This is a genomic window from Paenibacillus liaoningensis (genome assembly GCF_059609455.1).
In genome coordinates, this window is sequence record NZ_JCAALU010000003.1 from 288357 (window position 1) to 346027 (window position 57671).

The 57671-nt window shown below is 45.9% G+C and carries 45 protein-coding genes and 1 pseudogene (2 of these 46 cut by a window edge); 13 read left to right on the forward strand and 33 right to left on the reverse strand.

From position 1 onward, the window contains the following. The 8 genes and pseudogenes from AC6B99_RS05755 to AC6B99_RS05790 form a co-directional block, all read right to left on the reverse strand. Positions 1–519 carry the start of a carbohydrate ABC transporter substrate-binding protein gene (locus AC6B99_RS05755; RefSeq protein ID WP_496662966.1) on the reverse strand. 927 nt of this gene lie to the left of the window's left edge, so the window shows 519 of its 1446 coding nt (coding positions 1–519); the start codon lies at positions 517–519; the stop codon falls past the left edge of the window. A 110-nt stretch (positions 520–629) separates the two neighbouring features. After that, a complete protein-coding gene (locus AC6B99_RS05760) occupies positions 630–2237 on the reverse strand; it encodes a response regulator transcription factor (RefSeq protein ID WP_496662967.1) in 1608 nt (535 codons plus the stop codon). Next, entirely contained in the window at positions 2230–4032 is a 1803-nt protein-coding gene (locus AC6B99_RS05765; RefSeq protein ID WP_496662968.1) for a sensor histidine kinase, read from the reverse strand. The genes AC6B99_RS05760 and AC6B99_RS05765 overlap by 8 nt, the downstream gene beginning before the upstream one ends. Positions 4033–4236: 204 nt before the next feature. Next, positions 4237–4323, reverse strand: a pseudogene (locus tag AC6B99_RS05770) (VOC family protein); the annotation flags it as partial. A 66-nt stretch (positions 4324–4389) separates the two neighbouring features. After that, positions 4390–5580: a cytochrome P450 family protein gene (locus AC6B99_RS05775; protein WP_496662969.1), complete on the reverse strand. Its 1191-nt coding sequence runs from the start codon at positions 5578–5580 to the stop codon at positions 4390–4392. Between the two features lie 483 nt (positions 5581–6063). Next, positions 6064–7776 (reverse strand): histidine kinase N-terminal 7TM domain-containing diguanylate cyclase, encoded by a 1713-nt coding sequence (locus tag AC6B99_RS05780; protein ID WP_496662970.1) that lies wholly within the window; start codon positions 7774–7776, stop codon positions 6064–6066. Between the two features lie 283 nt (positions 7777–8059). Further along, a complete protein-coding gene (locus tag AC6B99_RS05785) occupies positions 8060–8824 on the reverse strand; it encodes an AAC(3) family N-acetyltransferase (RefSeq protein WP_494882095.1) in 765 nt (254 codons plus the stop codon). Between the two features lie 203 nt (positions 8825–9027). Continuing rightward, a complete protein-coding gene (locus AC6B99_RS05790) occupies positions 9028–9603 on the reverse strand; it encodes a cysteine hydrolase family protein (protein ID WP_496662971.1) in 576 nt (191 codons plus the stop codon). A 131-nt stretch (positions 9604–9734) separates the two neighbouring features. Between AC6B99_RS05790 and AC6B99_RS05795 the strand changes: the two genes are divergently transcribed. Continuing rightward, on the forward strand, positions 9735–10343 hold the full coding sequence (locus AC6B99_RS05795) for an SbtR family transcriptional regulator (RefSeq protein ID WP_494882097.1): 609 nt from the start codon (positions 9735–9737) through the stop codon (positions 10341–10343). A gap of 65 nt (positions 10344–10408) precedes the next feature. Here AC6B99_RS05795 and AC6B99_RS05800 read toward each other — a convergent pair whose 3' ends face one another. The 12 genes from AC6B99_RS05800 to AC6B99_RS05855 form a co-directional block, all read right to left on the reverse strand. Continuing rightward, a complete protein-coding gene (locus AC6B99_RS05800; RefSeq protein ID WP_496662972.1) occupies positions 10409–13231 on the reverse strand; it encodes a DUF8487 domain-containing protein in 2823 nt (940 codons plus the stop codon). Continuing rightward, complete coding sequence (locus AC6B99_RS05805; RefSeq protein ID WP_235533117.1) at positions 13221–14834, reverse strand: response regulator; 1614 nt, start codon at positions 14832–14834, stop codon at positions 13221–13223. The genes AC6B99_RS05800 and AC6B99_RS05805 overlap by 11 nt, the downstream gene beginning before the upstream one ends. Then, positions 14831–16624, reverse strand: a complete 1794-nt coding sequence (locus AC6B99_RS05810; protein ID WP_496662973.1) for a cache domain-containing sensor histidine kinase — start codon at positions 16622–16624, stop codon at positions 14831–14833. Before AC6B99_RS05810 ends, AC6B99_RS05805 begins: the two co-directional genes overlap by 4 nt. 107 nt (positions 16625–16731) lie before the next feature. After that, a complete protein-coding gene (locus tag AC6B99_RS05815) occupies positions 16732–18393 on the reverse strand; it encodes a type 2 periplasmic-binding domain-containing protein (RefSeq protein ID WP_496662974.1) in 1662 nt (553 codons plus the stop codon). Between the two features lie 69 nt (positions 18394–18462). After that, positions 18463–19359: a carbohydrate ABC transporter permease gene (locus AC6B99_RS05820; RefSeq protein WP_496662975.1), complete on the reverse strand. Its 897-nt coding sequence runs from the start codon at positions 19357–19359 to the stop codon at positions 18463–18465. A gap of 6 nt (positions 19360–19365) precedes the next feature. Further along, positions 19366–20259: an ABC transporter permease gene (locus AC6B99_RS05825; RefSeq protein ID WP_496662976.1), complete on the reverse strand. Its 894-nt coding sequence runs from the start codon at positions 20257–20259 to the stop codon at positions 19366–19368. 148 nt (positions 20260–20407) lie between these two features. Next, complete coding sequence (gene xynC, locus AC6B99_RS05830; protein ID WP_496662977.1) at positions 20408–22090, reverse strand: glucuronoarabinoxylan endo-1,4-beta-xylanase XynC; 1683 nt, start codon at positions 22088–22090, stop codon at positions 20408–20410. Positions 22091–22217: 127 nt separating this feature from the next. Further along, positions 22218–23138 (reverse strand): carbohydrate ABC transporter permease, encoded by a 921-nt coding sequence (locus AC6B99_RS05835; RefSeq protein ID WP_056033384.1) that lies wholly within the window; start codon positions 23136–23138, stop codon positions 22218–22220. Positions 23139–23153: 15 nt separating this feature from the next. Beyond that, positions 23154–24110 (reverse strand): ABC transporter permease, encoded by a 957-nt coding sequence (locus AC6B99_RS05840; RefSeq protein WP_056033381.1) that lies wholly within the window; start codon positions 24108–24110, stop codon positions 23154–23156. Then, complete coding sequence (locus AC6B99_RS05845; RefSeq protein ID WP_056033377.1) at positions 24104–25810, reverse strand: ABC transporter substrate-binding protein; 1707 nt, start codon at positions 25808–25810, stop codon at positions 24104–24106. Before AC6B99_RS05845 ends, AC6B99_RS05840 begins: the two co-directional genes overlap by 7 nt. A 125-nt stretch (positions 25811–25935) precedes the next feature. Next, positions 25936–27666 carry a sensor histidine kinase gene (locus AC6B99_RS05850; protein WP_496662978.1) on the reverse strand — a complete coding sequence of 577 codons (1731 nt, stop codon included), beginning with the start codon at positions 27664–27666 and terminating at the stop codon, positions 25936–25938. 11 nt (positions 27667–27677) lie between these two features. Beyond that, positions 27678–29231: a response regulator gene (locus AC6B99_RS05855; protein WP_496662979.1), complete on the reverse strand. Its 1554-nt coding sequence runs from the start codon at positions 29229–29231 to the stop codon at positions 27678–27680. 370 nt (positions 29232–29601) lie between these two features. Here AC6B99_RS05855 and AC6B99_RS05860 point away from each other — a divergent pair, with 370 nt between their 5' ends. Continuing rightward, the gene (locus tag AC6B99_RS05860; protein WP_494862716.1) at positions 29602–30621 is read left to right on the forward strand and encodes an HD domain-containing phosphohydrolase; all 1020 of its coding nucleotides are present in this window, start codon (positions 29602–29604) and stop codon (positions 30619–30621) included. Between the two features lie 12 nt (positions 30622–30633). On the opposite strand, the gene AC6B99_RS05865 is transcribed toward AC6B99_RS05860, so the two are convergent. The 9 genes from AC6B99_RS05865 to AC6B99_RS05905 all read right to left on the reverse strand — a co-directional run bounded on the left by AC6B99_RS05865 (position 30634) and on the right by AC6B99_RS05905 (position 40867). Then, positions 30634–31299, reverse strand: a complete 666-nt coding sequence (locus tag AC6B99_RS05865) for an NAD(P)H-binding protein (protein ID WP_494862718.1) — start codon at positions 31297–31299, stop codon at positions 30634–30636. A 38-nt stretch (positions 31300–31337) separates the two neighbouring features. Continuing rightward, entirely contained in the window at positions 31338–31763 is a 426-nt protein-coding gene (gene arsC / locus AC6B99_RS05870; protein ID WP_496662980.1) for an arsenate reductase (thioredoxin), read from the reverse strand. A gap of 16 nt (positions 31764–31779) precedes the next feature. Continuing rightward, the gene (locus AC6B99_RS05875; protein WP_496662981.1) at positions 31780–33180 is read right to left on the reverse strand and encodes an arsenic transporter; all 1401 of its coding nucleotides are present in this window, start codon (positions 33178–33180) and stop codon (positions 31780–31782) included. Further along, positions 33177–33521: an ArsR/SmtB family transcription factor gene (locus AC6B99_RS05880; RefSeq protein WP_235533115.1), complete on the reverse strand. Its 345-nt coding sequence runs from the start codon at positions 33519–33521 to the stop codon at positions 33177–33179. Before AC6B99_RS05880 ends, AC6B99_RS05875 begins: the two co-directional genes overlap by 4 nt. Positions 33522–33700: 179 nt before the next feature. Then, on the reverse strand, positions 33701–34627 hold the full coding sequence (locus tag AC6B99_RS05885) for a carbohydrate ABC transporter permease (protein WP_056033355.1): 927 nt from the start codon (positions 34625–34627) through the stop codon (positions 33701–33703). 23 nt (positions 34628–34650) lie between these two features. After that, complete coding sequence (locus AC6B99_RS05890; RefSeq protein ID WP_494862901.1) at positions 34651–35523, reverse strand: ABC transporter permease subunit; 873 nt, start codon at positions 35521–35523, stop codon at positions 34651–34653. Between the two features lie 200 nt (positions 35524–35723). Next, complete coding sequence (locus tag AC6B99_RS05895) at positions 35724–37415, reverse strand: ABC transporter substrate-binding protein (protein WP_496662982.1); 1692 nt, start codon at positions 37413–37415, stop codon at positions 35724–35726. Positions 37416–37538: 123 nt separating this feature from the next. Continuing rightward, positions 37539–39287: a histidine kinase gene (locus AC6B99_RS05900; protein WP_494862726.1), complete on the reverse strand. Its 1749-nt coding sequence runs from the start codon at positions 39285–39287 to the stop codon at positions 37539–37541. A 14-nt stretch (positions 39288–39301) separates the two neighbouring features. Beyond that, positions 39302–40867 carry a response regulator transcription factor gene (locus AC6B99_RS05905; protein ID WP_496662983.1) on the reverse strand — a complete coding sequence of 522 codons (1566 nt, stop codon included), beginning with the start codon at positions 40865–40867 and terminating at the stop codon, positions 39302–39304. Between the two features lie 234 nt (positions 40868–41101). Here AC6B99_RS05905 and AC6B99_RS05910 point away from each other — a divergent pair, with 234 nt between their 5' ends. Continuing rightward, a complete protein-coding gene (locus AC6B99_RS05910) occupies positions 41102–41404 on the forward strand; it encodes a hypothetical protein (RefSeq protein ID WP_496662984.1) in 303 nt (100 codons plus the stop codon). A gap of 146 nt (positions 41405–41550) precedes the next feature. On the opposite strand, the gene AC6B99_RS05915 is transcribed toward AC6B99_RS05910, so the two are convergent. Continuing rightward, a complete protein-coding gene (locus AC6B99_RS05915) occupies positions 41551–42363 on the reverse strand; it encodes a UTP--glucose-1-phosphate uridylyltransferase (RefSeq protein ID WP_496662985.1) in 813 nt (270 codons plus the stop codon). 216 nt (positions 42364–42579) lie between these two features. On the opposite strand from AC6B99_RS05915, the gene AC6B99_RS05920 reads away from it, so the two are divergent. The 5 genes from AC6B99_RS05920 (at position 42580) to AC6B99_RS05940 (ending at position 47607) form a co-directional block, all read left to right on the forward strand. Beyond that, a complete protein-coding gene (locus AC6B99_RS05920) occupies positions 42580–43869 on the forward strand; it encodes a UDP-glucose dehydrogenase family protein (protein ID WP_496662986.1) in 1290 nt (429 codons plus the stop codon). Beyond that, positions 43866–44804 (forward strand): NAD-dependent epimerase/dehydratase family protein, encoded by a 939-nt coding sequence (locus AC6B99_RS05925; protein ID WP_056033338.1) that lies wholly within the window; start codon positions 43866–43868, stop codon positions 44802–44804. Before AC6B99_RS05920 ends, AC6B99_RS05925 begins: the two co-directional genes overlap by 4 nt. A gap of 17 nt (positions 44805–44821) precedes the next feature. Then, positions 44822–46078, forward strand: coding sequence for a glycosyltransferase family 4 protein (locus tag AC6B99_RS05930; protein WP_063892530.1), 1257 nt, complete (start codon positions 44822–44824; stop codon positions 46076–46078). Positions 46079–46083: 5 nt separating this feature from the next. Continuing rightward, on the forward strand, positions 46084–47175 hold the full coding sequence (locus AC6B99_RS05935) for a YutH/CotS family kinase-like spore coat protein (protein ID WP_056033336.1): 1092 nt from the start codon (positions 46084–46086) through the stop codon (positions 47173–47175). 192 nt (positions 47176–47367) lie between these two features. Then, positions 47368–47607, forward strand: coding sequence for a helix-turn-helix domain-containing protein (locus tag AC6B99_RS05940; protein ID WP_162241887.1), 240 nt, complete (start codon positions 47368–47370; stop codon positions 47605–47607). Positions 47608–47679: 72 nt separating this feature from the next. Here the strand turns inward: AC6B99_RS05940 and AC6B99_RS05945 are convergent, their stop codons facing one another. Then, complete coding sequence (locus AC6B99_RS05945; RefSeq protein ID WP_494862742.1) at positions 47680–48408, reverse strand: DUF8817 family protein; 729 nt, start codon at positions 48406–48408, stop codon at positions 47680–47682. Between the two features lie 171 nt (positions 48409–48579). Here AC6B99_RS05945 and AC6B99_RS05950 point away from each other — a divergent pair, with 171 nt between their 5' ends. The 5 genes from AC6B99_RS05950 (at position 48580) to AC6B99_RS05970 (ending at position 53661) form a co-directional block, all read left to right on the forward strand. After that, positions 48580–49284 (forward strand): MerR family transcriptional regulator, encoded by a 705-nt coding sequence (locus tag AC6B99_RS05950; RefSeq protein ID WP_494882124.1) that lies wholly within the window; start codon positions 48580–48582, stop codon positions 49282–49284. Between the two features lie 274 nt (positions 49285–49558). Further along, positions 49559–51073 (forward strand): spore germination protein, encoded by a 1515-nt coding sequence (locus AC6B99_RS05955; protein WP_496662987.1) that lies wholly within the window; start codon positions 49559–49561, stop codon positions 51071–51073. 30 nt (positions 51074–51103) lie between these two features. After that, a complete protein-coding gene (locus AC6B99_RS05960; RefSeq protein WP_496662988.1) occupies positions 51104–52276 on the forward strand; it encodes a Ger(x)C family spore germination protein in 1173 nt (390 codons plus the stop codon). A 14-nt stretch (positions 52277–52290) separates the two neighbouring features. Then, positions 52291–52524, forward strand: coding sequence for a hypothetical protein (locus tag AC6B99_RS05965; RefSeq protein WP_496662989.1), 234 nt, complete (start codon positions 52291–52293; stop codon positions 52522–52524). Between the two features lie 30 nt (positions 52525–52554). After that, positions 52555–53661: a GerAB/ArcD/ProY family transporter gene (locus AC6B99_RS05970; RefSeq protein ID WP_496662990.1), complete on the forward strand. Its 1107-nt coding sequence runs from the start codon at positions 52555–52557 to the stop codon at positions 53659–53661. A gap of 211 nt (positions 53662–53872) precedes the next feature. On the opposite strand, the gene AC6B99_RS05975 is transcribed toward AC6B99_RS05970, so the two are convergent. Together AC6B99_RS05975 and AC6B99_RS05980 are read right to left on the reverse strand one after the other, a co-directional pair. Continuing rightward, positions 53873–57220, reverse strand: coding sequence for a glycoside hydrolase family 9 protein (locus tag AC6B99_RS05975; RefSeq protein WP_496662991.1), 3348 nt, complete (start codon positions 57218–57220; stop codon positions 53873–53875). Between the two features lie 276 nt (positions 57221–57496). Next, positions 57497–57671, reverse strand: partial view of a type 2 periplasmic-binding domain-containing protein gene (locus tag AC6B99_RS05980; protein WP_056033314.1) — the final stretch only. 1541 nt of this gene lie beyond the right edge of the window; the window shows 175 of its 1716 coding nt (coding positions 1542–1716); the start codon falls outside the window, past its right edge; its stop codon occupies positions 57497–57499.

Sequence of the window (57671 nt, forward strand, 5' to 3'; positions counted from 1 at the left end):
TGCCCGGGAATTCAGAACGCCGTCGAGAATTTTATCCTTAAGCGGGGTGCCCTCTGGCGTCAATTCCTCGAATACTTCCGTCAAATCAAGCAGCGCTTTGTCTTTAATCAGCCCGTTCACAAGCGGCGTATTGTCGCTGCCGGAAATGTACATAAAATCGGGCGGATTGCCCGCAACGATTTTCGGCCGAATGAGCTCGCCGATTTTCGGGCTGGCGGTAATGTTGATTTTAGTCCCGGGGTAATCCTGCATAAACGCCTCGGCAGCGCTATCCCAAAATTCCCGGCCATAGCCGCCTTGGAAGACGGCAACGTCCAGCTCTGGATTTTCAAACGTTTTGCCGCTTGCTGGCGAAGCGCCTTCAGACGGAGATGCAGCAGCTGTATCCGAAGCCGATGGGGCGGCAGAGGATGGCGGTGTCGCTTCATTGCTCGGACTGTTGCCCGATCCGCAGCCGGCTAACGTCGTAGTAAGGGCGATCGCTACAGCTGCAAAAGCAAACCAATTCTTTTTTTCCATTGATTTAGTGACCCCTTTCATTTGTAATGAACTTCATTATAAGTTCGCAAGGAGCGTCGCTAAATGAACAAAAGAGCGGATGAGTATGGACAATTTTAAGATTTTCATGATTAGACGGGCGGCATGCTTTTTACATTTTTCGGGGGATGGCCGTAGCGTTTTCGAAATAGGCGATTAAAATAAAACGGATCTGGAATGCCCACCTCAATGGCAACCTGCTTCACGAGATACTTGCCAGACAGGAGCATGTCATAGGCTCTGTTCATGCGGATTTCATTGAGCCTGGTCAAAATGCTGCTCCCCGTTTCTGCCTTGAACAGCTGGCAAAGATACGGCTCAGACAGTCCCACATAGGACGCTACATCCGAAATCGACACGCGATCCGCAAAATGTTTATTTAAGTAGGCCAACGCTTGCCGTATTTCCTGGCGCAAGGTAGAAGTGGATGCAGCAAGCTGCGCTCCTTGTCCTAAAGAGTCCAGAATTTCATCCGAAAGCTCTTTGATGATCAGCTTTAAGCTGGAATCCGAGTCCGCTGCTTCGACTTTTTCAATCCAGCCCTTCTCATTCCACGGCGTGTCCATTTGTAAGGCTGCCGCATTAGAAAGCCCCCAAATGCCCCCTGCTACTATGCGCTTTAGCGATTTCGAATGAATGCCATGCTCGGCGGCGGATTCCATTAATAAAAAAGCTTTTTCCACCCACCGTTCAATCGCGCCATCGCCAGAGCCGCGCAAGCACTCCCGCAGCTGGGCTTCTGCTTCACGAAACCGCTCATTCGTATCTGCGGCTAGCCTGGTATTGGACTGGCACCCTGCTTGATACGCCGTATAAAAGCGAAGCGCCTCGGCCTGCCTAATCAAGCTCATTTGCTCGATGAGATGTTTAAATGACGTTGCTGGCTGCCCATAAATGACGCTAATCACTTGGCCATAATACATTTCCGACAGCTTAATCAAACGTTGGGCTATTTCTTCAGGATCGACAATATTTTGGAGCAAGGGAGTGGAGAGGATTAAGGTGTAACGGTTCGGGCGGGGATGAAATACAAATAAAAAATGCTTGTTCGGGAACAGCCCCTCGGCAAGCTTCTCTAACGTTTCATGAAAGTCTATCACCTGATGATTAGCGTGCTCGCCTTCTGGCATATATAGCGTAAATGTATAACCGCATAAGCCCTGTAGCCGAGAGATCGCTTGCCTTTCCTTTTGATTAAAAATATTCCCGTTCAGCTGAGGCTCCTCAGCTTGATCATGCTTTTTCAATAAATCATACAGCTGCGCCAGCTCATCATCGGCCTGCTCTACAGTCGTTGTCTGGGGTTGAAAATAACTCCGTTTGGCATCCAGCTTAGCCGCCATTTCTTCAAGCGTCTGCATAAACGTTTCGGTCTTCAACGTAAGCTTGAGCATATAATCGTAGGCGCCGAACTTGAGCGCCTCGCGCACGAGATCAAAATCATTATAGTTGCTTAAGACGAGAACTTCGCCTTTAAATCCGTCCGCCAGCAAGCTTTTAATCAGCTTAAGGCCATCCATTTCAGCCATTTTAATATCGGTAATGACGATATCCGCCTTGGTTCTTCTTACGAGCTCCATCGCCGATACCCCGCTCGAAGCAGAGCCTGCGTATTCGAAGCGGCTATCCTCCCATTTAATGATGGTTTTGACAGCATGACGAACGATCATCTCATCATCTACGATAATGACTTTATACATGTTCTACCCCTTCCTTCATCGTCATTGGCAAGCTGATTAACGTTTGCGTCCCGCGACCTGGCTCGCTTGAGATTTTAATCCCGTATTGCTTTCCTACATGAAGGCGTATTCTCTCTTCTACATTGCTCATCCCTATCCCTGACAGCTTGTCATGGGAATGCTTCCGCTCCTGCACCTCGGCCATATCGAAGCCTTTGCCATCATCGGAAATTTGAAGCAGCAGCCTGCCCTCGTTAATCGAGCCGTCTACGGTAATATGTACTCTGCGGCCTTCCCCGCTGCCCGCATGCAAGATTGAATTTTCTACAATCGGCTGAAGAATGAAGCGCGGAACTTGGCACTGATAAAGCTGATCATCGCTCATGCGGCATGCGAGTTTAAACGAGTCGCCATATCTCATGCGCTGGATGACGGCATAATGCATTAAGTTGTCGATTTCCTTCTCCAGCGTAATCATTTCTTCCGTATCCAAAATCGTATTATGAAGCAGCTCGGATAAAGACGCGATCCCTTGCTCCACATTTTCGTTCCCGCTCATCATTGCGCTCCATTTCAAAGAATTTAACGTGTTGAACAGAAAGTGAGGGTTGATTTGAGCTTGAAGCATCTTCAGCTCTGCCTCGCGCTTCGCCTGCTGCTCCTCTTCGACTTGATAAATCAGCATTTTGAGCCGTGCGACCATTTGATTGATCGTTTCGGATAACCGCCCCATTTCGTCGGAATGTGTCGGACCGAGCCGGGTTTCCAGCCTGCCAAGCTTAATTTGGGTCGCATATTGGAGCAAATCGCGCATCGGCCGATTAATGCTGCGATAAATCCACATGGCCAGCAGTCCGGCTAGCAGCAGGATGAACAAGCAAATATACAGCAAGCTTCCTCTAATCGCAGAAAGCTCCGAAATGATATACGAATGCGGAATCAGGCCAATCATATGCCAGTCTGCTGACCGGATATAGGCGCTGCCTACAAGTACGCGTTCCCCATCGACTTTCGCATAAAAGGTTTTGCTGGGCCCATTGGACATCATGGCGCTAAATACTTCTTGCTGGTTATACGTCTGCCCATGGGGAATCGAAGGCGACACGGAGGACACGACGACGCCGCTATGATCCGTAATGTAGAGCCTGCCTCCTTTTCCAAGGTCCACATGCTCAAAAGTATTGCGCGAGAACACCTTTTCATCAATGACGATAACGAGGTAGCCCAACGTTTGATTCAGATTATCCTGGGAAAAAATAATGCGGCTCAAAGCAATTTTATCCGAGCCCCGGTTGGAATGCAGATACGTCCACTTTATGTTGCCAGCCGTTTCCGTTATGCCTTGCAGGGAATCCGCGATTTGGTTTTTCGGATACCATTCATATCCCAGATCAAAAAAGATGTCGCTCTCATTAGTCAAAATCACGACATTCGAAATATTGCTTAGGCGAAACACTTGCTCCCCCAGAGCATCTTTAATATCGGTCTGCAAGCCGTATTTCTCAAAATCCGTCATGCTGTTCATATGCTGGAGCCCGCTTTGTATCAGGCTGTTTATAATAATGGATTCACTAAGGGTCTCGTATTGCGCAAGTTCTCTGGATGCATTCGTCGCGGATTCGGACAACACTTGAAGGGTGGATGTGCTTAGTTTTTCTGAAATAGACGCCTCATATCTAAGGTTTGAATAAAGCGCTACGGAGACGACAGGCAGAAGCGAGGTAATCAGGAAGGCAATTAACAGTCGATGCTTAATAGATAATTTCCGTAAAAATGTGGAAGCCCGCATAGGGCTAAGCTTAAAATTTCCGTTCATCCTACACCCCCGTTTGTTGCTCAAACTCAAAGCGTGCATTAATTCATGAATAGAATAGCTTTATCTTAAGGGCAAATGGCATAGCCGTCTATACAACCAAACAACAATAACTTTTGGGGAGTTCCAAAAAAGGAATAAAAAAGGCGACCGACTATTATAGTCGGCCACCTTAAGTGGTGTCGGTTCAGCTCTATTGAGCCGTATTTACTTTTTTCCCATGACAGCGAAGTCATTTTCTTCATGATCCGCAAAGTTAAATACCCGTCCGGATGGCATTTCTACTAAAGGGCCGAAATGTGAAAAAAGAATAAAGCTGCCCGCAGGCAGCCGTGAAAACATAACATGTGGTTAGCCGCTCTAAATGGACAACGGTATTTCTTTAACTCCGCGCACAATCATCCCCGGTCTCCATTCCAATTCGGCAATATTAGCCTGAAGCTCAAGCCTCGGGAAGCGCCGGAGCAGCGTATTAATGGCGATTTCTCCTTCCAGCCTTGCGAGAGGCGCGCCCAGACAGAGATGAATTCCTTTGCCAAACGCCAGGTGCTGGCTTTTGCCCCGGAATATATCGAATACATCGGGCTGGTTAAAATGCTCGGGATCACGATTCGCAGAATCAAGAGCTACGATGACCATGTCATTTTTATTCATCATATGGCCTTTGAATTCCAGATCCTCGCTTGCCCAGCGGCCCGTACTGAATTCGACAGGCCCGTTGTAGCGGAGCATTTCTTCAATAGCGCCATGAATGTATTCAGGATGCTGCAACAGCTGCTCGCGCTGCTCCGGGTGTTCCAACAGGGCAAGCACGCCATTGCCGATCAGGTTGACCGTTGTTTCATGACCAGCAATAATGAGCAGGGTAACGACCCCATATAGCTCTCCTTCTGTCAATTGATCTCCACTTTCATCTGCGACCACCAGTTGGCTGATCAAATCATCTGAGGGATGTTCCCGTACAAAGTCGAATCGCTCTTTAAGATAAGCTACGAATTCATCTTGGGCCTGCAAAGAGGCTTCCCGGCTGCTCTCCTCAAAGGAGGCTTCAATAATGGTATTTGACCAGCTTCGAAATTGCTCACGATCCTCAGCAGGAATACCTAGTATTTCGCAAATGACAATAATAGGAAGATGGAACGCATAATCGTCAATCAGATTCATGGTAGGTCCAGCGGCCACCGCATCGAGAAGCTCATCGGCTATTTTCTGGATGTGTTCTCGCTTCCCCGCAATGATTTGGGGAGTGAAGCCTTTTTGCACAAAGCTACGTAAGCGTTTATGATCCGGCAGATCCGAGAACAGCATATTTTTTCCTATTACACTCTTTTGCTCAATACTGCTGACTTTAGCTATATCTTTAATAAAACGCTGGTCCTTGAGCACTTCCACGGCGTCCTCATATTTGGTTACGATCCAGCCATAATGGCCATTCGGGAAAAACTGCTTAAAAATAGGATTGCTGGCTCGTAATTTTTCATAGACGGGGTAGGGATTCTGTTTAAACTCCGGTGTAAGCATCTTCTGCTCGATCGTGCCTCTTGAATTCAATGCCACCATCTCCTTCCAACATATAGAATACGTGTGGTAATCTACGATTCGGCCAGGGACAAAACTAGTGAAAATTGACGAAGAGAAACCCGCTCATTCCGAAATCAATCTAAGCCTAATTCATCCAAATTTTAATAAAAAACCCTTTTTCTGATACACGAAAAGTATACCTCACCTACAGAATCAAAGTCAATTTGTGCCACAAACGCGAAAAAATCATTCCACCCTGAAGACTATTGTTGTACTTTTGCCTCCTCGTTGGAACTTTTCTACATTCCAATATTCCTTTTCTCTGTTCTTCATCAGTTCTAATATTTATGGTCCCCCACAGAATACTGCCCGTTACTATAGCAAAAAAATGAGACCATCTGCGAAGGCAGCGATCTCATTTTTTTGCTATAGTGTCCCGTCGTAAGGCATCTATTTCAATATAATATCCGAAACGCCCTGCTGTTGATTCTCCCAATTAAATCAAATAATTATTCAATACAATTGCTTCAGCTTAGGATTAGAAACACTTTGGAAATCTGCGAATTCGATCCGATTGCGTCCATTTTGCTTCGCTTGGTAAAGGGCTTTATCTACTGCAGCAAAAAGTTGAATTAAATAGCCTTCCGGATTGTCCGGCACATGCTCATGATCAAAGTCCTCAATGGATAAAATGCCCACGCTTACCGTGATCGAAACCTGCTTGACTTCATGCTCTACCAAAATGTAGTTCGACTCTACCGCTAATCTCACTCGTTCCGCTAATTGCTCTGCCAACTGGCGCTTAGTATGCGGAAGGTAGATCATAAATTCTTCCCCCCCATATCGGGCTAAAATATCGGTACCGCGAATGGATTGTTTGACGGCTTGAGCCGTACGATAAAGAACTTCATCCCCTATTACATGCCCAAAGCGGTCATTGATCGCTTTAAAGAAATCAATATCAAACAGGATGAGTGAAAATGGCGTTTTATATTGAATATTGGTTATAACCTCATGAGTCAACTGTTGGGTCAAATAACGGCGATTGTAGCAGTTGGTTAAACTGTCCGTAAGAACTAATTCTTCAAGCTTTCGATTAGCTTCAGATAACTCATTACGGATGCGATCCAGTGAATGATTGCGCTCCTGGAGGATCTCATTTTGCCGATTCATTTCTTGAACATAAAAGCGCTCTTGCGAGACATCCTGGAACGTAATCATATGGCCGATTTGCATCGGGTAAGAATCAACAATTGGGGAAGCTTGTACAATAAAATGACGTTCGATATCGCGCTGGGCGACGATTTCAATTTGAGACAACGTATTTTCCTTTTGCTTATAACGCTCCAGAAATTCCTTGCTGCTGCCCTCTACATGAACAGTGCCAAGAAACGTCTCCATATCAAAATAGTCACCCACATTTAAATCCATAGACGATCGTAAAGCTTTGTTAACTTCAATAATGGATTCATTCTCATCTAATACAAGGATTCCATATGGAATCGTATTGATGACGTCCTCATGGGCGATGGAAACAAGATCAAACACATTGTATTTTTTAATGACATATACGAAAAATAGATCTGAAAGAAAAATGCCTAGAGAAGTAAATCCTGGAATGATCGGCAGCCACTGCTTTAACACCACATTAAGAATAGCGTCAATACCGGCAAAAGTGGCCAGCACGAATATGCCCCACAGCGTAATCTTCACTTGATTTTTGATCATGGGTGACGTTCTTGAAGAATGTAATGCCCCAAATAAAACAAAGAGAGAAGCAAAAAAGTAGCTCAATAGAATAGCGATCACAATCCAGAACCATATGCCATATGCTCTATCGACGTAACCGCCCCTCATCGGAGCTACAAAAAGATTAAACGGATTTATAATGACACCAACTGCTGCAATAACCGCAGGCGCAAATAATAAAAATAGTCTCCTATTTCCCAGCTTGTCTGCATTCCCGGTAAGAAAGATCGTGAGCAGAAGCCAACCGCTTCCCAACAAGGAGAGGGCCACAAAAGACATATTTACATAAAACAACTGTAACTGCGGATCGTCGGTCAGATCTGTAGCAAATTGGCACACCGGCCAAAGCATCATTAAAAAATGAAATAAGAAATACACCTTATGTAAGTTCGTAATCCTAACGGTAGCAAAAACATAAATATATACGACAAACAAGAGGATGAATAAAAAGAGATCATACCATGCTAATGGGCTCACAAATTTTCTCCTTTTTTGATTCGACAGCTACGATATTATCAAATAGGTTTGGTTAAATTAACCACATCTTATCATACAGTCAAGACCGTGAGCTAGCCCACACAATGGCAGTCCAGCCAACCTCTGTCCTATTTCTTCATACATTCCTTTGTATTGCCGATGCTTGAACGTTTCATATTTGAGCTATGGGAAGAGAAAACGTTGTTTTGGGGAGAAATTCCGAAAGTTTTACGAGGGTCTTGCCTTAGGGCCAGCCGTTGCCGGACGGCCCTTTCTTACAATCCTATTCATGATCCAATGGATGATTATCCGAGAACAAATCTGGATTTTCCTTGAGCATTTCCGTTATTACTTCCGCTACCGCAGCCGCATCACAGACCCTTACATCGGCATCGCCTAGCCGCCCTTTATGCATGGCGCCTTTACTTTCAAGCACATCGTCTACCTTCCAAAAATGCTGTGACCACGACAGCCCGCAATGCCGGCGGGAAGGGACAGAAATTTCTGTTCCATCGGGCAATACCGTGAACAGCATCTCATGGCCATCCGTCAGCCTGCCCGGTATGTCCACCCATTCCTCGACTCCATGAATAAAGGTGTTGCGCTTTAAATCGACCCCAACCAGCAATATCGTCGCTCTTCGGTCAAGCAGCTTTCCCCATGCAGAGCCTCTAGCGCAGGGAGTATCGAAATGATGATCATCGTTTGTGAACTCTATTGAATCCAGGCCTAATGCTGCCACCGAATGAGTGGGATGCAATGAACGCACCACACCAGGCCGCTTGCGAAAAAGCTCGGGCAAAATTCCGACGCAGGAAGGCGACTGATCCACGTAAAATTTCGGATTATCCGCATTGATGTAGGACCAAGTATGGGTGGGCAGCACCAACAGCCCATCCTTCATATAGGCGGTGAACGCATCCAGAACGGTGTCTGCGCCACCCTCGACTGGCCCCATGCTTTTCATCGATGAATGGACGAGCAGCGTTCCTTGGCCGTCAATGCCAAGCTGCTCTAATTGCTTCATTAAGCTCTCTATTGTGTGCATGTTCTACCCCCTCCTGGGCTCATTATATCAAAACTTGCCCTTACTTAGGATACGATTTAACGTTTCCTCTATAAAGCGAAAGCAAAGGGCACCCATCCGGGCGCCCTTCGCAGTTTGGGGTTGGGTTTTTGAAAACCGCAATCCACAAGTTATATGGAAATAAATACCTTATAAAGCATAGCTTGTTCTCCTGCTTATGAACATTAGTCGGTTAAAGAATCCACCCACGCGTCGACAGATATTACCTCGGCCTGTTGGGGGAACACCTTCTCGGTTAACACGCGATGAACCTCGGTGTCGGCATCGATACAGGCGTCAGAAAGCACAGTAAGGGCAAAATCCTTATCTGCTGCTTCCCGCAAAGTCGAAAGAACGACCCCGCTTGTGGCGATGCCGCTAAGAATGAGCGTGTCGATTTGGCGGGACCGAAGGATGACCTCAAGGTCACTTCCGGCGAACGCGCTCACTCGAACCTTCGTCACAATCGGCTCGCCTTCTTGAGGCTGCACGGCTTCATGAATCTGCATCATCGCTTCTGGAGCCGCCACACCTCCGGATCGACTGGCAATGCCCCCAAACATTTTGTTTCTAGCACTAATCTCGGGATAACCTGCACGAAAAGCAACACGTACGTAAATAACAGGAATAGCGTGGCTGCGTGCCGCTTCAATCGCTTTTTGGAACGGAAGCAGTGCCCCCGCGCCAGCTGCGTACCGCGACACAACGCTATTTTGCATATCCATGACCAACAGCGCGCTTTTGCTCGGTGAATTTTGCATATGTTTTTAATCTCCCACTTTCTCATCATAAACGGAGGATGCATTCCGTTTTTATTATTATACGGAGAACATTCTCCGTTTGTCAACAAATCGCTATTGATGTAATATTTATAAAGAGGTGTTATTCAAAAATGTCTAAAAAAAATATTCCAGCTGGAGACGCTGACCCTACAGTGTCCTTCATCGCCGCTCCCCCCGAGAAGGCATTGCGGGCAGATGCCAAAAAAAATCGGGATCATCTGCTCCATATCGCCCATCAGGTTTTTATGACCGAAGGCATCTCCGTCTCGATGGATGAAATCGCAAGGCGTGCCGGTGTGGGGGTAGGAACCGTCTATCGGCATTTTCCAACGAAGGAAGATTTGTTTGGGGCCGTCATTGTCAGCCACAAGGCGCGGCTTATGGAAGAAGCCCAGCAATGGCTTGACCACGACGATCCGGGCGAAGCGTTCTTTCAATATTTTGCAACCATTATACGCGAGGGGATTGCAAACAAGGCGATCACCGATGCCCTTGTCAGCAGTCTGAATGTAGAGGCTGGTCGTTCGGACGTTGCGCGAGATTTTTGGCAAGGGATCGACAAGCTGCTCGCCCGTGCCAAGCAAAACGGCTCCGTTCGGGCGGATGCTCGCCTTGAGGATATCAAAATGCTGCTTATTGGCATTTTGCAAGCGACCGGGGACGGCGGTACTTTTCCAGACCGTGTCGTGTCGATCCTATGCGACGGTCTTCGCGGGTAAGCAAAAAATAACCGCTTGCCATTCCAGAGAAGGCAAGCGGTTATTCTTTTTACCCTAAACTACTTTTATTGAATAAGCTCCAGCAGCTCCGTCACGCTGGCTTCGTACTGCGGCTTGAACTGCTCTGATTCCATATATTTGATCACACTGGACAAAAACTGTTTTCCTTCCGGTGTTTCTAGCACCTTATCCGCGTCGAGCGAGCAAATAAGCAGCTTGCCTTTTCCTACGCGGCATTCGAACAGAAAACCTAATTTGTGATTGCGCTCAAAATTGTCGATGGTCTGTACGATAGGGCTCCATTCTTTGCTCGTACCGTCCATAATAATCGACTTTGAATGGGATACGATGCTCCACCAAGGATAAGTTGAATGCGGCTCGCACGGAAAGTCCCGGAAGACCGGGTGGCTGTTGTCGACGAGAAGCCCCATTGTGCCGACGGGAACCGGACGGTTCATGCTCTCCGAGATGGACCGAAACATCGGGTAGCACCAGAAATCGGTACTATAGAAGCCTTCGATACCATGGCTTATATGCTCCGGCTTCGGCATCAGCCATACCTTCTCTCCTTGCTTTAATAAAGCAAGAGCCTCAGCCGTAAGCGACTCAAAACGATGGACTTTGGACAGCTCCGCTTCAACCTGCTGCGGATAAATCCAGAGGTCATAGGACTTGCGAATATCCGTCTCCAAAATCCGCAGGGAAAGCACAGCTTTGGTCATCACATCAACAGCGGGCATTTCAATGCTCAGGTCGCAAATATCAATGTCATTTTGCTCCTCCCATATTTCCACCTCAGCCGTACCGGACGCCAGTACCCCCTGTCCATCCGCCAGCTCCCACTGGAGCTTGATTGCACCGGGCGGCTGATTTCTATACCAGCACAATTCCACATGAGCCTCAAAGCGTTCGGTCGACGTATAGTTGTATTTAGCAAACCTCGCCATAAGGACGGCATCGCTGCAGAAGGTCCGCCATTCCTCAGGCGTAATCAACCCCTTGGAATCCATAAAGGCATCTAATATGCCAACGAGCGCCGTTCCTTGTCCACTAAAATCCTGAAGGTCGAGCAATTGAAAGCCGGCAAGCTTTCTGGAGCGAAAAGCAGCTTCCAGCTCTTCCTTATAACAGGCTACTGCCAGCTGCCCTGAGCTTTCAAAGTATGGGCTGGCCAGATGATCCAGCCCTTTCTCCCTGAGGCGCTCTTGGAAAATGATAAAATTTTCCGCTTTCAGCGAGCCTGTATACTTCTCTATTTCTCCATAGTTCGGATACGTTGCGTATTGCCCAATCTCATGGGAAATGACCGGAATGTGGGGAATCCATTCCCCCGAGGCGTCGCCGAGCTGGACAGCTTTCGCTTCCGTGCCGTACTGGATTTGAATAACGCCCCCTGCATCACCCGACGCGCCCTCGTTATGATGAAAATCTGGCGGCACAATTTGATCGTCATAATCCTTTAACGTACCTGGAACGTCGGTCTGAACATGGCCTAGCGGAGCATCACACATTGCATAAGAACCTCTGAACAGCCGCTCCTTCGAGAAACGCACCCCGCAGAAGAAATCATCATGTTCAAGAATAGCAGGAGAAAATTGATGATTATTGGAGCCTTGTGTATACAACGGCCTGCTGTCGAACGCTTTATAGGCTTGTAAAATCGCATCGATTTTGGCTCTGCTGCCCCACAGCTCATTGCCCAGCGACATCATGACAAAGGACGGATGATTGCCGAACGCCTTGAGAATAGCATACCCCTCGCTAATCAAGTAGTCTTGCTCCGCCTGGTTATGGCGCTCATCTGATGCTTCGGTAATCGTTCCCCAGAAAGGCAGCTCCGGTTCCATGTAAATCCCCAGCATGTCCGCTGCGGTAAACGCAGCCTCAGGCGGGCAGCACGTATGAAAACGATAATGGTTAATGCCATAGGACTTGGAAATGCCAAGAATTCTCAGCCATTCCTCGACATCCGTCGGCGCATAACCCGTCAGCGGAAAAATCAATCCGTCATGCTTGCCCCGAAGGAACGTTTTGCTGCCGTTAATTGTAAATTTATTTCCATCCGTTCTAAATTCCCGCAGGCCGAAGCTTCGCTGCTGCTGGTCAACGATTTCGCCTTTCTCATCCTTCAAACAGATGCTTACGGTATACAAATGAGGAGTGGCTTCGCTCCATAGCAGCGCGTCCTGCCCCAAAGCATATTCAAGCGAAATGGTCTGCGAAGTGAAGCTATACTCCTTCTCCGCCACCGTATGCACGTTTTCAGAGTTCCAACTGGCTGCGGATACCGTTAGGCTGCCGCTGAGCGCTCCCTGCACACCAGCTTCCACCTTCACGGAGCGCGCGGACAAATTCGGATAGAGCTGGATATCGGTCAGGTACGATTCGCTATAAAATTGAAGCTCGATGCGGCCTGTAATCCCGTTCCAATTGGTCTGTGTATCAGGGGAAGTCATATGGCCGCCCTTCGTTGGATAATCCGTATTGTCGACACGGATAGTAATCGTCTGCGGGCCGCTCTGAAGCAGTCCTGTCAATTCGTAGAGATGCGGCGTATTCAAGCTGTCACGCGAGCCTACCTCGCGGTCGCCCACCCATACCGTCGTCATTCTCGTTCTTTCCAAATAGAGAAAACACGTTTTTTCAGCGAGCCCCTTAGGAATTTCTACCTCTCTCGAATACCATGCATACCCTTCGAACGCATACTCATCGGTCAAGGCCCCTACTAATTTATTTTCGTTCCTCGGACCTTTCCGGGCATAGGATGTCGTTCCGGGCAGCTTGATAGAATCTGTAAACGGCTGCGACAACCCGCTCTTGTCCTTGTCCAGCTGCAGCTTCCATTCGCCCTCTAGGTTGATTTTGGTCAGCAAAATATCACTCCTCATAATAATAATCTCTAAACTCCTGCGGAGTCGTTCCGGTCAGCTTCTTGAATAAAAAGGTGAAGTAGGCCGCCGTTTGAAATCCAACCTGCTCCGACACTTCATATACCTTGATGCTTGGGTCCCGGAGCAGCTCCTTGGCCTTGTTCATACGCGCTTCCTGGACAAAATCAGATATCGTTCGGCCCATTTCTTTTTTGAATAATACGCTCAAATAGCTGGAGTTCAAATGAAACTGCTCCGCCAGTTGCTTCACCGTTACGTTATTATGCAGATGCTCCTCCAAATAACGGGCCACTTTCTGGATCAGGTTATGCTGCTGAACGGTTTGCTCCTTCTGCTTCAGCTGGATATACTGGGCGAGGAAGGCCATTACGACCGTTCTTATTTCCTCCACATCCGTACAGTCAATCATCCGCTGCCACATCAAAATATTCATCTCGGCGTCCGTTTCCTTTGTACGCTTCAATTTGCGGATCAGCTCACTAATTAATCCCATGCCAAAGGCCTGCACATATGAAAAGGACACGGGCTTCTGCGCCAGCAGCATCTCAAACGCATGGTTGAAATAAACGACGGCGTTCTCGCTTTCCCCGCTATCAAGCAGCTTTAAAATTTCCGGAAAATATTCCTCGTACAATCGAAAATCGTGATATTCATTCATTTCAACGTGGTCGAAATACAAAATTTGCCCATAGCCGGCCATTCTGGCGCTTGCCATCATATGCTTGATTTCTTTATATAACAGGGGGATTTCCGACCAAGTTTGGCATTCCCTGCTGATTCCGACGGTAACGGAAGCGTTGTACTGCTCCTTCAGAACATCCTGGATAAAAGAAAGCTGCTTCTCCAGCTTCACACGGTCAATTGGAGAGGCGTTCAATAAAATGACCGCCACTTCGTCCGCTCCGGTCTTGCCGATATACGTGCCTGCAAACTCGGACAGGCCCATTTTGACACATTTGATGAGCCCTTCGCTGAGCATAATTCGCTCCTTGGCGTCATGCGGATTGGACGGAAACAGACGGTCATAGCCGAACAGGAACAGCGTAGCCTGCCAGTCCTCCGACGGCAAATCGAGCAGACGGCACCAGGATTCGAGCAGCTCGTCACTTTGAATCGCACCTTCTATCAAATCCTTGACGTAATGCTCCTGCAGCACCTCATAGCTTTCCGTCATTTTTTCTTTAAGCTTGCTTGTCTCCAGCTCGATATGGTTTCTCTTCTCAAGCGAATCGCGAAATGCAGCAAGCTTCGCTTCCAATTCATCCGTCTTAATCGGCTTGAGAACGTAGGCCTTTGCCCCTAAATGAATCGCTTCCTGGACAAATTCGAATTCGTCGTAGCCGCTTATCATCACCGTCTGCAGGGACGCAAGCTTCGGATAGTCCGACTTGCACTTGGCGAGCAGCTCTATCCCCGTCATTCCTGGCATCGACACGTCGGTGATCAGAACATCCACATGAGCTTCTGCCAGTATGGCAATCGCCTCTTCACCCGATTGTGCGGTCATTGGCTGTTCATACCCTAGCGCTTCCCAGTCGATGTGGCGGACAAGTCCTTGAATCTGCATCGGCTCGTCATCAACGATCAGTGCTTGCATCATGCTCCATCCCCCTTTTTAATTTCAGGAGCTTCCTTGCAGATCGGAATATGAATGGTCACGGCCGTCCACTCATCCTCCATGCTTTCAATTTCAAAACGTCCCTCTTGGCCAAAATAGAGCGCCAGCCGCTCGCGTATATTGTTCATTCCGAATCCGTTTTTCGTACCGATATAGCTGCCTGTCTTGATTCGCTCCAGCTTCTCGCGCGCAATGCCCTTCCCATTATCAAAAATCTGAAACGCAATGGCATCCTCTGTTTTGTTGATCATGATCTGTATAAAGGCACCCTTCCTTGTTGTAATACCGCCATGCAAATAGCAATTTTCCACTATGGGCTGCAAAATGAGCTTAATCGTATACAAATCAAGAACGTCCGTCTCCACCTGCCATTCTACGTGCACCTGATCGGGATAACGCAGCTGCTGGATTTCGACATAAGCCTTTAGATGCTCAAGCTCATCACGAATACGGGTCACATTAACGCGGTTATTGAGGGCCAGCCGATAAAAGGTGGTCAGGGCATCGATCGTCCGAATTTGAATGTCATCCTTCACGTCCATGGCACGCCAGCGGATCAGGCTTAAGGAATTATAAATAAAATGCGGATTGATCTGCGCCTGCAGCGCTTTGAAGGACTGCTCGCGTTCTTTTAAAATCGCCTCTGTATGCTCTTCCACCAGCCTTCTGAGGCGTCCAGACATCGAATTAAATAGAACCTCCAGCTCTCCCAGCTCATCGTTGTCCCGGTTTCTCACCGTCGCTTCAAAATAACCTTCGGAAATATCCATCATGCGGGTTCCCAGCTTGCGTATCCGCCAGATGACGTTTTTGAGCACAACCATAATGAGAAAGGTCGATAAAAGGAGAAAAAAAGCGATGCCGCCCACTATATAGTAGAAAATTCGTTTGGACTGCTCCTCCAGCCGATCCAGATGCACAAGCGCCGCGACCGTCCAGCCGGAATTGATTTTCTGCCTGATTAATACCATGCCATCAACAGTTACGACCGAGCCTTCCGGACTGCTCCAATACTCGCTTAAGGAGGATTCGGACAAACGGCTGCCGATCTCATTGGACTCTGAGGAGGCGATGATCTGCTCATCGCTGTCTACGATGAACATTTCCCCCGCGCCGTCAAACGGATGGTCAAACGACTCAGCAAATACTTCATTATAATTAAGCCGCAAATAGACGATGCCGTAGACGTCCCCGTACGTATTTAAAATTTTGTGCGAAACTACGAGCCGGGTTTTATCGTCGAGCGCATTCGTCCAGGTGAGGTTGTCCGGCGATTGAAGTCTTCCCTTGTACCATTCCTGTTCGATTAAGCCCGAAAGTTTTCGGTCTCCTGGTTTCCATAGAAGCCCGCCGTCCTGTACCAGCGTGTCGTTCGTATGGTAGATGCGGAAATTTTCGATTCCGGGCAAATATTTGCTCGTAAATAAGAAAGCTCGATCCACATATTGAACGGTAGCGTACTGTTCGGAAATGTCCTGATAGTCTCTCGATAATCTGGAAACCAGCTCACCGTCAGTCGCTGTCCGCGTAGCAAGCAGATCATAGCTCTGCTTGCGGAACTCAATGCTTTGGGCGTTCTGGCGAACAGCCTCCTTAATCGTGAGCATATAGTTGCCCCGGACAATATGCAGCGTCATATACCCTGCTCCGATAGCCAGCAGGACGGTCGGAAGAAATACAATAACCCCATAAAACAGCACAATTTTCTTTCTCATATTCATGGAGCGGGTCATACGAATGATCCATTGCTCTAAACGTTGTCTCAGCCTCATCTGCCACTCCTCCATGAACTGCAAAGGGAGCCCCCTTCCTAATAGGAAGGGATGCTCCGCCCATTCTTTATTTTATTGTCCTGCTTTTACTTGCTTATTTTACTTTCTCACTTTACTTGCTCCTTGTAAGATGCAAGCCATTCCTCTTTTACCTCGCTCCAGTGGCCGCGCTTCTCCAGAGCTTCCTGGAACTTCGTCCATTCCGTCTCAAATTGGCCGCTATCTTTTGCCATCAGCAGCTTGGCTCTATATTCCTTGCGAATATTTTCGATTTCCGGGGAATATTTCTCCCATAGGCCGCCAGCCTTCATTTCAATCAAATCATACGGCTCGGCAACCCGGATACTTCCCATTTTACCGATCGCCTCGGTGAATTTGATCGTTTTGGCTGCTCCTGCTTTCCCGCCATCCGCTGTGTTCCACCACGGATACCACTCGTTGCTGTAGGAAGAAGCCATGTACAGCTCCGGCGTAACCTTCGCTTTTTGGGCCGCATCACCCGAATTCCGGCTTGTTTTATAAGCTTCATCCGTGAACTGCCATTTCCCAAGCGGCTGGTCAACCCAATCCCAGTACAGTCCAACTGGCCCTTCATTAATGACATGCTGTTGTTCAGGCTTCGGCTGCAGTGTGTAATCAAAAAACTTTAAAATCGCTTCCAGGTTTTTTGTATTGGAGCTGACATACACATCATATCCCGGATTCGGATTAACGACCTGATTGATGCCGACTTTCTCTACGCCTTGGACTTTAGGGAAAGGAACGACTTCATAAAACCATCCCGGCTCCGTAGGACCGTCAAGCGTCTCCCATACGGAGGTTGGAATATTCCAGAAGCTTCCCGCATTTAGCGCGACACGTCCCGATTTATTTTTTTCATTATATTGCTCTTTTTTATTCGTCACGACCTCTGGGTCAATCAGCTTGGCGACGTACATTTTGTTCATCCACGCATAAGCCGCCTTAAAGTTCGGATCATCGTAAGCGAATACAAAATCATCGCCTTTTTTCTCGATTCCCCTGCCACCCGTCGTGACGCCAAAGGCGGTGAGAATTGCGTTCTCATCGCTCCAGCTGAGCGTATCATTCGTATCCATTAGAAACGAAAGGGGAAGCAGCGTTTTGCCTGACGCATCCTTTTGCTCAGCCGCTTTTTTCAGAAAAGCCTCTACGCCTTCAATAGTAGCCAGATCAGCTATGGTCATGCCAACGCTTTCCAGCACATCCGTTCTGACTGACCATCCTTGCGATGCCCAGCCCGGCCATGGATCTTCAGGATTTTGGTCAAACCAGGTCGGAATCGACCAAATATGTCCGTCCGCATCCTTCATCAATTCGAGATACTGCTTCGGAATCGCAGCCAGCCCCGGATATTTATCCGGCATATCGAAATACTGCTCCAAAGACATCAGCTGCTTCGAGCGGTTCATGGCGCTCTTCACCGTTTCATTTCGGCCAAAAATCGCTGCATCCTCAAAGCCGCCTGTGTTAATTTTCAAATTAAGCGCTGTCATTGCATCGCCCTGTGTCGTCTCCAGCTTAACATCAACACCCGGCTCTTTCTCGCGCCAATACTTCTGGACCAAGCTGTCATTATTCGTTGTTGCCGTCCATCCCAGCCACAGATTGAACGAGGTTGAACCGCCAGCTGCCGCGCTGCCTGTATCGGTGCTGCTTGGCTGATTGTTTGTAGAATTCGAACAACCCGCCATTACGGTCAGCGATACGGCAACGGTTAATGCCGTTAAGAAACGCTTTTTAGATTTCACTGTCATACTCCCCCTATACAAGATTGTACTTCAAATCGGTATATAAATGTTGCTCTAATACCCGAATAATCAGCCTTTGACCGAGCCCACAAGAACTCCTTTGACAAAGTATTTTTGCAAAAACGGATAAACACAAAGAATAGGAATTGCACTGACCATTACAACCGCCATTTTAATCGACATCAGCGTAATATTTTGCAGCTGCGAGCTTCTCGCCAGCGCCTCCTGATTCGTGTTGGAGCCGAGTACGGCAGACAAATCCGACGCAGCTAGGAGCTGCTGCAAGAAGGTTTGAACGGGAATCAATTCCTGCTTCGTAACGAAGAAGGCGCCCGCGAACCAATCATTCCAATGGCCGACTGCCGTAAACAAGCCTAGTGCAGCCAGCATCGGTTTGGATAGCGGAATAATCATCTGCATTAAAATTCGCAGCGGTCCAGCTCCATCTAGTTCAGCGGATTCCACCAGCGCCTCCGGTATGCCCTGAATAAATTTCAGCATGACGAACATGTTCCAGACGGAGAAGAGGCCCGGCAGAACGTATACCCAGAACGAATTAATCAAGCCCAGATTGTTGAGCTGAATGTAGTACGGAACCAAGCCGCCGCTGAACAGCATCGTAATCAGAATATAGCCGAGAATGGTGCCTCTAAAAGGAAGTCCGCGATAGGACAATCCGTACGCCACAAGCAGCGTAACGAGCAGTCCGCCAACCGTCCCAATGATGGTCCTGCCAATCGTGATCAGATAAGAATTCCGAATAATCTCATTGCCAAGTACGATCTCATAATTAATAAGGGTAAAATTCCGCGGCCATAAGTAAACCCCGCCCTTGGCAGCATCTGCGCCGTCATTCAAAGATATGGCCAGCATATACAAAAACGGATAAAGCACGGATACACACAGCAGGCCGAGCAGCGCTATGATGACGTATTGGGCAATATTTTCACCTTTGCTCATCTTCATACGCCATCACCATAATCCTTCGCCGTTTATTTTTCTTGAAAACTGATTCGTCCCCACGACTAAAATCAGACTGATAATCGAGGAAAGCAAACCAACCGCAGTTGCCATGCCAAAGTAGCCTTGCTGCAGGCCGCTGCGTAAAATATACGTATCCAGCACGTCGGCCACTTCCTGGTTAGCTGAATTCATGAGCGGATAAATTTGATCCATGCCCACGGTAATCAAGCTTGGAATACTCAAGATCAGGACGATCGAGATCGTCGGCAGCATGCCCGGAATCGTAATGTGGCGAATTTGGGATAGCTTGCCTGCGCCCTCTACCTTGGCGGATTCATAGAGCTGCGGGTCAATCGTCGTAATCGCTGCCAAATAAAGAATCGTATTCCAGCCTGTTTCTTTCCACAAGCCGCTTAACACCACCATCGGCCGGAACCATTCCGTCGAGCCCAAGAAGAAGATGGAGTCCCCACCCGCTTGATTGATAAACTGGTTGACCAGGCCGCTGTCGAGCGTCAAAAAGGATTGAAGAATGTAGGCTACTACAATCCATGAGAAGAAGTGAGGCAGGTAGCTGACCGATTGAACGAAGCGCTTGAACACTGGCCGGGTCACTTCATTAATCAGCAGAGCCAGCAGGATAGGTGCCGGAAAGCCGAAGACAAATTTCAACACCGATATATAGAGTGTATTTTTGACTACAGTAAAAAACTGGGGGTCTTGAATAAAGGAAAAATTATCTAAACCAACCCAAGCACTATTCCATATGGATGTTCCGATTTGGAAATCCCGGAATGCAACCTGTATCCCTACCATAGGGATATAGTTGAAAAGCAGCAGCAGGACCACGCCCGGTAAAATCATTAAATATTGCCATCGATACTTATAAAGCTTTGCGTACAATCTGCATCCCTCCTTGGTCTTTCTATCATAAAGGTAAATTCGGAGCACTCCTACGCAACAGCGATTGGATATCTATCGTTCTGATTAGAATTCATAACGAAAAGGCTTCGCCCCATGTAAAGGAGACGAAGCCTTTTTGCAATTATTACTACTGAGCCGAAACATTTACACTATCCATATTCGGTCCCTCTGTACCCGTCGTTACAACTTTTAAAATATTGTTCCCGCTGCTCATGGATACCTGAATCGTTTTCTCACCCCAGATTGTCCAGCTGCCGGTCGCTGTAAAGGCAGCATTGCTGATTACCTTCGTCCCGTTAACATAAATATCCAAACTTCTCGTCCCTGACTCCAGCGCATACCGGAACTTTACATTTTTAGTTCCCGTTACCGCAGCATAGATGCTGTTCCACTGAATGGCTGCATCGGTTGCAGCATTAAAGTTGACATATCCGCTGCCGCTATAGCCTGTATTGATAGTTTCTACTGCGGAGCTGGTCAATGTTGTACCCGTCTCCGCTTCATAAGTGGTACCGCTGCTGCTGCCTCCACCGCTGCCTAATTCAGCTACAAAGGTTGTAACACTCTGGGCCGGAAGCTGGCCTGTAAAGGAACCGGCCGACACATTAATCGACGATCCGGCTGCAAGATTTCTAGTGCTGTCTGTTACCCATGAAGATACCGTTGATGCATTCCCGTTCTGCAGGACAAATTTCTGATTGACTGCCGAGGTGCCTTTGTTGATGGCAACAATAACCACCTTGTTGTCGCCTTTATATGCAGAGGTGAACACGTTTGTTTCAGGGCTCTTCGATGCATCAACCCTTACATAGCCAGGACGAACGAATTTGGAAAAATGAGCCATGTTATAACCGCGTTTGCTGATCGTGCCGTCCTCTTTCATCGGGCCGTATTGTCTGCGGATATACCACCATACATAGGCTTGGAAATCTCCTTCAACCATAGCACTGTGAATATGATGGGAAACATCCAATGCCTCGGGCCAGAGATCCGCCGAGTTGTTGTTACTATTTGGATAGTATACTTCCGTCATCCAGAGCTCTTTGCCCGCTCCTTTTTGTTTGAACAGAGGATAAGCGAAATTGTTAACGCTTGTACCATAAAGATGAGCACCAAGAATGTCCATATTGGCAAGAGCCTGCGGATCATTCAGAATAGGGTCTGACATATTTTTCAGGTATTGAAAGGACTCCGGTGCCATGACCTTCGTATTTTGAATGGATCCCGCATTTTCTTTCATAAAGCGAAGCATCTCTTGTGGGGTCCACCATGTCCAGTCATGCGCGTAGTCTGGCTCATTTTGGACCGAAATCGCATACAGGTTCACACCGTTATTTTTCATGTACGTGACAAAATCATTAAGATGCTGCGCATACGCAGCGTACTTATCGTATTTAAGCCGTTTGGCTGCAGTATCACCATTTTTATTGAAGGTCTCGATCATACTGCTAGGAGGATTCCATGGCGAAGCAAAGACGAGTGCGCCTTGCTCTATCGCACGTTTGGCAGTCGGCACTTCTCTGTACCAATTATTGCTATCACCGTCTACAAAGATTCTTAGAACAGAAAAGCCCAACTGATTTTGTCCATTGCCAAATGCGGTTTCTCTTTGGGCCGCTGTCAGGTCCCCAATCCAAGCCGGGTGGTTAATTCCTCCAAAGCCTCGTATCAATTGTTTTTCTGCCGATAAATTAATGACTGCATCACTTGCTGCTGAAACCTTAGGAGGAGCTGGCACGGTTAATACTAACGGAAGCGCAGTTAAACATGCCAATAAGACAAACATTGATTTTTTCAGACTTGAGATCATTGTTTTCATCTCCTTATAATATTAATTTTTCCTATAAACTTATCCGGTTGTTTAAACAACCGTCTGACCACCCCCTTTTTCAGCTATGAAGCTGCATTTTGCCTTAAGCAGTCATTATCCGTATCATTCAGCCCTTAACACCGCCGAGGGTCATCCCTTGAACAAAATATTTCTGCAGGAACGGATAGACCATCAGAATGGGAATGCTGGCAATGATCGTCATAGTAGCCCGGATCGAAGTCGGCGTCACCATCGTTCCGCTGTCGCCCGCCGCTTGATAGATATCCCCAGCCGTGGCCGTGGCCGCCGTCGTGGATGTTTGCAAAATTTTCATCAGTTCGTACTGCAGCGTGCTTAATTGGATATTGGAGGAATTGTACAGAAACACATCAAACCAGGAGTTCCATTGCCCTACCGCTACAAACAGCGATACGGTAGCCATGACTGGAACGGTCAGCGGCAATACGACGCGGACGAAAGTAGTGAATTCTCCTGCACCGTCGATCCGTGCCGATTCAAGAATGCCTTCCGGCAGACCTTCAATGAAAGAACGGATGACGATCATGTTGAACACCCCAATCACGCCCGGAACAATATAAACCCAAAAGGAGTTAATCAGGCCCAAATCCCGAATAAGCAAATAACCGGGAATCAAACCTCCGCTGAAATACATCGTAAACACGAAAAACATCGTAACAAACTTGCGCAGCACGAATCCCTGTCGGCTGACGGTATAGGAGAGCATCGCTGTGCAAAATACGGCCACCACAGTTCCAATAATCGTACGCAGCGCCGATATGAGCGTAGCGTGATAAACGTCGGATTCTCCGAAAATATACTTGTAATTATCCATCGTCCATTCCCGTGGCCATAAATAAATCCCGCCCCTAATGGCGTCGTTAGCATCATTAAAGGAAACGGCAATCATATTGACGAACGGGTAAATCGTGACAATCATCAGCCCTATCATCAATAGGATGTTGCAGCTATCAAACACTCGGTCCCCAAAGCTGGAAGTGCGTAAACGGGACGTTTTTCCTTTTTGCATGGCGTAGCTCCCCTTTTAAAATAATCTGCTTTCCCCCATTTTCTTGGCAATAAAGTTAGCGGAGAAAAGGAAGATGAAGCTGACTACCGTTTTGAATATACCGGCCGCCGTTCCTAAGGAGAAGTTGCCTGTCCCCATACCATACTTCAGCACGAATATGTCGAGATTCTCCGAATAATCCATGTTCATTCCGTTGCCCAGCAAATATTGCGGCTCAAATCCAGCTTCAAGAATATTTCCCATGTTCATGATTAGCAGAATGATGATTACGGGCTTCATTCCGGGAAGCGTTATGCTGACTATGCGCTGAAGCCTACCCGCTCCATCCATTTCAGCTGCTTCATATTGGGAAGGATCGATCGCACTAATGGCGGCCAAATAAATAATCGTGCTCCAGCCCACCTCTTTCCAAACCTCAGTCGCCCCGAGAATTCCCCAGAAATATTCCCCCTTGCCCATCCACAGCACCGGGCTATCCATGAGATGGAGCTTCTTCAGCAGCAAATTAATGATGCCATCCGGAGATAAAACCGTCAGAACAATGCTTGACGCCACTACCCAAGAAATAAAATGCGGCAAATAGCTGACGGTCTGAACGAACCGTTTAAAAAAGATATTTTTCAGCTCATTCAGCAGAAGAGCCAATGTAATCGCCGTAACGAAGCCCAGTACTAATTTGATAGAGCTCATCACCAGAGTATTTCGCAGCACACGATAGAAGGTACTGTCCGCGAATAAGAGGTTGAAATGATGCCATCCTACCCATTCCTGTTCCCCGAAGGATTTTGCCGGCTTGAAGTTTTGAAAGGCCATAGTCCAGCCCCAAAGCGGTAAATATTTAAAAATAAAAGCCCAGAGGACGAACGGAATACACATAAACGCTAGCGTTTTCTGCTGAATAAGGCGATGATAAAACAGCTTTATTTTATTTTTATCTGGTCTATCAACACCTCGCTTAGCTCTACTCACCATTTGCCTGCAACGCGATCTTTTACAATCTTGGTCATCGTATTCTCATAGGTGTTCTTGCCCAGCTTGTTCAGCTCGCTGATATACTCCTCCCACAGCTTGTCGAAATTGGACGGTACCTCCATAACCAGAGCAGGCAAATATCTTCTTTGCAGGTCATCGGACTTCATTGTGAAAATTTGTTCAGGAGAACCTTGCTCCAGCGCGATGGACCATGCCGGGAACCATGGACGTGCTTCGGGTTTGGAAAACATCTCGCTGAACGTCTCGACGCCATAAGCGTTCAGAATCGTTTTATCGCCTTCGGTATACGAGGCATAGGCTACCTCTGGCTGATTGCCGGGGCTAAAGGCATTGCCGTCTGATAGGGTGGACTCCCCGCCATAACGCGGCCAGTCTGTTCCGAAGTAGGTAAAACCAAAAGTACGACTGAGCTCAAGATCATCATGGTATTTGCGCTGCTCATCGCTCGCGTAATAAAAACGGCCATTGTCATCTACACTATAGGTTTGATCCTTGATCCCCCATTGAACGAGGATTTGATTTTCTTCCTTCAGCAAATGATCGAAGTATTTAATGATGCGAATGGGATCTTTGGCTTTGATGGAAATGCCGACCGCGTAGTTGGCGACAAATCCTGGCGGATCCATGTACTGATCTTTTATGCCTTTGTCGAATACAATCGGAAGCGGAGCATAACGCTTCTCGTCAATGCCAGCCGCCAACAGGTTTTTGGAAGCATCCCCCACCTGCCATCCATAGTTAAAGTAGCCAAGTACACGTCCTGAGGTCAGCTTGGCCAAGTATTGATCCTTATTCATTGTAAAAGATTCTGGATCAAACAATTTTTCAGCGTTCACTTCGTTCAGCTTCTGAATCCATCTTTTCTGATAGTCGGTTCCTGCCACAACCTTGGCCTCATGGGTTTCCATATCGACCATGACACTGCCGTCGTTAGGATATCCCGCAAGATGCATCGCAGGATTTTGCAGCGTAAAGAAGTTATTCGCGACGCCGGCAAGGGAAACGAATCCGATCGTATCCGCGCCATCGATTGTCGGATGTTTCTCCCTGTATTGCTTGATTAGATCAAAATATTCATCCAATGTGGTGATCTTCGGATAGTTGAACTCCTTCAGCACCGAACGCTGGATCCAGAAGGCTCCCCCGCCAATATTGGGACTGCCGATATACTCGCCCTGATTGGCCGTATACGGCAAGGTGTAAACTTTCCCGTCCTCCTGCCGCATCTTATCGAGGTAAGGTCCGTATACGCGTTTGATGTTGGGCCCATACTCCTCAATCAAATCATCGAGCGGGATGTAGGCTCCAGCGTCCATCAGCTTCGCCATTTCGCCACTAGAGCTAATCACATCTGGATAATCTCCGCTGGCAATCATGACTCCAGCTTTGGTTGTGCTGTCGCCTACGACGTATTCCAGCTTCCAGTCGACACCGGTTTGCTTCTGCAATTCTTTTCCGATGACCGTTTCACTCGCCAGAGTATCCTTCTTGCCTGTCGAAAAATGATAATACGTAAAGGTCGCCGCCGTATGGTCCTCTCCGCTTGCTGCGGAAGGATCGGATGTGGACTTGCTATTAGAGGCGCTGTTAGGCATATCGTTATCTGCCTTGCTGCATCCTCCAAAAGTCGCCGCCAATAAAATAACCAATCCAGCGATTACTGCCTTGCTTTTGGACATTTCAACTAATTCCCCTTCCATTGACAAATTTGTAAGCCCTTTCAATATATCAAGAAAACGCTTTCTTGATTACCCGACAAAGCATACCTTCTTCTTTGAAAATCATACCGATCCTTTTCAATCTGTTAGGGCTGCCCAGCTTCAAGCGGCAGAGTGATTTCTATTCGCGTTCCCGTCCCTTCACCCGCACGAATGGCGAAGTCAAAACGATTCTGGTAACACAGCTTTAGACGGTAATAGGCGTTTTTCATGCCAACTCGCTCGCCTATATCGTCATTTTCCTCCAAATACTGAAACAGCTCATCGAGCTTGGCCTGGGACATGCCGATACCATTGTCGTCTAATCTGATATGAAGCTTGTCCTCCCGCTCGGTGACAGAGATCGCAATGATGCCTTTGTCGGGACTCGATTCAATTCCATGGATACTGGCATTCTCCACAAAAGGCAAAATGACCATCTTTGGAATTCGACGGTTAAGTGCTGTCGGATCTGCTACTATGCTGTAGTCCAGCTTGCCGCCAAAGCGGTATTGCTGAATTTCCAGAAAGCTGCCTATCAGCTCCAATTCCTCACGCACCGTCACGTATTTTCGGCTCCAAGAGATGGACTGGCGGAACATTTGAGCCATATGATGGATGATTTTTGCTGTTTCCCGCTCCCCCTTGATGACGCTCCTCATGCGGACAGATTCCAGGGCGTTAAATAGAAAATGGGGATTGATCTGGCTGTGCAAGGCATGAAGCTGCGCCTGCTGCTGCTTCAGCTCCAGATCCTTCTTTTGGATATCCGCAATATAAACCTCATTAATTAAATTATTAATAGTTTCCATCATTCGATTGAATTCCATCGTTAGCTGGCCGATTTCGTCTCTGGCATCTTCGTAGGGAATCGTCTGAAAGGTTTGCGTTTTCACCTTCTTCATATGCTTTAAAATCTGCACCAGCCGTACATGCAGAGACCTCGACATTACAGCAATAATGATAGAGGGCAGCACAAAATTAATGCATGCGAGCCAAATGACAATGGAACGCGAATGGCGGACCTCTCTAAGAAAGACCTCCTCATTTATTACGCCTTGCAGCGTCCACCCCTCCAAATAACTAATTCCATCGTAGGAGACTTCGAACAAACGGGAATTTCTTGGAAGCGCAATGTCCTCAAACCGGACGTTTGCCTGCTGCCATTGTCCTCCCCGTTCATTGCCAAAGCACACCCGTCCCTCAGGGTCGACCAAATAAACCTTGCCGCCAAAGGCGCTGCTCCCGAATTTTTGGGCGAGCAAGTCCATGTTCAAATCGATTTTCACCAGCTGCTCAATACCGCCGGTGTGGTAATTGTTTAACTGTTGAATGAGGCTGAGTTTGTTGTCCGAATAAACAAAAGCCGGATAAAGAGCGGAAGAGGACTTAGACTGGATATACCAGTCGGACTGCCGAAGCGTTTCGGTCAAGCGATCAATATAGCCTGAAGACAAAACAGTGGGGTTATCTGTATACACCTGATACCAGCGGACACCTTGTACGTTTTGATCAGAAAACGCCCCACTCAGATAAGACTGATAAGTATTAATGTAATCCATCTGACTGGAAAAACGTCTGGCAACTGTTTTGTTAAAGATGGGATCAGCATATAGGGAATAGGACAAACCAACGCCTTGGTCAATCGTTACGCGCAAATCGTTTTTGAGATTGTTTAACGCCATGTCCGCATCCCGGGTTTTTTGGCTGCGAATATTGACTGTGGTCACGTTATAGAACACCACATTAGTGACAACGATAGGGATAAATACCGACAGTATGTACATAAGCAGCAGCTTGTCGCGCAGTTTCATGTAGTTCAAATTGAATTTCATCATTGGGGCAACCCCTATTCTTTAATATTCAGCTTATTGCGATATTCTGTCGGAGATCGTTTTTCCAGCTTCTCGAACTGGGTGACAAAATAATCCGCATTCTGAAAGCCGACTCTGGCGGCGATTTCGTACATGCGCAGGTCAGTCTGCCGAAGCAGCTTTTTAGCTTCCTTTACCCGAAGCTCCAGTAAATATTCATTAAAATAAATGCCATAGTTTTTGCGAAAAAGCCGGCCCAGATACAAGGCATTCATATAAAACCTTGCTGCGATGCATTTAAGACTGATATTTTCGCTATAATGGGCGTCAATATAGTTTTTAATCTGCTTGATGCTGCTCCTGGACCACTCCTGACGCAGCAACGCAATGTACTCCTCCGCTTCCGCAAGCGCCAGCATGAAATGCTCCTCCAACAGCTGTAAGCTCCAATTGCCGTGTTCCCGTTCAGCCAGTTCCTTTAGCCGCCGAACTTCCTCCTCGCTGCCGTCCATTTCCTTAATTACGGCTATAATTCCGGTGATGCATCGGGAGAGGGACCCTGTTACGGCTTGCGGAGTGAAACGCTGCTCACGGAACAATCGAAACATGCCCTCCGCCGTTTGGCGGTATGCTTCCCTGCTGCCTTCTTCCAGCTGCAAGATCAGCTTGTTTGAAATGTCTGGACTAATATCAAAAACATACAAAGGCCTATTATTAATTTTTGCGTACCAAATTACGCCGCGTTCGGCATACTTGTGCCGGGCCGCTTCGCTAGCCTCCAGAAAGGAACGGCGAAGCTCTGCTACATGATCGACGGAATTGCCCGCATAAATGCCGATGTCGACGCTCAGGCGACGGGAAAGGGCTGTGCGAAGCCTTTCCAGAAACGGCCCGATTCCGCCAGCTCTGTTATGCATCCAGTCCACGTTTAACAGCAGCCCAAACTTGCCCGGCTGCAGCTCGATGACGGGAATATCTCCTCTTTGCTCCTCAAGAGAGTGCAGTGCTTCCTGAAATGTCCTCATATCGGCCAGCTGCTCCTGCGGAGCGGCATAAACGTCGACCAAGACATACATCATGCTTGCACCTTCTGGCATGCCCAGCATCGAAGAATATTGCTCCGCCTCCTTTCTATTCAAAGCTCCCTGCATCAGCGCTTCTAGAATGGGGTTGCCTGCCTGTTTGTCTCCGGACAGCAAAGCCTTTTTTCGCTCTCCGATGCTGTAGGTCAGCTTCCGTAAAGCTGCTGTTATTTCCTCTTCATCAATAGGCTTCATAATATAGTCATGTACCCCATAGCGAAGAGCCTGCTGCGCATATTTAAAGTCGTTATAGCCGCTAATAATGATGAAGACCGGGTCAAGCTGGGTATTCTCCTTCACACTTCGGATCAGGTCAAGCCCATCCACGAGCGGCATGCGTATGTCCGTAATGACTAAATCCGGCTCCAAATCCTCAATCATTTCCAGCGCTTCCTTGCCATTGTTTGCCTCCCCTACTACAATGAACTTCATTTCTTCCCATGGGATGAGTTCCATCAGCCCTTTCCGAACAAACACCTCATCGTCTGTCAGCAGTACTTTGAGCATTGTCCATTATCCCTTCCTTCATTAAAAATAGAAGCCCTCTCATTTGTAAGCGCTATCAAATAAATCAAAATGATAAAAAACCCCCTAAATAATCTTTGCGGATATGCGCGGATTTGGGAGTTTTAGTGAGGCACAGTATATAGCAATGGTACAAATGGTTGACGAAGCTAATGCGGGCGCCTTGCCCAACACCATACTCATGTTAACACATTTACATATTTTATCCAATTAGAAGAACAACTTCTAAGAGGCTCTTTTAAGCAACGCTAGTAATTTATATGGAGGTCGCGCTTTAGAATGTGATATAATTTAATTTATTTAAATACATAATTTAGAAATGAATCGAATGATTGCAGAGGTCCTCAGTCCTATGAAAAATTACATCGCTCATCAAGCGGAAACCTTTATTCTTAGTAAATATACAAGCCGCTTCTTATTCGGAATCGCATTTCTTGCTGTCATTGCGGCCGACTTTTGTTTCGAAAATTACATATTGTTTCAGTTTGCTTATTTAATGCTCAGCTTACTGGTAGGCCTTTCTTTTTGGAAGGAAGCCTGGATTCGTAGCGTGCTCGTCGTTCTTATCGTTTTCTTTAGAGTTTATTTGGAGCGGCAGCCGGCATTTCTCATTCAAGATGAATTCCTCTTGAGAGTCTTCACTTTAGTCGTTACGTATTTCTTAACCTCCTCTTCTATTTCGTTTATGATTTTGTATTACAATAGACAGAAGCAAAATATGCTTCAGCTCACCTTTACACTAGCTAAAGCCTTGGATTCAAGGGATCATTATACGGCTGATCACTCCGATAACGTGGCTTATTACTCGAGGAAAATTGCTGAAGAAATGAAGATGTCCAAGCTGGCATGCGAACGCATTTATATTGGCGGAATTCTTCACGATATTGGGAAGATCGGTGTACCCGAGCATATTCTCCTCAAACCATCCCGATTAACGGACGGAGAATTTGAAATTATTAAGGAGCATCCTAATACGGGTTATGAAATGCTAAGTCATATTTCCCATCTTAAACGCTCCGGCATTTTGGATATGATTCTTCATCATCATGAAAGATTTGACGGCCGCGGCTATCCGAGCCGCATTGGACAGAGCGAAATTCCGATTGCAGCTAGAATTATGGCTGTTGCTGATACGTTCGATGCCATGACCTCTAAGAGGGTGTACAGAGGCGAGCTCGATGTTGAGTTTGCGATAGAGGAAATTCGGAAAAATGCTGGAACCCAATTTGATCCCGATGTAGTCAAAGCCTTTATGAACATCTGGAAGCGGGAAGGTCCGAAACTATTATCCAAGCATTCTGCTAAGCCAACCATAGAGCAACCCTTAAATAAAGAAACAGCTGCAGTCTCGGACCTGAAAATAACGTCCTAGACCGCAGCTGTTTTATTTTTCCTGCTTTAGCTTTACGATATGCTCATTCTCATGAATATGAATGCCTGCCTGATTGCTTTTCGCTGCAAAAATCATGGCTTTGGCAACAGTACTGGCCTGCACAGGAGCATATTTTCTGAGCGGTCCCGAAAACAATGGAGAAAGCAAGACCGACAACGATGCGGCGATTCGTTCCCCGAACCGGAATTCCTCCCGCTCTCCAAGCAGCAGCGAAGGACGGAGTATATGCAAAACCGGAAGCTTGAGACTGCTCAGCGCTTCTTCCACTTCCCCCTTCACACGATTATAGAAGGCTCGCGATGATGGATTTGCCCCGATTGCAGATACAAGCAATAGCTGTCTTGCTCCTTGCCTGCTCGCCAATTGTCCAAGCGATAGCGGGTATTGATAGTCTACTTTTCGAAAAGCATCCTGACTCCCAGCCTTCTTGATTGTGGTACCGAGTGTGCAAAACACATCTGCACCGCCCATCTGTACATCAGCTTGCTGCAATTGGTCAAAATCGATGATTTGCTCTACGAGCTTTGGATGCACCATGCCCGTTGGCCGCCGAACAAGAATCGTTACGGCCCTATATGCCACATCGTTAAGCAACAATTGAACCAGCTCTTTGCCAATTAAGCCTGTGGCTCCCGCCACTACAGCTGTTCTGTTCATTTGACTGCCCCCCTTTTTTTCAAGATCAATCAAACCGATTACTTGCCTTCTTGAACGAAATGTTCAATGCGTTGTTTAATTGAATCGCGAACGATACGGAACTGAGCGATGATCTCTTCCTCTGTTCCTGCTGCTTTTGCCGGATCATCAAAGCCCCAGTGCCATTTGGTCACGTTCGGATTGGAAACGACAGGACAATGCTCGTCTGCGTGCCCACAAAGAGTAATGACATAATCAGCATGATTTAGAATTCCAGGGTCAATGACATCGGACGTATGGCTGCTAATATCGACACCCGCTTCTTTCATCACTTGAACGGCACGCGGATTTAAGCCATGTGCTTCAAGCCCCGCGCTTTTCACTTCATATTTATCCCCGCCCACTAATTTCAAAAAACCATCGGCCATTTGGCTTCTGCAAGAGTTCCCTGTGCACAAAAAATAAATAAGTGGTTTTTTCCCCATTTTCTAATCCCCTTTTTCAATATGGATGGCTTGCTTTTTTACCCAGCCATTTCATCAAGACCGCTGTAAGCAACACGATGACGGCAGCTACCAAAACAGTGGAAATCCAGATGTTAAGGTTTACTGTGTAGATGAAATATAGCCATGCAGACAACCCCGCAAGCGTAATAAATAGGGTTGGTACCGTTAATAAAATACCGATCTTAAAATAGTACCCCCAGCTAATTTTCACTTCTTTGCGCGAAAGCACATGAAGCCATAGAAGAGTGGCGAGTGAACCAATCGGTGTAATCTTCGGACCTAAATCAGAGCCAATCACATTAGCGTAAATCAATGCTTCACGGAGCATCCCTTCCGTTTGGGTTCCATTTATAGCTAACGCGTCAATCATGACTGTCGGCATATTATTCATTAAGGAAGACAATATCGCGGCAATGAAGCCCATTCCCACCGTGGCCATAAACAATCCCTTATCCGCAACCGTTTGAAGCACACTTCCAAGGGCATCCGTCAGTCCCGCATTTCGCAAGCCATATACGACAACATACATGCCCAAGGAGAAAATGACGACCGTCCATGGAGCTTCCTTTATCAGCTTTTTCGTATGAATGATTGGACTGTTGCGGGCTGCAATAAGAAATCCGCCAGCAGCTATACCCGCTACAATCGAAACCGGAATGGAGAAGAATTCGCTGCCGAAATACGCCAACAGTAATACAGCTAAAATGATCCAGGAAAGCTTGAATAGTCTCTTATCCTTGATGGCATCAACTGGCTTCTTTAATTGAGCTAGCTCGTAATTTTTCGGTATGCTATTTCTAAACAACAGGTAGAGCATGATTAGGCTTGCAATAATGGAGAAGAATCCCGGAACGATCATACGGCTGGCATACTCTGCAAACCCGATTCCAAAATAATCGGCAGATACGATATTAACTAAATTACTCACAACTAGAGGCAAAGAAGCAGTGTCTGCAATAAACCCGCTCGCCATAATAAAAGGCAAAATCATTTTATGTTCAAATTTCAAAGCCCTCACCATGGAAAGCACGATCGGGGTAATAATTAATGCGGCACCGTCGTTTGCAAAAAATGCAGCTACAGCAGCTCCAAGCAAAATGACATACGCAAACATAAGCTTGCCATTTCCTTTTGCGAGGCGGGCCATATGCAGCGCTGCCCATTCGAAAAGACCAATTTCGTCTAAAATCAGCGAAATTAAAATGATTGCTACAAAGGCAAGGGTAGCATTCCATACAAGCCCTGCAACCGCGCCAACATCAGCGAAGCTCACCACTCCCATGAGAAGTGCAAGCACCGCTCCGGCCGTTGCCGACCAGCCAATGCTTAACCCCTTCGGTTGCCAAATGACAAATACAAGGGTGAGCAGAAAAATGACAACGGCAATGACAGTCATGTCTCCCCCTGAATGCCGCAGCTGTTATTTTTCAAGCCTGCTATTTGTGCTTTCATGGTAGGTAAATATTCATAAACACATTGTACGTAGGCTTCCGCTTCCGGGTTTAAAGAATAATAGACCCACTGCCCCTTTTTCTTTTCACTCAGCAGCCCTGCTGCTTTCAGCTTTCGAAGGTGCTGGCTGGCGTTCGGCTGTGACATCCCAATCATTTCGGTTATATCGCAGACACAAAGCTCCCGTTCTTTCAACAAAGCAATGATGGTTAACCGTGTTTTATCCGCTAACAATTTATAGGCTTCCGCCATCTGATGAATTTTTTGTTCCATATTTTGTTCCATATGCGGCACCTCCCTATATGTCTAATTAACTAATCCTCATGGCGTAATCATATAATCAAACACTTATATAATCAATGGCGAATATGTTAAGCTTTTGTAAAGTCGGGAAAAAAAGAACAGCCAAGTGAAATCAGGCGTGAATGCCTGATTTCACTTGGCTTGCAGTCAAAAATCTTCCGTTATCCCTTCACACCGCCGACAGTCATCCCTTGTACAAAATACTTTTGCAGAAATGGGTAAACGATAATAATCGGCAGACTGGCAACAATCGTCATCGTTGCTCGAATGGAAGTCGGTGTCACCATCGTTACATTGCCCTGCGCATTGGCAAAGGCATCAGCTGCTGATCCGCCCGTGCTGGTAGTGGTGCTTGACGTTGAGAGTACCTTCATCAGTTCATATTGCAGTGTACTTAGATTTATACTGGAAGAATTATATAGAAAAACATCAAACCAGGAGTTCCATTGATAAACCGCTACAAATAGCGAAACCGTGGCGAGGGCTGGCACTGTAAGAGGCAGAACAATTCGCATAAACGTCGTAAAGTCCCCAGCGCCATCCATTCTCGCCGACTCCATAATTCCTTCGGGCAAGCCTTCTATAAAGGAACGAATGACAATCATGTTAAACACACCGATAATTCCGGGAATAATATATACCCAAAAGGTGTTCAGCAAGTCCAGCTCTTTCGTCAGCAAGTAGTTCGGAATTAAACCTCCGCTAAAATACATCGTAAAAATAAAAATGATCGTCACAAACTTTTTGAAAACATATTCAGGGCGACTGATTGTATAGGCTAGCATCGCTGTACAAAACACAGAGACTACCGTCCCCACTATCGTGCGCGCTACAGAAATAAAGGTCGCATGAAAAATAGAGGACTCATTGAAGATGTATTCATAATTTCGCAGCGTCCAATCACGAGGCCAAATATAGATATTCCCACGTATGGAATCATTGGCATCATTAAATGAAAGAGCAAACATATTCAAAAAAGGATACAGCGTTACAACGATCAGCAATAGCATAAAAATGATATTGCACACATCGAATATTTTATCTGGGGAAGAAAAGTATGCTTTACGAGTTGATTTGGCTTGACTCATAGTGATCGCCTCCTTGCACATGATTAGTAGAGCCTGCTTTGACCCAACCGTTTCGCAATATGGTTCGCTGCGATCAGAAAGATAAAGCTGACAACCGTTTTAAACATACCGGCTGCAGTTGCCAAACCATAGTTATTCATCTGCATGCCATATTTCAAAACGAATATATCAAGATTTTCTGAATAGTCCACGTTCATGCTATTGCCGAGCAAGTATTGCGGCTCAAATCCGGATTCAAGAATAAATCCAAGATTCATAATTAATAAAATGACAATAACCGGTCTCATGCCAGGAAGCGTAATATGCCAAATACGCTGAAAACGTGATGCTCCATCCATTTCTGCCGCTTCATATTGCGCAGGGTCAATCGTTAAAATGGCAGCGAGATAGATGATGGTGTTCCAGCCTACATTTTTCCAAATTTCAGATATCCCAAGAATGCCCCAGAAATATTCTCCTTTACCTAACCAGAGAATAGGCTGGTCAATCAACTGCAGCTTCAGCAGCAGGATGTTGACAATACCTTCGGGAGAAAGTGCGGTTTGCACAATGTTTGCCGCAACAACCCAGGAAATAAAATGGGGTAAATAGCTAATCGTTTGCACCGTTCTTTTGAAATAAACGCTGCGCAGCTCATTAAGCAGCAGTGCTAATACAATGGCTGTTAAAAATCCTAATACGAGATTAATGGAACTCATAACAATCGTGTTGCGCAGTACGAGATAAAAGGCCTCTTCTTTAAATAAAAACGTGAAGTTATCAAGCCCTACCCAGGTTTGATCAAAAATATCCTTAGCCGGCTTGAACTTTTGAAAAGCGATCGTCCAGCCCCAAAGCGGAACGTACTTGAATAAAATGACCCAAGCTAAAAATGGCAAAGACATCAGCATTAGCATTTTCTGCTTGGATAGTCTTTTCAATAAGTTTGTTTTGTGCAAGCGGCCAGTAGCCGTTGCTACAATTAGCTCAGTCTGTTTCCCCACTCCAGATGTCTCCTTTATATATAAATTTCTAATAATACAAAATTTTGGAATAAAAAGGCGGAGTTAACCCCACCTTTTCCTAGCCTCATCTCATATTCGATACCTATTCAAGCTTACCAATTACCTGCAACACGTTCCTTCACCTTGTTTGTAATAAATGCTTCAAAGCCAGCAACGTCCAGCTTGCCAAATTCTTTCACATACTCATTCCAGATGGATTCATAAGCTGACTTAGATGCAAACACCAGTTTCGGATAGTATTTCTTTTGCAAATCTTCGGATTTTTGATTGAAAATCTGTTCGGGAGAGCCTTGCTCTTTCAAAATACTCCACGCAGGATACCATGGTCGTTCTACCGGCTGCGCAAACATTTTGGAGAAGGTTTCCACATTATAGGCATCAAGCAATAACAGATCACCTTCTGTATAATTCGCGGCCGCTACTTCGGGCTGATTGCCTACAGTGTAGGAATTGCCATCCTCAAATATAGAGTTGCTGCCATAACGCGGCCATTCATAATCAAAATACGCCCATCCGTAGGAACGTTTAAACTCATTGTCATTACGATTGGCAAGCTGTTCCTTATCCATTACGAAGCGGCCTTCTTCATTCACGGAATAGGTTTCACCTTCTTGCCCCCATTGAACCAGCTTCTGATTTTCTTCGGTCAACAGGTTGTCCCAATATTTAATAATACGGACAGGGTCCTTTGCACTAACGGAAATCCCGATCCCGCGATTGTTGACAAATGCAGGCGGATCGATGTAAGCATCTTTAATACTTTCGTCGAAAACGATTGGGAGCCCTACATAACGAAGATCGTCATTGCCAGCAGCTTTAAGGTTGTTAGTAGCATCTCCTGTCTGCCACCCATAGTTGAAATATCCAAGTACACGACCGGAAGTAAGCTTTGCAAGATACTGGTCCTTGTTAGCTGTAAAGGTCTCTGGATCAAGCAAGCCTTTGCTGTTTATATCGTTCAAGGCAGTCAGCCATTTCTTCTCGTAATCCGAGGCTGCATAAACTTTAGCTTCATGGGTGTTCATATCAACCATTACGTTGCCGTCGTTTGGATATCCGGCTAAATGCATAGGCACGTTCGTAATCGAGTAGAAATCACCTGACACACCAGCGGATGTTATGAATCCGATTGTACTTTTACCGTCCATCGTAGGATATTTGGCTTGATATTTCTCAATCAGCTCAAAATATTGATCGAGTGTCTTCACTTCAGGGTAGCCAAATTCCTTCAATACGCGGCGCTGAATCCAGAAAGCGCCTTGCCCAACGTCCGGCTCAGTCAAATATCCGTTGACATTGGCGGTATATGGAAGAATATAAATATTTCCGTCCTCGCTCTTGATTTTATCCATGTAATCGCCATATACCCGCTTAATGTTCGGGGCATGCTCCTCGATTAAATCATTTAGCGGAATAAGCGCTCCTGCATCAATCAGCTTTTCAAGCTCCGCAACTGGTGATATGACGTCGGGATATTCTCCTCCGGCAATCATAACGCCAGATTTTGTGCTCGCATCGCCGACGACAAATTCCATCTTCCAGTCTACACCTGTTTGTTGTTGAAGCACCTTGCCAATGGTCGTGTCGCTGGCAAGCACATCCTTGTTCGAACCGAAGCCAAAGTAAGTAAAGGTCACCGGCTCTGTACTTACTTCGGAGCCCTCCGCCTTACCTGCCTCCTTGTTTCCAGCGTTCTTTTCTCCATCATTACTGCAGCCTGCAATAAGCATTGCCGAAGCCATTATAATTGCCATACTTGTCTTTAGCCATTTCTTGTTGATCATAACTTTGTCCCCTTTCTTGCCACAATAAATGTAAGCACTTTCATTATAAAAGAAATGAGGGCGCAATGTTACACCGCAAACCTTAGAATATTCTTCGTAAAGTAAAGGATCTAATAGGCTGATTTAATGACTTGCATTTCCCATTGGCAAGCGCAACATAATACGTGTGCCTTTCCCCGCATGACTGTTAATCGTATAATCAAACGCATCGCCGTAGCAAAGTTTCAAACGTGTTAACACATTTTTCATGCCTACTGAATCGCCCATTGTAACATCCTCGGAAAAGTAATGATGCAGCTCCTCCAATTTTTCTTCGCTCATGCCGCCGCCATTGTCGGCAATAACAAATAATATTCGTCCCTTATCTTGTCCAATTTGAATGGTAATAAAGCCTATTCCGGGACTGCTTTCAATGCCGTGAATGCTGGCATTTTCTACGAATGGCAACAAAGTCATCTTCGGTATTTCGTATTCCAATAAGGATTGTTCAACAGCAATTTGAAACTGAAGCTTATTGTCAAACCGATACTTTTGGATTTCCAAGAAGCTTTCAATCAATTCCAGTTCATCACGTATCGTAACGAAGCTGCGCTTCCACGAAATCGACTTGCGAAATATTTTAGCCATATTATGAATGGTGTTGGCCGTTTCTGATTCTCCCTTCATCAGGCTTCGCATACGGACCGTTTCCAGTGCATTAAACAAAAAATGAGGATTGATTTGGCTGTGCAGCGCATGAAGCTGTGCCTGTCTTTGACGTATTTCCAGCTCTTTTTTTTGAATATCCGCTACATAAACATCATTAATTAAATTTTCTATTCGCTCGCTCATCCGATTAAATTCAACAGCAAGCTCGCCTATCTCATCCCTTTCCCGATTATAGGGGATTCTTCCAATCGTTTTATTCCTCACTGACTTCATGTGCACTAAAATATCTTTTATTCGTGTATGGATGGAACGGGATACCATCATAATGATGAGGGTAGGGACAAGGAAATTTATGATTGCGAACCACAGAATAAATTGGCCTGACTGCCGCACCTCATACAGCATCTTCTTTTCATCCATTACACCATATAACGTCCAGCCTTCCATATAGCGTCTGTCATGATATTGCTTTTGGATGACAATTGGTTTATCCGGCTTATTAATCTCATTGACCGTTAATCCACCGCCTGCTGTTAGTTGGCCGCCCAACTGCCCGTTAACCAGATGGCTGTAGCGAACCTGACCGCTTGGGTCCAAAATATAAATATCACCCTCAAAGCTGGACAATGCTATTAATTGAGCAATGTACTCCATGTTTAGATCAATCTTTATCATATGCTCGTAGGCTTGATAACGCTGATCTGATATTTTCTGGATGACACTGATTTTGTCCGGCGTTACATGTAAAAACGGATACGTATTGTTGTAATATTCCACATGCTGATACCAGTCGCTGGCCAGGATTGCCTCATCAAGTCTGACTATATTGCCAGAGACTAAAATAGTCGGATTGTCACTCATGATTACAGCCGAGCTCAACATTTTATATTCCTTGTCAGAACGATTGAAAATGTTGGAAATCGACGCGAGCGACTCGATATATTGATCGTAGGTTTTATATTCTGTATTCAGATGATGGATGAGCGATTTATCAATGGAATACAAATAGGTAATGCCTGCCGCATCATCAATGGCAACGCCAAGTTCTTTTTTCAACTGCGTAATCGCCAGATCTGCGTCTGCTTTTTTCTGATTTTTAATTTTATTGGTCATGACGTTATAAAACATAATGTTCGTCAGCACAATGGGGATAAATACGCAGACGATATAGATGAAAATCAGCTTGTTTCGCAGCTTCAAATGATGCAGACTAAATTTGAACACCCCGCATAGCCTCCTTATTTTCTGCCAATGATCTTATTGCGATAATCTGTCGGAGTCATCTTTTCCAATTTTTCAAATTGTGTTGCAAAGTAATCTGAATTCGGAAATCCAACCAGCTCTGCGATTTTATACATACGGTTGTTCGTTTGCCGCAGCAGCCGCTTGGCTTCTTCAATGCGCAGTGAAAGCAAATACTCATTAAAATACATGCCATAGCTTTTGCGAAAGAGCTGGCCGAGATAAACAGGATTCATATAAAATTTTGCTGCGATTCCTTTCAGATTTATATTTTCCGTAAAATTGGCATCAATATATTTTTTTATTTTTTCAATGCTGCCCTTTCCTTTTTCACTTCGCTTTGCGGCAATATAGCCAGCCGATTCTTCTATAAAACGCAAGCATATATGCCGAAGCTGATTCAGGTTGCGGTATTTGTTTGGCCAATCCAGCAGTTCATTCAGCAGCAGCAGTTCCTTCTCGTCCCCTTCAAATTGTCTGATGGTGTTTATGACCGCAATAATGCTCCGTCTGATGGTATTGGCGACTGCGTCTGGAGCAAAACGCAATTCCTGAAATTGATTAAAAATAGTATGGATGACAGCCTCATAGCCCTCACGCACATTCTCTTCCATCTCGGTAATCAATTTGCTGTGCAATTCTTCATCTACGTCAAAATAATATAAGGACAGCGGGAGCATCTCGGATGCCATTATAATACCGCGCGAGCCTGCAGCAAAACGGTAATTCAAGCATTGGCCCGCGCTGCTCCCAGATTGGTCAATGCGCTTAAGATGCTCCTCCCTGCTTCCGATGAATAAACTTATCGTAGTTCCCAGCTCCTTCTCCAGCATATCCAGCAGCCATGCATAAGCCGTATTCTCGTTATCGCCCAATTGCATTAGCCATGCTTGTGGGACAATAAGTCCATACTGATTGTTCTCGCGCACATGAACGAGCGGAAGCGTCCCTTCGCGCTGCATATACCGCTGAAGCGCTGTCTGCATGCCCGGTAAATAATCGAATGATCCCGACGTCTGCATATCCTGTATTTCTGCAATTACATACGTATAAGGAGAGGAGGCTGGAAGCTTCAATATATGGGAAATCTGCTGAATAACCTGCTCGTTGGGCTCTGTCTGCAGCAAAGTAGCGATTATGGTCTGAGCAAGCGGTTTTTCTCCTGTATATGACAAAAGCTGCATTTGATTCAGTGTATTTTCCACCTTTTTCAAAGTGGAACCCAGCTCTTTCTTGTCAACTGGCTTCAAAATATAATCCGACACATTGTAGCGCAAGGCTTGCTGCGCATAAGTGAAATCATGATGGCCGCTAATAATAATAAATAACGGCTGGTGATCCCCCTCCTCCTTCACATGCTTGATCAGTTCGAGACCATCCAGCATAGGCATTCTGATATCAACAATAACCAGATCAGGCTTCAGTCGTTCAATTAGCTTAATCGCTTGCTTCCCGTTCTCTGCTTCTCCGCATATTTCGAATTGCATTGCGGCCCAATTCATTAAATTGATCAGACCCTTTCGCACAAATATTTCGTCATCCACAATTAACACCTTATACATAGCTGATCCTCCTCCTAATGTGCAGCCGTCCGTTTTATCCTATGATACCATGCTTAAGATACTAGTCCATTGCTTGAGAACACGTGTCTTAAGTTCTCTTTCTCCCGGTATGCTTCAAAAGTCCGCTTTCGAGTTCGGCTCCTGTATGTAGACTATGAAAACAATCAAATGCCTCGTTACAAATAATAGATTGCGGTCATATATTGTAGCATATACGAGAAAGGGGGTTTGCATATGTCAAACTTCAATTCATCCTCCTGCTCTTGCGGCAATCATAGAGGTGGTAACCGTACGGGCGGCAATCGCACTGGCGGCAGCCGTACGGGAGGTAGCCGTACAGGCGGCAATCGCACTGGTGGCAAACGCACTGGTGGCAATCGTTCCCGTGGTAACCGCACGGGCGGGGATCGTTCACATGACAATTGCCATGGTCATCGTTCACATGGCCATCGTTCGCATGGTCAACATCACCGCTCGCATGATAACTGCAAACGGGCTGAGCAATTCGATAGAAACTCGGACGACGATTACGAGTAAGCAGCTAAACCATTCACGTACTAAGTACCGACTGTCGCCTTCTTCTGAAGGCGACTCTTTTTGTCTACGCAAAAAAACAGAAAAAAAGAGAGCAAAGAGAACCTTAAACGAGCTTCATCGTCGTTTGAAGGTTCTTCCCCATTCCTTTAAGTCTGCTTATTCATTCTGTATGCACAACGCTGGGCATTAATATACTCGCTTTCAATACTAGTATCATACCATTTCTCCTTAAAAACATAGCCATACGCTTCATCCTGCTGGCACAGAACGTTCAGCGCATCCGTTAGCTGAAGCTCCACCCCGCTTTCGGCATTCAATTGATCAAGAGCGGCAAATATTTTAGATGTCAAAATATATCTGCCCATGACCGCAATATGGGATGGCGGGTTCATTTTGGGTTTCTCGACAATAGAATTAAGTCGATATACCCCGGCTTGAATCTGCTTTCCAGAAATGACCCCATAGTTTTGCAGCAGCTCCCTCTCCACCGACTGCAGTCCGATAACCGGGTGCTTGAACTGCTCGTACAGCTTAATCATTTTGCGCAGCGGAGGGGGTTTCCTCAAGCAAAGCTGATCCGGCAGCAAAACAACAAAAGGATCGTCCCCTGCGAATGTTTGTCCCAACTGAACAGCTTGGCCAAGTCCTAGAGCCTGCGGCTGTCTTACATATTGAAAACTGACCTTCGGCGGCTCAATTCCTTGAAGCATATTGCTTTTCTGATGTGTGTTTAAAAACCATTCCAGCTCAATGGAGCGATCAAAATAATCCATAATCTCTGTCTTATTGCGCGAGAGAATAATTAAAATTTCTTTGATCCCGGCATCGATCGCTTCCTGAACAATATAGTCAATGACAGGGCGGCTGTTAATAGGGAACATTTCCTTTGGAATCGCTTTAGTAATCGGCAAGTTGCGAGTCCCGTATCCCGCCGCAGGAATAATCGCTTTAAATACCACTAATATCACCCACTCCCATTGGAATTTCATCCAATATATAGTAACAGCATATTAGCGAAAATCGATTTTGAAGCTTGTCCTCTATGAAAATAAGGCAAATGCGGTAACCCATTTCAATAGACCCCCCGCTTGATTTAATAGATGCAGCAGCCGTGACCATTCTTAACAAAAATCAATATTTTAGTAGTAGTAGTAAATTCGAGAGGAGCGATAGGAATGGAAATTTGTGTTGTAGGAGCAGGCTACGTTGGTTTGACAACAGCGGCTGTTCTGGCAGATATGGGTATGGGTCATACCGTATTTTGTACGGATGTTGATACGGATAAAATTGCGAAGCTGCGGAAAGGGATTATTCCGATTTATGAGCCTGGGCTGGCCAAGCTGATTACGGACAATCAGCAGCGGGGAACGCTTTTTTTTGATACGGACAGCAAAAAGCATATGGCTCATTGTCCTGTCATTATGATTGCAGTTGGGACCCCTTCAGCGAAGGATGGCAGCGCCGATATGAAATATGTAAAGCATGTCATCACCGCTATTGCGGAAACGATTCATACGCACAAAATTATTATTATGAAAAGTACCGTGCCACCCGGCACGGCTGATTGGGTTGAAGAGGAGCTCCAGCAGCACGGGACTCGCCCCGACTTATTTGATATCGTCTCGAACCCTGAATTTCTTAGGGAAGGAACCGCTATCGAGGATACCGTTCACCCTGATCGTATCGTGATTGGCGCTAAGAGAAAAGAACCTGCAATGAAGGTCCAGGAAATGTATGCTTCCCTTCAAACCACGTTTTTGCTAACGAACCGACTGGAGGCCGAGCTGATCAAATACGCATCCAATGCTTTCCTCGCCACTAAAATTTCCTTCATTAATGAAATATCTCGGATTTGCGACGCCTATAAGGCTGACATTACGGAGGTATCGCAGGGCATTGGTCTTGATGAACGGATCGGAGGCAGATTTCTGCAAGCCGGCCTCGGGTACGGTGGTTCCTGCTTTCCTAAAGATGTGAATGCCCTTGATTTTGTGGCGGCCTCTAAAGGCGTTAAGCTTGATCTGCTGCAGGCTGTCAAGAAAATCAATCGTTCACAAATAGACATTTACCTGAATAAAATAACCCATGCTTTAGGCGAAGGGTCCGAAAAACCGCGAATTGCCGTATGGGGGGCAACCTTTAAAGAAAACACAGACGATATTCGCTATTCCCAATCCATCGCTTTAATGAAGAAGCTGACGCACAGAGGATATACGGTATATGCTTACGACCCGCTTGCAACGCCCGAGCTTCCCTCCGTTATTTGGTGCTCCAGTCCTTATGTTGCCGTGGAGCAAGCGGATGTGCTGGTAGTCGCCACAGCTTGGAGCTCCTTTCTGGAAGCCGATTGGCATAAGGTCAAAACGTTAATGAGGCAGCCTGTTATTGTAGACGGACGAAATGTTTTGGACAAAAAAAATCTGGAATTGCAAGGCTTTGCTTACATCGGAGTTGGTCGCCCATGAAAATCCTCGTAACTGGCGCTGCCGGCTTCATCGGATCTCATTTATGCGAATATTTGCTGGCAAGCGGCGAGCATGAAGTGATCGGCGTTGACGCATTCGTTCGTGAAGAATTGCACCTGATTGGCACTAAAAACATGGACAGCTTTCTTCATCACCCGCGATTCAACATGATTACCGCCAATATGCTTCATTTGGACTGGAAAACACTGCTTAACGATGTGGATATCATTTATCATTTGGCTGGCATACCGGGCGTTCGCTCCAGCTGGGGAGCTGATTTCAGCAGCTACGTCGAATCTAACATTCTTGCTACTCAGCAGCTCCTTGAAGCTTGCCGTCAATCATCGATTAAAAAATTTGTATTCGCGTCTACCTCTTCCGTCTATGGAGAGACGACGGGTCAAGTATCTGAGGACACGCCGCTTGCTCCTCTCGCCCCCTACGGTGTCAGCAAGCTAACAGGCGAGCATTTATGCCGAGTTTATAGCAAAAATGTTCCCGTCGTTATTTTACGCTTTTTCACTGTATATGGGCCTCGTCAACGCTCAGATATGGCGTTTCATCGTTTTATTAAACAGCTGCTGGCGAATGATCCGATTACTTTATTTGGCGACGGCTCGCAAACCCGGGATTTCACGTATATCAGTGATTGCGTAGAAGCTATCGCTGCTGTAGCTGACGCCCCCCATGTCGTAGGAGAAACCATTAACATCGGCGGTAAAGAACGGGCAGCTATCATACAGGTTATTCGAGCCCTGGAGACTTTGACTGGAAAAAAACCGGTAATTACCCCTAGCGGCAGCATGCACGGCGAGCCCATGCACACTTGGGCCGATATATCCAAAGCCAAACGGCTATTGCAATACGAGCCCAAAATCAGCTTGGAGGCCGGCTTAGCCAAGGAGCTCGAATATTTTATCGATTTTTATAAATGACAGGAGGCTGTCTCCTTATGAGACTGGCATTCATATGTACGGAAAAGCTCCCTTCTCCCGCTGTGAGAGGGGGAGCCATCCAAATTATGATGGACGGAGTATCTCCCTTTTTATCACAGAACCATCAATTAACGATCTACTCCATTACCGATGCTGCGCTGCCAGACAGGGAGACGCGTGGTGATATTAAATATATCCGCTTTCCTAGAGATAGCTACGTTGAAGATGTTGCGGGTTCATTGAGGGAGCACGCCTATGATGTCGTTCATGTATTTAATCGTCCTAAAAACGTCGTTATTTATAAGGAAGCCTCCCCGACTAGCCGTTTTGTCGTCAGCCTGCATAACGAAATGTTTGAGCCCAACAAAATATCCGATATTGACGCCGAGCTTTGCGTGGAATATGTACACAAAATAACGACGGTAAGCAAATATATTAAATCAACGATTACTAGGCGCGTTCCCGCTGCAGAGGATAAAACCGAACCGATTTTCTCCGGAATTGACCCTAATTCTTACCATCCCATTTGGACCTCCCGCGGCTTGCAATTACGCAATCAAATGCGGGAAAGATATGGCGTCCAGAACAAGAAAGTTATTTTGTTTGTTGGACGGCTCAGCGTCAAGAAAGGACCTCACCTGCTCATTCAGGCAATGGACCGTGTCCTTGATGAGCATCCGGATGCGGTCCTTGTTATTGTCGGCGGCAAATGGTTCAGTGATAACACTATTGATGACTATGGACAATGGTTACTGAAGCTGGCTGAGCCTTATCGCAGCAGAGTCATCTTCACCAAATTCGTTCAAGCTGACGAAATCCAAAATTATTTTTCCATGGGCGACGTATTTGTTTGCAGCTCCCAATGGCAGGAACCGCTAGCTCGTGTGCATTATGAAGCGATGGCCGCCGGAATCCCTGTCATTACAACCGATCGTGGCGGCAATGCCGAAGTCGTTCAACATAAGCGCAATGGCTATATTGTTCGAACCTATACCAGCGCAGACTCATTTGCCGATGCCATTAACTATATGCTTACTTATAGGGATGAAGCCAGGACGATGGCATTCAGAGGCAGGGAAATGGTCGAAGGATTTTTCACATTCAAGCATGTTGCAGATCGTTTAAATAAAATTTACATGGACGCTTACAGAAGCGAGCCTACCCCATTATCAAATCTTACTATAACCAAACTTAAAAGCCGATTCACGCGGCCTCTTCGCAAAAAACTCAAGCGCCGCTCTAGCATCAAACGAACTCAGCAAAGGGGCAGGTAACGATTATGCAAACGATAACTGGACTGATGTCCCAATATCCGCTTCAAGTGAAGAGCATTAAGCTCATCTCGGATAAAGGCAAGAAGGCGACCTGGAGCCTTGCGACAAGCGCGGGAACTAAAATTTTGAAGAAGGCGCCCGTCTCCAAGCAACGGCTCCTCTTCCTCCTTCAAGCGATTAGACATTTGCAGAAAAATGGTGCGCCTATCCCTCGCATGGTAGCTACCACGGATGGAAACGATTATGCGGAGGACAGCAGCGGCAGCTGCTACGTCTTATCAGACGCAGCGGAAGGCGTATCGCCCTCCTATGTAACGGGAGATCTCCTTCTCATTATGAAGGAGCTTGGGAAGTTTCATATGGCTTCCCGAGGTTTTCAATCCGCCTATACAACGGATGAAAGGGAGCATCTTGGAAGCTGGGGGCGGGGCTATGCGAAGCATCTCGATCAATTAGAGCGGTTCAAGGGAATGGCTCTCAGCAGTAGCAATAGCAATAGGATTAGCATTAAAAACATGAAAAGCAGTAAGAGAAGTAGAAGCGGTAAGAGCAGCAGCATTAGAAGTAGTAGTAGCAGCGAATTTGAGAGGCTGTTTCTTCTGCATGTGGACAAATTTATTGACCAAGGAAAAGCTGCCCTGCATTTGATTCAAAGCAGCCCATACACCAACTGGGTTAATAAAGTAGCCGTGCAAAAAAACCTTTGCCATCAGGATTTTGCAGCAGCTAACTTGATTAAGACCCGGCAAGGGCTTGCCATTATCGATATGGATTCCTTAACCTTTGACTTGCCTGCAAGAGATATTCGCAAAATATTCAACAAGGTGATGAAGAAGCATGGATGGAGCTCGGCTAAAGCCATATCCATGCTGCGGGCTTATCGTGAGGTTCATCCTCTAAGCGCGGAGGAATGCAGCGTCATCTATGCGGATCTGTTATTCCCTCATCTTTTCTATGGCTTATCCAGCAAATACTTCAATAAGCGGACGGAATGGAATGCTCCCCAAACGATACAGAAGCTAAAATCATTAATTACGTCTGATCGAGAGCGCCAGCAAATGCTTGCATCGTGGGACAGCATTGTCAAACAGTCGTAAGCAATCTTAAGCAGGCTTAGTCAATTTTAGCCTTAAGCACAAAGCTTCTTTCAGGCTTGCTCTGGCGTTTTCAGGCAAGCCTTAGCTTATAACGAGGCCTCTCTCCTGCAACGTCTTCATACTCCTTTCGATATCCCCCTTCAATCGTTTCATTACCTGCAGCTTTCTTTTACTTTAGCGCAAGCGTTACGGTTGTTCAGCCAATATTACCTTAGTCGAAAGTTTAAGCAATGCACAGGCTTCGGTTTCTCGGAGTACGTCCAATTGGTGCGTATTCGCGAGGCCCAACGGCTGCTGCGTGAGACGGACCTCAAAATTATTGAGGTTGCTGCTTGTGTTGGAATAGATCCAGTGGCGAATTTTCACAAGCTGTTCAAAAGTACGAATGGCTGCTCGCCTCTCCAGTACCGAAAGCGCCAGCGGCGCGGCTAATACTCAACTTAACGGATTAAGTGCTGCCCTTAGATTGGAATGAAACTGGCGGCTAATCGCCTCCGCCTCCTCTTAGCAATTGTCCCTACCTTCCAAGTACGCTCTAAGTTCCTTTAGTTTTTCGTATTCTTCCGTCGCATCTCCAAGTACTGTATCGGATAACGACATCCGGTCTGCTTCTTGGACGAAAGTATTTACAATAGCCCGTTCATCCATGGAGAGGGCGATATCGGCACGTAATACATACGCTCTATATCGAAGCGTTGCCGATGCTTCTTCGGCTTTTGGAAGAACAAGATCCAGCACTTTGGCCGCAGCCGCTGGTTCGTCTTTGGCGTACATCAATCGGTATGAGGTTTCGAACGCGCTTGCAAATTTGGAGGTCTCTTCCACGATTAGCCTTGGGGAGGCATGCTTAGTTCCAATCAACAAGCGGTTACCGGCAGGATCGATGATATGGAATCTGCGATCTTCCATCAGGTTGCTCGGTTTAGAAATTCTGGGATATCCCTTGGTGGGGATTTTCCGGTACGCTTTTTTTAAATTTTCGCTGAATTCCTTATACACGGCATCCACGTCAGGAATGTGGACGTAGCACAAGCTATAAGAATTTGCTGGATTCAATTGCTTGAGTACAAAGAAATGCAGTTCCACGATACTGTGGCGGACGCAAGCGTATAGGTTTGGTTTGGCTTGACGATAGGTCACTTCGAAGCCTAGCGCTTGGTAGAAATCCAACTGCTCGTCAATAGATCTGCTGGGTAAAATCGGGATCGCGGTTCCGAAGCGTTTTGTTGACAAGTGATCAACCTCCTGGTTTATAGGACTTATTAACCCAATTACCCCCTTATCGTACAACATTATTGCAAATGCTAATGTTCATTTAGATTTATCCATGTATTATACTGATTTTAGAGAAAAAGCCGTCATGTGGTTTAACTATTAATTGCAGGTTGAAAGAAGGGAATCGAGTTGAAAGGTATTGAGATAGCAAAGAAATTGAAGATAAGCACGAGTGCATTAAGGCATTATGAAGCTTGGGGACTTATTCCTAAAGTCGAGAGAATGTCAAATGGGTATCGCAATTATACAAAGGAACATGAGGCTTATTTTCAATGTATACGTGCGATGTACGCTGGTTTTGGAATGAATGTAATTCGAGAGGTTATGCCACGCATCGTAAATGGGGAAAAACTTGATGCTTTATGGATAATTAACAAGGCACAAGTAAACCTTCATGCAGAAAAGGAAACCGTACAAAGAACAGTTGAGATGCTTGATTTAAAAGAGTGGACAGATTTCCCAAAGTACCGTAATAAAAATTCGTTTACGATTGGAGAGGTAGCTAAAGAAGCGAATGTATCTGCTTCCGCAATTCGGCATTGGGAAAAGGAAGGGTTAATTAGGCCCGAGCGCCAAAAGGAGAGTGGATTCCGTATATATAGCCCTTCTGATATTCGCAAGGTGCTTATCATCCGAACGGTTCAAAGAGTAGCTTACTCCTTGGATATTGTTCGTGAAGTATTGTCAGGTCTTGATAAAAAAAACATTGCTCAAGTTAAGCAAATTGCCCTCGAGTCTCTTCAATACATTGATAATGCATTGGTGGAACAGATGCGCGGTATCGCTTATTTGCATAATCTTCTTGATGTTGTGTCAAATATGAAAGAACAGTAGGTAAAGTCCTTCTAACGTTATCTGTTTCCTGCTCCAAATCAAAATCAAATGAGGCTGCCCGAAGGCAGCCCCAAAATAATGTCATGTTGTAGGAATTGTCATGTAATGAAAGAAAATCCTCACTTTTTTAAAATTCGCAATATAATGACATGATCTATCGCGAAACTGAATGTGTTGTGATACTCATTGTGAATAAAAAACTGCGAAGCATGAATAAATCTTATTAGAATTGAAAACCATTAAAGCATAGTTCTTACTTCTGGAGGTTAACAGCATGAACCAAACGAGCTTTGCCAGTACCCGCTCAGAAACGGATATCCAGCTGATTTCACCCGTATTGGAATCTAATTTAAAATGGCTCGAAACTCATTTTGAATACTGCGAAGACTTGTCCGTTTTTCAGTGGCACTTTGGACCAGAGCTCCAATCCACAGCATTTTCCGTTTATTTCGATTCGTTATTTGAAAATAAAGCATTAAATTATATGAAAGCATCGCTTCAGGACCTTGTCCCCCACGAAGTAGGCCCTGCCATTTCTGTCACTCCTGAAGATGTCATTCGCTTTTTCAGCAACCACGGTGTTTCCTCGCAATCCTCCAAGCTTGTAAACGATCTAATAGAAGCTAGTGATGATATTGTTACAGGGCATCTTGTTATCTTCATTAATGGCTGGAATCAAGCTTTGTCTTACAAAGTTGCTTCACTAACAACCAGGCAAGTAAGCGAACCGAGTGCAGAATCCGTAGTTCATGGTCCACGTGAGAGTACAGTTGAAAATTTGCAAAAGAATATCGGTATGTTAAGGCAGCGGTTAAAAACCCCTAATTTTAAATTAGAAAAGTTCACGCTTGGGGTAGAAACCAAAACTGAAGTCAATATCGCTTATTTGATAAATGCAGTTAACTTGGAAGCCTTAGCTGAGTTAAAAGAGCGAATTTCCAGAATGAAGAAAGTTAATGTTCTTGACACCTCTTTTATTGAAGAGTGGATTGAGGATTCGACTTATTCTCCATTCCCTCAATACCGCTATACAGAACGGCCGGATACCGCTGCTGCAGCTTTGTTGGATGGTAAAATCATCGTGCTCGTCGAGGGCACAGGTTCGATTTTAATATGTCCGGGACTTTTTACAGAAATGTACCAATCCTCGGAAGACTTTTACCAAAGAAGTATGATTGCCTCCCTAATTCGCATAATGAGGATATTTGCATTTTTTATTGCTTTAAGCTTGCCCAGCATATATATTGCTTTAACGACTTTTCATCCAGAATTGATTCCTACCGTCCTTTTACTTGCCCTTATGAATGCGCGTGAGGGCATTCCTTTCCCTGCATTTTATGAAGCCGCAATAATGGAATTCTTCTTTGAACTTCTTCGGGAAGCCGGAGCGCGATTGCCAAGACAGATTGGCTCCACTATAAGTATTGTTGGCGCTCTCGTTATTGGTGAAGCAGCCATATCTGCAGGTATTGCCTCTCCATCGATGGTCGTGGTCGTTTCCTTAACCGGGATTGCTTCTTTTGCCATTCCTCAATATAACATGGCTACTGCTTTAAGAATTATAAAGATTCCGCTCATGATTTTAAGCACATTCCTGGGTGGATTCGGTCTGATGATAGGTTTTCTCTGGATCTTGCTACATTTAACAAGTCTCAGATCCCTTGGGCAGCCGTATCTAGCCCCTCTAGCGCCTCTTCAACCTAAGCAATTACTGGATACACTCATTCGTGCGCCGTTAAAAATTTTACTGCGTTCACCACGCAATAAGTTATTCGGATCTAAAAAATAAAAGGCAATTTTTTTGAGAGAAGGCTCTTTTATGCGAAAAACGGCATTTGCCGCCTGTATGATGGTCTGCGTTCTATTGCTGCCGGGTTGCTGGGACAAGACAGAACTTACGGATCGGTCCTTAATCCTAGGCCTTGCCATCGACAAGGCCGATAAAGGAATGATTGAGCTTACTGTGCAAATATACAAGCCGGGACTTTCCGGCGGTTCACAAGGAAAGCAAAGCGGAGATGTTTCTTATATCAATGTGCAAACTAAGAGTAATACGATGTTTGATGGGATTCGTGATATTATCCTTCAAATTGGACGCAAAGCACAATGGAGCCATTTGCGGACTATCATTGTAGAAGATCAGTTAGTACAACTATATCCTATCGGTGAGGTTTTGGATTTCTTTTACCGGGATCATGAGGCTAGACTTAGTTCTTCGTTTTTTATTTCCCACGGGAAAGCATCACAATATTTAAAAATGAAGCCTTTAATCGAAAAAACAGTAAGTCAACAGTTGTTGCAAGTTACAAAAAAATCCGAGCAGCACAATTACAAAACGACCAACACTTCGTTACTTGATCTTTTCATCGGTCTTCGCAGCCAGACGGGGATTTCGTTAGCTCCTTACATCACTAAAGGCGGAGACAAAGGAGAGCATCTGGTGGCCACCGGAATGGCAGTCTTACAGAAAGGAAAATGGAAGGGAATCGTTTCTCCTCAAGATTCGAAAATGATACATATGTTAAATAATAAGTTCAAGAGTGGAATTATCCGCGTGCCGTGCGAAACTCAAAACGATTCGAGCGATGCAAGCAATAATTCCCTGGAAGTATTATCTTTCCACTCCAAACTAAAACCACAAATTGAAGGTGAAACAGTCAAGCTTCAAGTATACGTTCAAGTGTCAGGAGCTATTGGAGAGATGAGGTGCATGACATTAAAAACTCCGGAAGATGAAAAAAAATTGACTGAAGCCGTGGCTCGGACAGTTGAACAATCTTTAAGAAAAACTTTCAATCGAATGAAAAAAAAGGAATTAGACCTAATTGGTTTAGGAGATCAGATATATCGTAAAGATCCAGCCCTATGGAAACGGTGGAAGAAGAATTGGGGAGAGCGTTTCGCTCATACTCAAATCGACATTAAAGTAAAAGTTGAAATAAAGAATAGCGGAACTGCAATACCAAAACCGCTTTCCATAGACCAGCAGTGAGGGAGCAAGAACGGATGGCTGAAAAAATGATTGTCGTGATTTCGAGTTATTTGTTAATGACGTTCTATAATCTATCCAAAATAAAGAAAATGGTGCTGCGCGACAAGATCGCATATGGTGTGATCGTTTTTGTCTCTATTTATCTTTGTGTTGAGTATGTTGGAGGGTTTGGAATGCCGTTTCTTCATGACATCGCATCATGGCTGTATAAAGATTGGGCTCATCATATTGTTGAATATTTAGACTAAGATTGTTAGAAAAGGAGCAGCATAATCTTTATGAATAAACAAACCATAAGTCAAGATCAATTGATCGTATTGTTTTTTGTTTATTTGACTGGCTCAGTTATTGTAAACCTTCCCGGTCCGTTAATTGGATTCGCCCATAACGGTGTGTGGATATCTCTGCTGCTCTCCGGCACGGTTGCCATGATTCAATTGCTGCTTGTTCTTTACTTGGATAAGGAATATCCCGGAAAATCATTTAGTGAATACAGCCAAGCTGTTTTGGGAACCTGGCCCACCATTGTGATTGTGATCCCGTTTATTTCACTCTTATTTGAAATGAGTACTGATATCGTACATGAAGTAGGTAAATATGTTAACAGTTCTTTAATGAGGCAGACTCCTCAGTACATATTTGATATCTTTATCTTCACCACAGTGGCCATAACAGTACGTGCAGGAATTGAAGTCATGAGTAGAATGTTTACCATTCTCATCTTTATCATGATGCTGTTCATCGTCTTGACTTTGTTTTTTTCTATTCCTAATTATCACACAGAATTTCTTTTTCCTATTCTTCCTGACGGAATAAAACCTGTATTACATGGCGCCTACCTTTCATATGGTTTCACCCATGCAGAACCGGTTTTACTCGCCCTACTCCTGCCTTTTGTTCGTCGGCCGACCCGGAATTTACATAAAAAGCTGGTTATTGTGTTTGGTATCAGCATCATCCTATTGATTGCGGTCGCTATAGCAACCATTCTTGTTTTCGGACCCTTGGCCGGGGAAAGAAAGTATTCAATGGTAGAGGTTGCACGAATAATTGATCTACAACCTATTCAACGGGTCGAATTCATTGTTGGGATAGCTTTAATCGTAGGTTCCTACATGAAGGCTTGCATTATAATTTTCATATTAAATCATTTAGTTGTACGTATATGTAAATTAAAGGATGAGAACGTGTTTATATTACCTTTGACTTTTATCAATATGATAAGTGCTTTTCTTTTACAAAGAAGCGAAGCAAAATTGGCCGAGCACATCACGGTGATTCTTCCAATTTGGAAGTTGACCGGATTTACAATTCCTTTGCTGCTCGTGGTTGCCATACATCTGCTGAAGAAAATGCTTGGCTTACAAAAGACGCCAACCAAATGAGAGGATCAGCATTTCTTGGCAATAGAACCTATATCTCATTAAATTTGAAATGCTTTTTCCAATTCAAGTTGCGGTTTTAATAAAAATTCCCCCTACAGAAGTAGGAGGAAAGCAGCCTCGGCGAATGCCGAGAGGCTATTTAAATAAGCGGAGAATATCTTTATCTTTTGCACGATTCATTTCATCCAGAGTTATCCTAGCCCTACGCCGTTCACGGCTCCGTTCCCCATTGGAGAGTACCTGCGATGTAGCCGGTCGTTTTGCTCCAATCGGCGTAAGCCGTATGGGTCGGGTCGAAGGAGTAATCCCCCGTCTGCGAGTAATTCGACCAATCGGACTTGGACACGCGCAGCTGAATCTCAATGCTGGCTCCCGCAGCCAAGCTTCCGGCTCCGCTCGTAAAGCCGATCTCCAGATAGTGGTCGGCCCCGGTCAGGGGAGTCGCCAGCTTGACGAAGGTGCCCGTTACATTGCTGCTGTCAACATGCGACCAGTCACAGAAAAAGTTCTGAGCGATCTCCCCATCAATCGTGTAATAATATCGCAGCAACACGTCGGACATATTAATGGCGGAAGTGCCGGTGTTCGTCAGCTTGATCCGCGGGTTCAGCGTATTGCTAGTTGCTGTAACGGTGGAATTATACTGCTGCACCTTGATGGCCCCGCTGCCGCTGGAGGTGGTATTTATCACGGATACCGTTAGAGCCGCATTCGCTCCCGCGCTGAAGTTGAACGTCAGCGTCGTTGTTCCCACCGGCTGGGCGGCCAGATAAGCCTTCTGAATCGTCACCGTCGTGCCCGATACAGTGTAGTCCGTACCGGCAACCAGGGTAGCTGTGCCATTCTTAATATTAGCAAGCGTGTTGCCGTTCAACGTCAGCGTCACTGGAATATTCGCCTGTATGGCGGTATTCTTGTCAAAGCTAGCGGTCGTCGGGCTGATGGCCGAGTTGCTAACCGACGAATCACTCACTGCGATGGATAGCGAAGCAGAGGAACCAGCGTTAAACAGAAAAGTGAGATTCGTCGTTCCTACGGCTTGCTGAGCGAGATAGTTTTTTTGCAGAGTGACCGTGCTGCCTGAAACGATGTAGTCCGTGCCCGCAACGAGGGACGCCGTACCGTTCTTAATGCTGGTGAGCGTATTGCCGTTCAGCGTCAGCGTCACCGGGATGTTCGCCTGCATGGCGGTATTTTTGTCAAAGGCAGCGGTCGTTGGACTGATAACCGAGCTGCTGCCGCTTCCCGTTGCGAATGCAGCAACAAACACCAGCCCCGAATTCCAATAGACGGTATGCTCGTTTGTCGTCCACTCTTGGAAGTTATCGTGATAGTTTTTCGCTGCAAATCTCGAAATCTGATTCCCTACCGTCTCATCGTTGGAGTATCTATTCGGTCCTCCGACCAAATACCCCTTCGGCACCCCCGGCAAGCCATCTGTTCTGAACATAATGCTGAATGGATACTTAACGCTGTTATCGCCATACCCCGATACGAAAGATACGCCTACCGGATTCTGGCCAAGGATCCAGCCTAACTGGCTATAAGTAATATCATTAATAATCGCGCGGTTGGTCTCGAAGGTTCCCAGCAATTTGGTGCCAATGATCATTTCCATCGGCGTATCAGCATACTGCATTGTGATTCCCCAATAATAGTTGCCGTCTTTTACGATACTTTTCCAGGCGCTTTCGTTGTATCTGTTCACTTTATCATTGAACCATTGCTGGAATTTGGTCGTATACCAGCTTACGACTCCAGCATTTTTATTAGCAGCCTTCATATAGCTGAAGAAGCCCGTATTCCACGTATTTTCCCAACCGCTGGCGAAATCAAGGGGATGCTCGAAAAACTGTCCCATTTCAGTGTAGTTTGCAACAAAATAATCGTTGTATTTGGCAACGCCGGTCGACCGATACAGGGAGCCTGCAGCCCAAAGACGGTTAGCAGAGTCGTCCGTCACATCGTAAGGCCACCTGCCTGTGTTAGGCGTTTTGATCAGCTCCGGATGCGCCTCCAAATACCCCCATGCTGCTACTGCCGCATCTAAACATTGCTGAGCAAAAGTCGGATCGATATTTTGATAAATCAGATAGGCATGTGCCAATGCGCCAGCCGCAGTAGCCGTGTCCGAGGTCGTTTTGATATTTGTCCGTGGACTTACCGTATCTTTATCAATAATTTCTCGGTTCAGTAAATTGTCATCGTCTTGATAAGTTACACGCGCATAAAAACCGCCGCTTGCTGCATCCTGCATTTTGAGCATCCATTCCAGCTCCCACCGTGCCTCATCCAAAATATCAGGAATGCCGTTTCCGCTCTCCGGAATATTAAATTGGCTGTCGGTAAATTTCTCCGGCATGATTTCATAGGCCCAGAACAGATCGGACAATGCTTTGGCTCCGGCGTTTACATACTTGCCTTTATCGCCCGCATCATACCAGCCCTTGGAAACATCTTTCTTGATGGAAGGGTTGGACATTAAAGGGACCGCAGTGTCTGGCGTAAAGTCCGTTCTCTGATAATTTTGAGTGTACGGGCTGGTAATATTAATGCCTGTCCGCTGGTAATAAAAATATCTGGATACGTCAACTAGAAACGGCCCATAAATATCATTCGGATTGCCAATTGAGAATTCGGGAGAATTCTGAAGTCCCTGCAGCGCCACATAATATTTTCCCGGTACCGTTAAATGGGTAAAGTCGGCCGTGAAAATTCGCTCTCCACTGTCTATAGCATCATAGTTTTCGGTGAGTACAAGCGTTCCGGAGTAGGCAGTGGAATGATTGCCCGCGTTAATAACGCTAAATGGAGTCCCCTCATCGACCGTGAGAACATCCTCAAACCCTGTCACAAGCGCCTGCTTTACGCCATTTACAGGATACCCCACTTGATTGACCTTAATAGGTGCATACTCTTTCTCCTTATCGGGAGACGTAACCCTAATATCATTGAGCCACACCTTTAAAGGTTGAAAACCATTGTTCTTGATAGATAACGTATCTATCGAAGAAGGGTCAATTCCTTGCGAGACCTGGATGAGATCCTTTAACGGTATCTTCACATGGGTCCAGTTCGTCGTAATGCTGGCATAGCTGCTAATGTTTACTGTAGTGGTAATTTCTTCGCCAGCAGCCCTTTCGAATACTCTGTCTTTAAAGCCAAGGAGGAAGGACTCTCCGCCTGCATTCCCCTTGATATTGAACTCAAGAAAACCGTTTGCATAATAAGGCGTAAAATTATACGCTTTCCAACCGGCAACCGCGACCAGCGCGTTGAACCAGGACGGACTGGTGGGCGTCTTCGTATTTAATAATAAGGAAGGCAATCCATTGTACGTAACTGTCCAATCAATCGGCAGCTTGCTATTTTCCGTTTCCAAGCCGAATCCGCTATCTCCTGCCCAGCCGTCCGTTGTATTGCTGAATATTTGGTAATCCAGCAAGTTTCTCCACCCTGCAGGCGCTTCGGGGGTAGCGGCGTTCGTCTCGATTGGATTGGAAAATAAGATGGTAACGAACATCGTAAACGCAAGGATTAAACTGACTTTTTTCCTCATTAACTCTCCTCCTTTAAATTTGTGAAAATTTGCTCCCATTGAATCGAAACCGAATTCGCTGCGACTTCTTATCGGTATCTGCGCGCCATCACCTCTTTTTCATGAAAACGCTTTCTAATGAAATTATTTTAATTCCTGAAGGGACCCTGGTATATAGAAGAAATAAACAATTATAGAAGAAAACAAGCAATTGTGCTCATCATCCTAAAAAAAAGAAGGAGGCCGTATCCGATGATCCGAATGCGGCCTCCCTTCGATTTGGTGATCGAAACGCTGTTATTGCTTGTTGTCCTTATACCAATCATTAACTTCCTTCGTAATCACGTCGCCGCCATTTTTGTAAAATTGGGCCACGAACTCATCAAAGTAAGAGAGTGGCTTCTCGCCATAAATGATGCTCAGATAGCTCTCCGTTGCGAGCTTCTGCAGGAACACCCCGTGCTTCTCCATC

Excerpts from the sequence above, each read along its gene's own strand:
- AC6B99_RS05760 (WP_496662967.1), bottom strand. The coding sequence starts at position 2,237 with ATGTATAAAGTCATTATCGTAGATGATGAGATGATCGTTCGTCATGCT.
- AC6B99_RS05765 (WP_496662968.1), bottom strand. The coding sequence starts at position 4,032 with ATGAACGGAAATTTTAAGCTTAGCCCTATGCGGGCTTCCACATTTTTA.
- AC6B99_RS05785 (WP_494882095.1), bottom strand. The coding sequence starts at position 8,824 with ATGCACACAATAGAGAGCTTAATGAAGCAATTAGAGCAGCTTGGCATT.
- AC6B99_RS05790 (WP_496662971.1), bottom strand. The coding sequence starts at position 9,603 with ATGCAAAATTCACCGAGCAAAAGCGCGCTGTTGGTCATGGATATGCAA.
- AC6B99_RS05795 (WP_494882097.1), top strand. The coding sequence starts at position 9,735 with ATGTCTAAAAAAAATATTCCAGCTGGAGACGCTGACCCTACAGTGTCC.
- AC6B99_RS05800 (WP_496662972.1), bottom strand. The coding sequence starts at position 13,231 with ATGAGGAGTGATATTTTGCTGACCAAAATCAACCTAGAGGGCGAATGG.
- AC6B99_RS05805 (WP_235533117.1), bottom strand. The coding sequence starts at position 14,834 with ATGATGCAAGCACTGATCGTTGATGACGAGCCGATGCAGATTCAAGGA.
- AC6B99_RS05810 (WP_496662973.1), bottom strand. The coding sequence starts at position 16,624 with ATGAGGCTGAGACAACGTTTAGAGCAATGGATCATTCGTATGACCCGC.
- AC6B99_RS05820 (WP_496662975.1), bottom strand. The coding sequence starts at position 19,359 with ATGAAGATGAGCAAAGGTGAAAATATTGCCCAATACGTCATCATAGCG.
- xynC (WP_496662977.1), bottom strand. The coding sequence starts at position 22,090 with ATGATCTCAAGTCTGAAAAAATCAATGTTTGTCTTATTGGCATGTTTA.
- AC6B99_RS05835 (WP_056033384.1), bottom strand. The coding sequence starts at position 23,138 with ATGCAAAAAGGAAAAACGTCCCGTTTACGCACTTCCAGCTTTGGGGAC.
- AC6B99_RS05840 (WP_056033381.1), bottom strand. The coding sequence starts at position 24,110 with ATGGTGAGTAGAGCTAAGCGAGGTGTTGATAGACCAGATAAAAATAAA.
- AC6B99_RS05845 (WP_056033377.1), bottom strand. The coding sequence starts at position 25,810 with ATGTCCAAAAGCAAGGCAGTAATCGCTGGATTGGTTATTTTATTGGCG.
- AC6B99_RS05850 (WP_496662978.1), bottom strand. The coding sequence starts at position 27,666 with ATGATGAAATTCAATTTGAACTACATGAAACTGCGCGACAAGCTGCTG.
- AC6B99_RS05855 (WP_496662979.1), bottom strand. The coding sequence starts at position 29,231 with ATGCTCAAAGTACTGCTGACAGACGATGAGGTGTTTGTTCGGAAAGGG.
- AC6B99_RS05860 (WP_494862716.1), top strand. The coding sequence starts at position 29,602 with ATGAAAAATTACATCGCTCATCAAGCGGAAACCTTTATTCTTAGTAAA.
- AC6B99_RS05865 (WP_494862718.1), bottom strand. The coding sequence starts at position 31,299 with ATGAACAGAACAGCTGTAGTGGCGGGAGCCACAGGCTTAATTGGCAAA.
- arsC (WP_496662980.1), bottom strand. The coding sequence starts at position 31,763 with ATGGGGAAAAAACCACTTATTTATTTTTTGTGCACAGGGAACTCTTGC.
- AC6B99_RS05875 (WP_496662981.1), bottom strand. The coding sequence starts at position 33,180 with ATGACTGTCATTGCCGTTGTCATTTTTCTGCTCACCCTTGTATTTGTC.
- AC6B99_RS05880 (WP_235533115.1), bottom strand. The coding sequence starts at position 33,521 with ATGGAACAAAATATGGAACAAAAAATTCATCAGATGGCGGAAGCCTAT.
- AC6B99_RS05885 (WP_056033355.1), bottom strand. The coding sequence starts at position 34,627 with ATGAGTCAAGCCAAATCAACTCGTAAAGCATACTTTTCTTCCCCAGAT.
- AC6B99_RS05890 (WP_494862901.1), bottom strand. The coding sequence starts at position 35,523 with ATGCTAATGCTGATGTCTTTGCCATTTTTAGCTTGGGTCATTTTATTC.
- AC6B99_RS05895 (WP_496662982.1), bottom strand. The coding sequence starts at position 37,415 with ATGATCAACAAGAAATGGCTAAAGACAAGTATGGCAATTATAATGGCT.
- AC6B99_RS05905 (WP_496662983.1), bottom strand. The coding sequence starts at position 40,867 with ATGTATAAGGTGTTAATTGTGGATGACGAAATATTTGTGCGAAAGGGT.
- AC6B99_RS05910 (WP_496662984.1), top strand. The coding sequence starts at position 41,102 with ATGTCAAACTTCAATTCATCCTCCTGCTCTTGCGGCAATCATAGAGGT.
- AC6B99_RS05920 (WP_496662986.1), top strand. The coding sequence starts at position 42,580 with ATGGAAATTTGTGTTGTAGGAGCAGGCTACGTTGGTTTGACAACAGCG.
- AC6B99_RS05925 (WP_056033338.1), top strand. The coding sequence starts at position 43,866 with ATGAAAATCCTCGTAACTGGCGCTGCCGGCTTCATCGGATCTCATTTA.
- AC6B99_RS05930 (WP_063892530.1), top strand. The coding sequence starts at position 44,822 with ATGAGACTGGCATTCATATGTACGGAAAAGCTCCCTTCTCCCGCTGTG.
- AC6B99_RS05935 (WP_056033336.1), top strand. The coding sequence starts at position 46,084 with ATGCAAACGATAACTGGACTGATGTCCCAATATCCGCTTCAAGTGAAG.
- AC6B99_RS05955 (WP_496662987.1), top strand. The coding sequence starts at position 49,559 with ATGAACCAAACGAGCTTTGCCAGTACCCGCTCAGAAACGGATATCCAG.
- AC6B99_RS05960 (WP_496662988.1), top strand. The coding sequence starts at position 51,104 with ATGCGAAAAACGGCATTTGCCGCCTGTATGATGGTCTGCGTTCTATTG.
- AC6B99_RS05965 (WP_496662989.1), top strand. The coding sequence starts at position 52,291 with ATGGCTGAAAAAATGATTGTCGTGATTTCGAGTTATTTGTTAATGACG.
- AC6B99_RS05970 (WP_496662990.1), top strand. The coding sequence starts at position 52,555 with ATGAATAAACAAACCATAAGTCAAGATCAATTGATCGTATTGTTTTTT.
- AC6B99_RS05975 (WP_496662991.1), bottom strand. The coding sequence starts at position 57,220 with ATGAGGAAAAAAGTCAGTTTAATCCTTGCGTTTACGATGTTCGTTACC.